The 43,412-nt window shown below is 62.0% G+C and carries 45 protein-coding genes and 1 pseudogene; 45 read left to right on the top strand and 1 reads right to left on the bottom strand.

Annotated features, from left to right (window positions below; translation table 11 throughout):
• The 7 genes from L810_RS25960 to L810_RS48505 form a co-directional block, all read left to right on the top strand.
• A partial coding sequence (locus L810_RS25960) for a ParB/RepB/Spo0J family partition protein (protein WP_042976226.1) occupies positions 1 to 2,132 on the top strand: 2,132 nt, incomplete at its 5' end.
• Positions 2,133 to 2,845: 713 nt separating this feature from the next.
• A complete protein-coding gene (locus L810_RS45670; protein ID WP_257008974.1) occupies positions 2,846 to 3,139 on the top strand; it encodes a hypothetical protein in 294 nt (97 codons plus the stop codon).
• A 38-nt stretch (positions 3,140 to 3,177) separates the two neighbouring features.
• Positions 3,178 to 3,414, top strand: coding sequence for a hypothetical protein (locus tag L810_RS25965; RefSeq protein ID WP_257008975.1), 237 nt, complete (start codon positions 3,178 to 3,180; stop codon positions 3,412 to 3,414).
• A 55-nt stretch (positions 3,415 to 3,469) separates the two neighbouring features.
• On the top strand, positions 3,470 to 3,751 hold the full coding sequence (locus L810_RS45675) for a hypothetical protein (RefSeq protein ID WP_081712911.1): 282 nt from the start codon (positions 3,470 to 3,472) through the stop codon (positions 3,749 to 3,751).
• Positions 3,752 to 3,797: 46 nt separating this feature from the next.
• On the top strand, positions 3,798 to 4,019 hold the full coding sequence (locus L810_RS25970) for a DUF3717 domain-containing protein (protein WP_042976200.1): 222 nt from the start codon (positions 3,798 to 3,800) through the stop codon (positions 4,017 to 4,019).
• 31 nt (positions 4,020 to 4,050) lie between these two features.
• Positions 4,051 to 4,263 (top strand): hypothetical protein, encoded by a 213-nt coding sequence (locus L810_RS25975; RefSeq protein ID WP_042976203.1) that lies wholly within the window; start codon positions 4,051 to 4,053, stop codon positions 4,261 to 4,263.
• Between the two features lie 51 nt (positions 4,264 to 4,314).
• Positions 4,315 to 4,479, top strand: coding sequence for a hypothetical protein (locus tag L810_RS48505; protein WP_021161284.1), 165 nt, complete (start codon positions 4,315 to 4,317; stop codon positions 4,477 to 4,479).
• A 185-nt stretch (positions 4,480 to 4,664) separates the two neighbouring features.
• Here the strand turns inward: L810_RS48505 and L810_RS25980 are convergent, their stop codons facing one another.
• Positions 4,665 to 4,970: a hypothetical protein gene (locus L810_RS25980; protein ID WP_042976228.1), complete on the bottom strand. Its 306-nt coding sequence runs from the start codon at positions 4,968 to 4,970 to the stop codon at positions 4,665 to 4,667.
• A gap of 1,597 nt (positions 4,971 to 6,567) precedes the next feature.
• On the opposite strand from L810_RS25980, the gene L810_RS25985 reads away from it, so the two are divergent.
• The 38 genes and pseudogenes from L810_RS25985 (at position 6,568) to L810_RS26160 (ending at position 43,396) form a co-directional block, all read left to right on the top strand.
• Positions 6,568 to 6,996: a hypothetical protein gene (locus tag L810_RS25985; protein WP_042976204.1), complete on the top strand. Its 429-nt coding sequence runs from the start codon at positions 6,568 to 6,570 to the stop codon at positions 6,994 to 6,996.
• Positions 6,993 to 8,915, top strand: coding sequence for a type IV secretion system DNA-binding domain-containing protein (locus tag L810_RS25990; protein WP_021161288.1), 1,923 nt, complete (start codon positions 6,993 to 6,995; stop codon positions 8,913 to 8,915). The genes L810_RS25985 and L810_RS25990 overlap by 4 nt, the downstream gene beginning before the upstream one ends.
• The gene (locus L810_RS25995) at positions 8,912 to 9,349 is read left to right on the top strand and encodes a protein-disulfide reductase DsbD N-terminal domain-containing protein (RefSeq protein WP_081712906.1); all 438 of its coding nucleotides are present in this window, start codon (positions 8,912 to 8,914) and stop codon (positions 9,347 to 9,349) included. Before L810_RS25990 ends, L810_RS25995 begins: the two co-directional genes overlap by 4 nt.
• Before the next feature lie 13 nt (positions 9,350 to 9,362).
• Positions 9,363 to 9,944 (top strand): hypothetical protein, encoded by a 582-nt coding sequence (locus L810_RS45685; RefSeq protein ID WP_081712907.1) that lies wholly within the window; start codon positions 9,363 to 9,365, stop codon positions 9,942 to 9,944.
• 74 nt (positions 9,945 to 10,018) lie between these two features.
• Positions 10,019 to 12,838: a MobF family relaxase gene (gene mobF, locus L810_RS26005; protein WP_021161289.1), complete on the top strand. Its 2,820-nt coding sequence runs from the start codon at positions 10,019 to 10,021 to the stop codon at positions 12,836 to 12,838.
• Positions 12,839 to 13,146: 308 nt separating this feature from the next.
• Positions 13,147 to 13,530, top strand: a complete 384-nt coding sequence (locus L810_RS26010) for a hypothetical protein (RefSeq protein WP_155836369.1) — start codon at positions 13,147 to 13,149, stop codon at positions 13,528 to 13,530.
• Positions 13,505 to 15,742: a diguanylate cyclase domain-containing protein gene (locus tag L810_RS26015; RefSeq protein WP_021161290.1), complete on the top strand. Its 2,238-nt coding sequence runs from the start codon at positions 13,505 to 13,507 to the stop codon at positions 15,740 to 15,742. Before L810_RS26010 ends, L810_RS26015 begins: the two co-directional genes overlap by 26 nt.
• Positions 15,743 to 15,753: 11 nt before the next feature.
• The gene (locus L810_RS26020; protein ID WP_042976216.1) at positions 15,754 to 16,782 is read left to right on the top strand and encodes a LuxR C-terminal-related transcriptional regulator; all 1,029 of its coding nucleotides are present in this window, start codon (positions 15,754 to 15,756) and stop codon (positions 16,780 to 16,782) included.
• A gap of 122 nt (positions 16,783 to 16,904) precedes the next feature.
• On the top strand, positions 16,905 to 17,945 hold the full coding sequence (dctP, locus tag L810_RS26025) for a TRAP transporter substrate-binding protein DctP (RefSeq protein ID WP_021161292.1): 1,041 nt from the start codon (positions 16,905 to 16,907) through the stop codon (positions 17,943 to 17,945).
• Positions 17,942 to 18,175, top strand: a complete 234-nt coding sequence (locus tag L810_RS26030; RefSeq protein WP_021161293.1) for a hypothetical protein — start codon at positions 17,942 to 17,944, stop codon at positions 18,173 to 18,175. Before dctP ends, L810_RS26030 begins: the two co-directional genes overlap by 4 nt.
• A complete protein-coding gene (gene pxpA / locus L810_RS26035) occupies positions 18,162 to 18,932 on the top strand; it encodes a 5-oxoprolinase subunit PxpA (RefSeq protein WP_021161294.1) in 771 nt (256 codons plus the stop codon). The genes L810_RS26030 and pxpA overlap by 14 nt, the downstream gene beginning before the upstream one ends.
• 121 nt (positions 18,933 to 19,053) lie before the next feature.
• Positions 19,054 to 19,326: a hypothetical protein gene (locus L810_RS26040; protein WP_042976217.1), complete on the top strand. Its 273-nt coding sequence runs from the start codon at positions 19,054 to 19,056 to the stop codon at positions 19,324 to 19,326.
• Positions 19,327 to 19,762: 436 nt separating this feature from the next.
• Positions 19,763 to 20,239, top strand: coding sequence for a lytic transglycosylase domain-containing protein (locus tag L810_RS26045; RefSeq protein ID WP_049036598.1), 477 nt, complete (start codon positions 19,763 to 19,765; stop codon positions 20,237 to 20,239).
• Positions 20,236 to 20,580 carry a hypothetical protein gene (locus L810_RS45690; RefSeq protein ID WP_081712908.1) on the top strand — a complete coding sequence of 115 codons (345 nt, stop codon included), beginning with the start codon at positions 20,236 to 20,238 and terminating at the stop codon, positions 20,578 to 20,580. The genes L810_RS26045 and L810_RS45690 overlap by 4 nt, the downstream gene beginning before the upstream one ends.
• Before the next feature lie 28 nt (positions 20,581 to 20,608).
• Entirely contained in the window at positions 20,609 to 21,001 is a 393-nt protein-coding gene (locus L810_RS26050) for a TrbC/VirB2 family protein (protein ID WP_021161296.1), read from the top strand.
• A 12-nt stretch (positions 21,002 to 21,013) separates the two neighbouring features.
• Positions 21,014 to 21,307 carry a type IV conjugative transfer system protein TraL gene (gene traL / locus L810_RS26055; protein WP_021161297.1) on the top strand — a complete coding sequence of 98 codons (294 nt, stop codon included), beginning with the start codon at positions 21,014 to 21,016 and terminating at the stop codon, positions 21,305 to 21,307.
• A gap of 6 nt (positions 21,308 to 21,313) precedes the next feature.
• Positions 21,314 to 21,904 carry a TraE/TraK family type IV conjugative transfer system protein gene (locus tag L810_RS26060; protein WP_021161298.1) on the top strand — a complete coding sequence of 197 codons (591 nt, stop codon included), beginning with the start codon at positions 21,314 to 21,316 and terminating at the stop codon, positions 21,902 to 21,904.
• Complete coding sequence (locus L810_RS26065) at positions 21,843 to 22,586, top strand: TraK domain-containing protein (protein ID WP_042976218.1); 744 nt, start codon at positions 21,843 to 21,845, stop codon at positions 22,584 to 22,586. The genes L810_RS26060 and L810_RS26065 overlap by 62 nt, the downstream gene beginning before the upstream one ends.
• A complete protein-coding gene (locus L810_RS26070; RefSeq protein WP_021161300.1) occupies positions 22,579 to 24,012 on the top strand; it encodes a TraB/VirB10 family protein in 1,434 nt (477 codons plus the stop codon). Before L810_RS26065 ends, L810_RS26070 begins: the two co-directional genes overlap by 8 nt.
• On the top strand, positions 24,005 to 24,799 hold the full coding sequence (locus L810_RS26075; RefSeq protein ID WP_042976220.1) for a DsbC family protein: 795 nt from the start codon (positions 24,005 to 24,007) through the stop codon (positions 24,797 to 24,799). The genes L810_RS26070 and L810_RS26075 overlap by 8 nt, the downstream gene beginning before the upstream one ends.
• Positions 24,800 to 24,920: 121 nt before the next feature.
• Positions 24,921 to 25,127: a hypothetical protein gene (locus L810_RS49235; RefSeq protein ID WP_021161302.1), complete on the top strand. Its 207-nt coding sequence runs from the start codon at positions 24,921 to 24,923 to the stop codon at positions 25,125 to 25,127.
• 2 nt (positions 25,128 to 25,129) lie between these two features.
• Entirely contained in the window at positions 25,130 to 27,736 is a 2,607-nt protein-coding gene (gene traC / locus L810_RS26085) for a type IV secretion system protein TraC (RefSeq protein ID WP_021161303.1), read from the top strand.
• Positions 27,733 to 28,248, top strand: a complete 516-nt coding sequence (locus L810_RS44100) for a hypothetical protein (protein ID WP_051392318.1) — start codon at positions 27,733 to 27,735, stop codon at positions 28,246 to 28,248. The genes traC and L810_RS44100 overlap by 4 nt, the downstream gene beginning before the upstream one ends.
• Positions 28,245 to 28,985, top strand: a complete 741-nt coding sequence (locus L810_RS26095) for a hypothetical protein (protein WP_021161305.1) — start codon at positions 28,245 to 28,247, stop codon at positions 28,983 to 28,985. The genes L810_RS44100 and L810_RS26095 overlap by 4 nt, the downstream gene beginning before the upstream one ends.
• Entirely contained in the window at positions 28,982 to 29,623 is a 642-nt protein-coding gene (locus L810_RS49240; RefSeq protein ID WP_257008981.1) for a hypothetical protein, read from the top strand. The genes L810_RS26095 and L810_RS49240 overlap by 4 nt, the downstream gene beginning before the upstream one ends.
• Positions 29,620 to 30,372 carry a hypothetical protein gene (locus L810_RS44105; protein ID WP_053092596.1) on the top strand — a complete coding sequence of 251 codons (753 nt, stop codon included), beginning with the start codon at positions 29,620 to 29,622 and terminating at the stop codon, positions 30,370 to 30,372. Before L810_RS49240 ends, L810_RS44105 begins: the two co-directional genes overlap by 4 nt.
• Entirely contained in the window at positions 30,369 to 30,728 is a 360-nt protein-coding gene (locus tag L810_RS26110; RefSeq protein ID WP_042976222.1) for a hypothetical protein, read from the top strand. Before L810_RS44105 ends, L810_RS26110 begins: the two co-directional genes overlap by 4 nt.
• Positions 30,729 to 30,759: 31 nt before the next feature.
• Entirely contained in the window at positions 30,760 to 31,332 is a 573-nt protein-coding gene (locus L810_RS26115) for a phospholipase D family protein (RefSeq protein WP_042976225.1), read from the top strand.
• Between the two features lie 13 nt (positions 31,333 to 31,345).
• Positions 31,346 to 32,143: a FadR/GntR family transcriptional regulator gene (locus tag L810_RS26120; protein ID WP_081712909.1), complete on the top strand. Its 798-nt coding sequence runs from the start codon at positions 31,346 to 31,348 to the stop codon at positions 32,141 to 32,143.
• Positions 32,136 to 32,354 carry a hypothetical protein gene (locus tag L810_RS26125; protein ID WP_021161309.1) on the top strand — a complete coding sequence of 73 codons (219 nt, stop codon included), beginning with the start codon at positions 32,136 to 32,138 and terminating at the stop codon, positions 32,352 to 32,354. The genes L810_RS26120 and L810_RS26125 overlap by 8 nt, the downstream gene beginning before the upstream one ends.
• 17 nt (positions 32,355 to 32,371) lie before the next feature.
• Positions 32,372 to 32,902 (top strand): signal peptidase I, encoded by a 531-nt coding sequence (gene lepB / locus L810_RS26130; RefSeq protein ID WP_081712910.1) that lies wholly within the window; start codon positions 32,372 to 32,374, stop codon positions 32,900 to 32,902.
• Complete coding sequence (gene traW, locus L810_RS26135) at positions 32,889 to 33,527, top strand: type-F conjugative transfer system protein TraW (protein ID WP_021161311.1); 639 nt, start codon at positions 32,889 to 32,891, stop codon at positions 33,525 to 33,527. Before lepB ends, traW begins: the two co-directional genes overlap by 14 nt.
• Positions 33,527 to 34,531, top strand: coding sequence for a conjugal transfer pilus assembly protein TraU (traU, locus tag L810_RS26140; RefSeq protein WP_155836375.1), 1,005 nt, complete (start codon positions 33,527 to 33,529; stop codon positions 34,529 to 34,531). The genes traW and traU overlap by 1 nt, the downstream gene beginning before the upstream one ends.
• 174 nt (positions 34,532 to 34,705) lie before the next feature.
• Positions 34,706 to 34,816 (top strand): annotated as a pseudogene (locus tag L810_RS49945) (hypothetical protein); the annotation flags it as partial.
• A 414-nt stretch (positions 34,817 to 35,230) separates the two neighbouring features.
• Positions 35,231 to 39,865: a YadA-like family protein gene (locus L810_RS48740; RefSeq protein ID WP_063625749.1), complete on the top strand. Its 4,635-nt coding sequence runs from the start codon at positions 35,231 to 35,233 to the stop codon at positions 39,863 to 39,865.
• 37 nt (positions 39,866 to 39,902) lie between these two features.
• Positions 39,903 to 40,676: a hypothetical protein gene (locus L810_RS26150; RefSeq protein ID WP_042976243.1), complete on the top strand. Its 774-nt coding sequence runs from the start codon at positions 39,903 to 39,905 to the stop codon at positions 40,674 to 40,676.
• A gap of 396 nt (positions 40,677 to 41,072) precedes the next feature.
• Entirely contained in the window at positions 41,073 to 41,918 is an 846-nt protein-coding gene (locus L810_RS26155) for a Crp/Fnr family transcriptional regulator (protein ID WP_155836373.1), read from the top strand.
• A 686-nt stretch (positions 41,919 to 42,604) separates the two neighbouring features.
• Positions 42,605 to 43,396: an SOS response-associated peptidase family protein gene (locus tag L810_RS26160; RefSeq protein ID WP_021161317.1), complete on the top strand. Its 792-nt coding sequence runs from the start codon at positions 42,605 to 42,607 to the stop codon at positions 43,394 to 43,396.
• Positions 43,397 to 43,412 lie beyond the last annotated feature (16 nt).

Here is a 43,412-nt window from a genome sequence, read left to right on the forward strand (position 1 = left end):
ACGCGGGCGTTCCCCCCGCACCCCCCGAGGCCCACCTGCAGGCAGGCGAAGAACGCCTCATTCCCTTGAAACGTCTCGTTGCGTCGCCCTTCAATGTCCGGCGCGCGAAGCGCACCGGGATCGCGGCGCTCGCCAACAACATCGACCATGTTGGTCTGCTGCAAAACATCATCGTGCATCCGATGAAGGTCGGCGCGAAGCGCGCGCAGACCTTCGGCGCGGCCGCTGGCGAATCGCGGCGGCTGGCCCTGCTGGAACTGGTCGAGCGTGGCCGGATCAGTCTCGATGAGGAAATTCGCTGCACGGTCGTGTCCGTCGAGACCGCCGTGCTGATCAGCACCAGCGAGAACGAAATGCGCGAGCCGATGCACCCGGCTGACCAGTGCGACGCGTATCGCGTGCTGGTCGATGCGGGCCGCGCCGTCGCGGAAATCGCTGAAATATACGGGACGACCCCGCAACTCGTGCAGCGTCGCCTGAAGCTCGCCCGCGTCTCGCCCAAGCTGGTCGATCTGTTCCGGGCCGACGACATCCGCGCCGACCAGATGCAGGCGCTCGCGCTGTCCGACAGCCACGCCGAGCAGGAAAGCGCATGGTTCGACGCGAAGCCTCATGACCGCGAGCCGCATGCGATCCGACGCAAGTTGGTTGCGGGCGAACACGACTTTCAAAGCAACCGAATTGCCCTGTTCGTTGGGATCGACGCTTACGAGGCGGCAGGTGGTGCCGTGCGCCGTGACCTGTTCTCCGATCAGGGCACGGCGTGGTATGCAGATCATGCCCTCATGGAGCGCGTGGCGGTTGAGCAACTGACGACCATTGCGGCGAAGGTTCAGGAGGAAGGTTGGGATTGGGTCGAGCCGATTACCGTGTTCGACTACAACGCAAAGGTAGGCTTGCAGCGCGTGCCTGCTACCGCCGTCCCGCCCACCGAAGCGCAACAGCAGGAAATGGAGGCGATCGACGCGCGGATGAAGGCCATAGAACAGGAGCAGGAGGCCGACGATATCGATGAAGAAACCTACGAGCGCCTGTGTGACGAAGAGACCGCCCTTTCTCTGCGCTACGCTGCGATCGAGGAATCGCTGTACGTCTACACGCCGCTCCAGATGGCCGGGGCCGGTGCTGTCGTCACCATCGACCAAGAAGGCGCGCTCGAAGTCGTGCGCGGGTGGACCCGGCGAGCCGAGACGCCGCCGGTCGGAGACGACGAAGCCGATGGCGACACTTCGCTCGCCAGCGCCGGCGAAACGCCGACGTCACCCGCAGCGAGTGGCAGCCTTGCACAGGCTGCACCGCCCGCGAAGGACCCGCATTCGGGAACGCTCACGTTGCGCCTGAATGCCCGGCGTACCGCCGCCGTCGGCATGGCGCTCGCGCGCCAGCCGCACGTCGCGCTCGCGGTCCTCGTTCACCGATTTCTAGTCACCGACTATGCGCCCGGCTCGATGGCCAGCGCAATCGATATCCAGTGGCACGACCATACCGGCAAGGTCGAGCGGCATGCGACCGAGCTTGCCGACGACCTGCCGTATCGCCTCTGCGCCGAGCAACGCGGCGCGTGGGGCGGCATCGTCCCGAACGATACCGGCGCGCTGCTCGCGTGGTGTATCGAGCAATCCGATGAACGGCTCATGGTGATTCTCGCGCAGTACGTCGGCGCAAGCGTCGATGGTGTCGCGACCGATGACGGCGCACATAGCATCAACGCGCTGATCCCCGCGCTGAACCTCAATCTCGCCGACGAATGGAAGCCGACACGCGCCAGCTACTTCGACCACGTGTCGAAGGCACGCATCGCGGAGGTCGTGACCGTCGCCGTGTCGCCCGCAGAAGGCATGCGGATCATGAAGCTGAAAAAGGGCGACGCGGCGATGGAAGCCGAACGGATCGTGAGCGGCACCGGCTGGCTTCCCGATCACTTCGCCCGCGCCGAAACGCGATCGCGGCCCCTCTGGCGCAATCACGCTGCAACGTCGTCGGACGTGGACGAGGAAGAGGACGGCGACGACGATCCGAAGTCATCGGGCTGGCACGATGCCGACGAGTCGGACGACCGGGCCGACGTGACAGACGATGGCCGCGACGATGCCGCTGTCGCGGAAGCCGAGGGTATGCCGCCGCGAGACTGACCTGATTTTCGCCAGCGGGCGCATCTTGCCCGCTGATGCTTTGCGCGCGACTGCCCGCGTGCGCTGGCGGACCAGGTCGCAGCTATCCGTAACCGCCCCCCGAAATCTCTCACCTTCCTTGCCTTCGTCGATCCCGTAAAGGCTCACCAGTGTCGCGCCGTGCTTGGCGTGCATGTCGCTTCGTCGCGTGCACTGGCGGCGCTTGTCCGGTTCGTTGGCTTGTGCGTCTCCCTCCGCTGCGCTCCGGGCCGGGCTTTCGCGCTTCGCGTCGAGCCTCGCTGCGCGAGTCTCGCCCCTGACGGGCTTCAATCCCTGACGTCTGCGCGCCGTGCCGGCGCTGCGCGCTTCGCTTGCTCGTGGAACACGCGCCCGCTGCGCGGGCGGACAGCAGGTCTTGCGCCCGGCGTTGCCGGGCGATAGGACGCGGAGCCGCGAGCGGCCCCGCGTCGTGTGGCCGGACGGGTCGGGGAATGCCGTGTTTGCGCTCCATCCTTTCGTATCGGGTTAAGCGCGTGGATCTGCCTTCCGGCCCGCCTCTTTTCGACGCATAGCGGAATGGGTCAGGGGTGCAAGGGACTTTCGCGGCATATCCTCGCGCGCTTCGCGCGCTCCGGTATTCCACGGTTCCCTTGCACCCCTGACCCACCCCGCTAAAAACGCGTCGAGGCGGCTCCGGAAGGCAGATCCACAACCCGACACGAAAGGACGAAACCATGAGCGCAAACACCCCCAACCCATCCAGCCACACCAACAACGCGGGCGTTCCCCCCGCACCCCCCGAGGCCCACCAAAAGGCAGGCTTCGCGCGGCGCTCGAACCGGCTTCGTCTGATCGCGGCGCACTGGCTCGGTTGTGCGGCCGACGCGCCCATTCGTGTCCTGCATCGCTGGACCCGTCCGGATGACGACGCACGCGCCGTGCGACTCGAAACGAACGTAGCCGGTCGCGTGCAACGCATCACCCTGTTTCGCCTCACGTCCGGCGCGTGGTCGCCGGTTTGGCAATAACCCGGAGAATCGACATGACTTATCAATCTGACGCACTGATGATCGAAGGCATCACCGAAGGTCACTACGCGATTACGAGCGACGACGGATTCGCCCCGCATATTTCGGTCCACGACGCAGACGGCGACAGGATGTTCACGCTGCCGTCCGGTTGGACACCGGAACAAATCAACGCGGCCATCGCAGTCTACGACCGAGGCTATCGGCACGGCGAAAAATTCGGCGCGTCGAAAGCGCAGCGCGCAATTCGCGACGCACTCGGCATCGTTCATTAACCTCGTGCGCGTCCGCCGTGACGCGCTTACCATCCTTCACATACGGAGTCGAATCATGCGCGGTCTTAATATTCGTGTTTCGTTCGCCCTTGCCCGGATAGCAGAAATCACTGACCCGGAAAGTTCGGACATGATCGAAGTTCAATGGGAGGCCGAGGCTCTCGGGCACCGCGATTACTGGGACGGTTGCGAAGACGTGCCGACGATGTTCGCAGACGAACCCTATCTCCGGAACGCATGGATGCGCGGGAACGCAGATGCGGAGACGGGCGAAGAAATGCAAAACTGTTCAGGCTGCACTGCTGCGCGGGGCGATCCCTGCCCGTATCACGGATGAAGCCACGTTAGCGCTGCACCGCAGCGCTTATCACGGAGAATACACGATGAACACTGCAACGATTCTGAGCATCGAGCAGCTTGAGCGAGCGATCAATATCTGGCGTTCGCGGAGGCCGAGCGTGGACGGCGACCCGATCCTGTGCCGTGAGGCGCGGATTCTGGCCGATCCGTACGCCCTGATGATTTTCCACCGCGCGACGGAGATTGACGCGGCGAAGCTCAGTGACGACCAGCGCGCCGCGTACAACGGTGCGTTCACGCAGTAGAGCATCGTTCACCCACTCGACAGGAAGAACGATGAACATAGACCAACAGCATGAGTGTCTCGCTATCCTCAGCGCAACCATTGGCGAGAACCCGGTTCACTGGTCGGAGATCAAAGCCGCCGTGAGCGAAAAAATGTCGATCCGGAACTGGCTCGACGTGCGTGGCGTGCTCCAGTGGGGAATCAACAACGGCCGCTTCAAACGGATTCCCGACGTCCACGTCGAAGCGTATCAGCGTGTTTGACTTTGACGCCCGCTCCGGCGGGCGAGCGCCCAGCATTGGGAGGATAGAGATATGGCCGTATACAGCTACAACGACGCGTGCGAAATGACCATCACGCGCGCAGAGGCCGAGGCCGAGGTGCGCAGGCACTTCGGAGATTTCGCGGAATTCTTGGCCGACGTCGGCGACCGTGAGGAATACGAGGGACGGGAAATTCTCGACTGGCTTGGTTACTAAGCCGCCTGTCCGGTCCGACGACGCTGCGTTTTCGCGCGGCGTCGCGGGCTGGCGGGCGCTCGCTGCTACGCCGCGACCACCCGCCAGCCCGCGACCAATGCGTTATCCAGTTTGCGCGCTGCGCAAACGAATCGGGGCAATCCCGCTCAGCGCAAACTACGCCCTTCGCCGGATTGCCCCTACGATCACACCGACGCGCCGTCAGTAACTGTGGCTGGCGTTCCGCCCTGGGCTGCCGGTGTCCGCTCCGCGCCGGTTTCTCTGAGCGCCGTTTTCACTGCCTCGAGCCGCACTTTCCACTGTTCCGCCGAAATCTCGTCGAGCCCTTCCGACCGCAGCAGCTCGAGTACTTCCTTCTGGTTTCGTTCGCGATCCTTCCGGACCTTTTCGCGCAGCTCATCCTGTAGCCGCTTCAACTTCGCTGCCGCTTTCGTGATCTCGTCTTCGATCGATCTCGGCTTCCGCGCTGCTTTTTCCGATTGCTCACTCATTTTCGGGTTCTCCCCATCGTGATATCGGCCCTCGCCGCGCATTGTACCCATTTGCCATTCCACTGCGGTAGCTTCAAATCTCATCCAGTTGCCCGCGAGCGGGCAAACAGAGGCGATCGCGCTGAACACCCTGGCAAGCTCGCAACCCGCGCGACCCACATATCCACCGCACCCCGCGCTCGACCCGGTGTTGCCACACACTGACGTGTGGACAACACCGCGCGGCGCCCGGCTCTGTGATCTAGACCGATCACGGCCGGGCGTCCGGCACCGTGGATATGTGGATCGCGCGAATTTCGTCCAGTTCGGTCGCGCTGCGGCGCGCCCGAATCATCCCGCTGACCCGCAATCCGGCCACGGGCCAGCGAAATGCCGCGCGCGCCGGATTCCCACTCGTCTCCGCCGAGTGAAAATCCGGCGCGCGCCAAAATCACGTTTGTTTGCGGAATGCATGCATTCCGCAAATCACGGACGCCCCGCCCGACACCGACGTCGAGCGGTACACCGACCATCCGCATGCGCCCAAATTTTTCCCTGCGCCGCATTGTCCACATATCCACCGCGCCCCGCGCCCAAACCGGTGTTGCCACACACTTACGTGTGGACAACACCGCGCGGCGAACGGCTCCGTGATCTCTATCGATCACGGCCGTTCGTTCGGCACCGTGGATATGTGGACAATGCTCATCGTGTCACTACTGCCTCACCTGCTGACCACGTCCCACCGAACCCACACTCTCGCGCCGAACCTGCAAATTCCCTCGTACCTCCACTTCCATCCCTACTCCCGAAGTTGCACTGAACCGCTCCGCTACGCTCCGAGGTGAGAACGTCGAAAATCAACCGCTCACGATCCAAACTACGCCGTCGCGTTTTCCCCGTTTACGCCGATTCCCTTGAGCGGGAACCGCCGTACCTCACCGGGTGAAGGCTCCGCGACCGGCCCAAACCTGAAGTGAAGTTGGCCACGATCGTCTTAGGAAGCGGGGGAATCCCCGCCCCCTAAGACGATCGTCACACACCATGCAACGTTGTTGCGGTGTGTCGCGCCTTATGGCGCGGCGCCTTCGGCGTCAGACACGCGGCGAAACAGGTGTGACAGATGGCCGTTTTACGGCGCGGAGCGCCGCATCCGTCATATGGTCCAACGTCAGACGAAACAGGGTGCGATCTATATGATTAGGATAGCATATCAAATTGAGATCGAGGCGAAATGCTTCCGGTACTTGGGACATAGCGTCAGACAGTGGATTGCGGAGCGTCTGACGCGTCATTCGAATGGGGGCGCTGCGGCTAATCCGAACAAGGGTTTTGCGGTCAGACATGCGAATGCTCGCAAAACGCAATGTGATGCCGATCGCCGCGAAACCCGCGTCAATGTTCGTGTTCCGTGTCAGACAGTCGATTGCTCAACGTCTGACAATCAATAAGTAGCTCTATGAAAATAAAGAGCTTATTGCGAATTGCAACTCAACGTGCTACTGTCGCAGCACAAAAATGCAGTCATGAGGGCCGTAATCGAGCGCGGTGTCGTACGTGAGGCGAGGTTTTCCCTCGAATCGACGGGCGCCAGCTCTATTCATTCCAGGCGCTTTTCATGACATCTCGGAAATCCCCCTCGGGCATCGAAACCGGCCGAGTCAGTTTTCGCGACAATCCCGACGTCGTCCGCTTTTACAAGAAATCCGCGCGGGCGCGCGGAATCTCATTTTCCGAATATGCCCGGCGGCTCGCCGAGCGCGGCGCTCTTGCCGAATCGGTCGATCAGCTCATTGAATCGGTCCAAACGTCTATCTCGAAGGCCGACACTCTTCTGCAAGAGGCTCGTCGCGCATCCGGCACGGGGACGGCCGCTGCGTCGAAACCGGCAGTGTCGGCGTTGCCAGTGGAACTAGTCGAGTCGATTTTTCTCTGTGAATTTCTCCTGACGGAGATTATGTCGCGCAATGACATGACAGCCGAGCGCCGGGCGAGGGATGCGGCCAAGCAGCGCGCTTCCGTGTTTCTCCAGGGAGGCCAGAAATGACACAGAAAAAGCCAAACGGGCTCTTCCAGGATTTCTCGACGGGCTCTGAAATCTGGACGCATCGAGTTCAGTTGGTCTTCGTTGCGATCCGCAATATCGTCATCCTTTCGCTTTTCCTCGGGCTCGTAGCCGGCTTCATCTATGCCGCATTTTTTGTTGACCGTGAAATCTGGCGGATGGCCGTAGCAAACGTCATCGCTCATCTACGGTCGGTGCTCATGATGACCGCCGTGCCGATGGAATACGAGGTGAACGGGCAGTTGGTGCATCTCCCTGTCGACCAGATAGCGTCCCTCACCGATCCGGTTTGGGATGTTGCCAGTTTCGCGTTTCGTCGATTTCTGATCATCGTCGGTACCGTCGCGGCTTGCACTTGCGCCGCAATCGCCGGCTACTGGTACGAGTTCGGCCGCAGCACAATGGCCGACAAAAATTTGCGGGGCGCGACACTCGTAAACGGAAGGCAGTTGACACGGCTCATACGTCAGAACGACGACGCCAGCCCGTATTCGATTGCTGGCGTGCCGATGCTGCGGAATGCCGAAACACTGCATACGTTGGTTGTCGGTGCACAAGGTACGGGTAAATCTCAACAATTCTTCGACCGGCTCAGACAGGTCAGGGCACGACGAATACGTGCGATTGTTTACGACCCGTCCGGTGAATATGCCGAGGAGTTTTACCGTCCGGGCAAAGACATCATGTTGAACCCGTTTGACGATCGCTCGCCAAACTGGAACATCAAGTACGAGATCGAGGAGGAATACCACTACGACAGCATGTCGAACGGCCTCATCCCGGATCCGCGCGAGGGCGACCCGTTCTGGTCCCTGGCCGGCCGTGAGGTGTTCCGCGATGTCGTTCGAACGTTACATAACGAAGGCAACCTGACGAACCGGAATCTCTACACGTCAATTGCAATGAGCAACCTCGACGGTATCTATCAGCTGCTCCGCAACACCGCTGGTGCGTCGTATGTTGATCCGAAGACCGAGCGTACCGGCATGTCGTTGAAGATGACGGTACAAAATCAGCTTTCGGCATTCCGATACCTGCGCGACGATGGCGAGCCTTTCTCGATCCGGAAGTGGGTTCAGAATGACGACAGCGATTCCTGGATCTTCATTTCGACACGTGAGGAAATGCTGGAGGCGATTAAGCCAATCCTCTCGCTTTGGGTCGACATCGCGATCAAGGCGGTACTGAACCTCGAGCCGATTCATCGCGAGCGACTACACCTCTCGGTCGACGAAGTGCCGACCTTGCAGAAGCTCGACATCATGAAGCTGGCGGTAAGCAACACGCGGAAATACGGTTTATGCATGATGCTTGGCGCGCAGGACATGCCCCAGTTTCTCGACATTTACGGCGACTACTTGGCACGGACGATCATCAACGGTTGTCAAACGAAGTTGCTCTTACGCGTCACCGATGCGGAAGCAGCAGAGATGTTTTCGAAGATCATCGGCCAGACAGAAGTCGAGGAAAAGGACGAATCCCTATCGTTTGGCGTGAACTCGCAGCGTGACGGATTCAGTATCGCGAAGCGTCGCTTGCTGCGCGACCTCGCGTTGCCTTCGCAAGTTTTGAGGCTGCCCAATATGACGGGGTATCTGGTCTCTCCCGGCGAATATCCAATCGCTCGCGTGAAGTATGGCTTTGTGAAGCCGAAAAAGAACCAGCCGGCATTTATCAAGCGTAAAGCATTCAGCGAGCTGTTTTCGCCCGTCGACGGCGTGCCGATGCTGAGTCAAAATCCCGATGCATCCTCTGCCACCCCGTCGCCGGACTGGATAGCGCACCCAGAGATCCTCGCATCTGCGACAGGTGGCGTCGACCCTGACACGGGTGAAATTGTTCCACCGAACCCCGGCTCTTGGCGTTGGGGCGGTGGTGCCGAGCAAGGAGACCGAGCATGAAGTTGATTCGCACACTTTTGTCAGCTGCCCTTCTCACGGTAGCTCCGGCTTTACCGGCATTTGCGCAGTCTGCCCCTACGCCATTACCACCCGGCGAAGCGTTCACCATGCGGATGGCTGATGCGTCCGACGGGTATGTGAGTGTGATATTCCACGTCACGCCGGGCTATCGACTCTATCGTGATCGCGTCACGGTCACGACGCCTACGCCTGGGCGGATGATCTACACCGTCCTGAAACCGCCAGGAACGATGGTGTACGACGCAGCCTTGGGAAAAGCCATCGAGACCTACGATCGTGATTTCCGGGTCGACGTCTCGATGTCACCCACCCGACCGATAGACCTGGTTGTCAGGATCCAAGGGTGCGCAATTGAGGCGGGTGTCTGCTATCCGCCCGTCGAGCGGAAGTTCCACCTGTCAACTCGTGGATAGAGCGGAGGCAACGATGAATTCCCTTTCGTTCAAGCTAGTCGAGATTCACGACACGGACGACGATGATGTGGTCGGCGGGCAGGACCTGCCGTATCTGGTGACAGCGAGTTACGAAGGTAGCTATCAAACCGCCGTCGACATGATTCATGCGGATAAATCCCTCGATGCGTTCAATGTTCAGCCAGCCCAATCGCGCTGCAAACTTCCGTTTCATATTGAGTTTTGTACGTTCGACAGCCGAGCCATTCACACATTCTTCGGCGTACCACGGCCTTTGTCGCCCGAACAGGAACTCGCAGACCGCTACTGGAGAAGTGCGTACGCACGCACGGTTGGCGAGCTGCGTGCTGCACTCGCTGACCTGCCCGACGAATTCCCGCTGATCCACTCTGGCTACGATAGCGACCTGAAGGGGAATAAAAATCGGCTGGGTGTCCATGTCAACACAGGCGAGTGGAAATGGACTACTCCGGACTGCCCGGATTACAGCCGACACCCCAGATGGGCGTTGCGGATTACTTCATTCGATCCCTGTATCTGGAAGCAGATTGAGGCAGGCGCGTGGCGGGACAAGCGGTACTCCGACATCAAATAGGCAATCGACGTAATCAGGTGCTTGGGCGATCTGATCGCTGCGAGCAACTTAAAGACCTGGGTATCCGACAGATCATGCTAAGTCTGCACAACATCGCCAGCGCTGCGCAGACGCGCAGCTACTTCTCGAAAGACAACTATTACACGCAGGACGAAAACACCGAGCACTCGGCATGGTTCGGGGCGGGCGCCGCACGCCTTGGCCTGGCCGGGCAGGTCCAGCCCGGCATATTCCTGAATTTGCTCGAGGGGCGACTCGAGGACCAGCAGCTCGGGAAATGGGTGACCGACGAAGCTACGGGAGAACGCAAGCAGGACCACCAACCCGGCATCGATTTGACCTTCTCCGCCCCAAAGAGCGTGTCGCTTTTGGCTGAAGTCGCCGGCGACGGCGGCGTCCGGGACGCACACGAAGCGGCTGTGCACGCAGCGCTTTCGTATCTCGAGGAGAACGTGATCCGCACGCGTGCCACTCAGAACGGCGTCACCACGATCGAACATACCGGCAACCTGGTCGCGGCGCTCTTCAAGCACAACACAAGCCGGGATCTTGACCCGCAGACCCACACCCACGCCGTCATCATGAACGCGACTGTACGCTCGGACGGGAAATGGCGGTCGATCGACAATCGAGAGATTTACCAGACTCAGAAACTTGCAGGCGCCATCTACAACGCGCAGCTCGCATCCGGTCTCCAGCAGCTCGGGTACCGCTTGTCGAACCCTGATCGTCATGGGAACTTCGAAATCCAGGGTATCTCACGAGAGCAAATCGAGCACTTCAGCCAACGGCGGACGGCGATCAAGGAAAAGCTCGGCAAGCGTCAGCTGGAGCTCGACTCGGCCTCCGCGGCTGACAAAGAGCGGGCTGCGCTTGCCACACGAGAGCGCAAGACCGACGTCGACCACGAGCAGCTTCTGAGCGACTGGCAGGACCGCGCGCAAGATCAAGGGATCGACCTCGCGGCATTGCGTACAGCGGCCGCCGAGCGCAAAGCGCAAGGTATTGAACCGCCAGTGAAGATGACAGGCCGTCAGGCGCTCTCGTTCGCCGCTGCACACCTGATCGAGCGCGAGGCGGTGGTGGACAAGTCCGAGCTCGTCGAGACGGCAGTCGTCCACGGTACTGGCCGAGTATCTCCGCAAGATGTGATGAAGGCATTCAAGCAGCTCGAGAAGAATGGCGACCTGGTGGCATTGCCAGAGGAACGCTATACGACGCGGAAGATGTTGGAGAGCGAGCGCTGGGCGCTCGACTTCGTCAAGCAGGAACAGGGGAAAGCGCCGGTGGTGCTGGACGCGGCCAAGGTGCAGGAGCACATCGCCGAAGCGGAACGTGTGCAGCAGTTTGCCTACACGTTTGGTCAGCGCGATGCGATCGTGCTCGCGCTCACGTCCGAAGACCGGTTCGTCGCGATCCAGGGGCTGGCCGGCACCGGCAAGACCACCATGCTCAAAACGCTGAACGAAATCGCGGCGAAAGAAGGGTACGTCGTGCGAGGTATGGCGCCGACCGGCGCAGCCGCAAAGGTGATGGTGAAAGAGACGGGCATTGCAGCAGAGACGGTCGCAATGTTCCAGATCAAGGAACGGCAGCTGCAGAAGGACATCGAGTTCGCGCAGCAATACGCGCCGGATTTCAAACGTCGGCCGGAAGTGTGGGTGGTCGACGAGTCGTCGTTTCTTGCGCAGCGGCAGATGGCGCAGCTGCACCGGCTCGCGGAGCTCGCGGGCGCAAAAGTTGTGTACTTGGGTGACACGCTCCAGCTGCAGGGCGTCGAGGCTGGCAAACCGTTCGAACTCGCGCAAAAAGATGGCATCTCCACTGCCTACATGACGGACATCAACCGACAGAAAACGGACGTCATGAAGGAGGCAGTGGACATCATCACGGGCAGGAATCAGCTCGAAGCCGGCACGCGGCTCACAGACGTCGAACTAAAGCGGAATGCCCAATCGTTTCAGTACCTGTCGAAGCAAGGTAAGGTTCTGACGACCGGCGAGGTTGTGACTTCAACGGTCGACCTGATCCTGGCCATGAGCCCCGAGCAGCGCGCGCGCAACATCACGATCACGGCGTTTAACCGAGATCGCATAGCAATTAACAAGGGGGTGCGTGAAGGTCTGCAGGAGCGTGGTGAATTGTCGAAGAACGAATCTGAGCACGAAATCCTCATCTCGAAGGGATTCACGCGCGCGCAGATCAAAGAGGCGCAGTACTACAGCGTAGGCAACGTCGTGCGCTTCAATCGTACTTATCAGCAAATCAACGCCGACAAGGGCGACTACACACGGGTGCAAAGCGTCGATCACGAAACTGGTGTCGTGACCCTCGGCAAACGCGACGGAACTACTTTCGCGTGGGAGCCGGCCAAGCACAACAAGGTTGAGGTCTACGCCCCGGAATCTCGACTACTGGCTGTCGGTGATCTTATCCGCCTCACTCGTAACGACGAGACGTTCAAGAACGGCGAAACCGCGCGCGTCGTCAAGCTCGCGGGCGAGCATGCCGTCCTCGAGGTCGACGATCGAGGGATGATTAGCCACCATGCCGTGAATCTCGCCACGAGCCAGCACTGGGACCATGCGTATGCGTCGACCGTCCACGGGGCGCAAGGGGCGTCAAAAAATACGGCGATCTTTGTGATGAACATGCCGCATAACGAAGACGCCAAGAAAAACGACCGAGAGCTTCTGGCAATGGCGGAGGTGTTCGGCGACCGAAGCTACTACGTCGGCGTAACTCGCGCATCTCATGACATTCAGATCGTCACGAATGATGTTGTGCTGGCGCAGCGGGCGATTACCGAGAAGCTTGATAAGTCGACCGTGATCGAAGCGATGAACCAGGAGGTTCGGGAACAAGCGATCCAGCACGAACAACGAGAGATTTGATGCGCCTTTGCTGAACATAGTTCGACATGCGAAGGAATATCGTAGCTCAAGTACTACCGCTAGATTGTTTGGCGAGAGGGCGCAATTGTGACGATTTATCCGTCGCGACACGAGTCAACTGATCGAGGCGGAATGCCCTCGTAAAAGTGACAGGAGTGCTCAAATGCGACAGTGCAGCGGTACATTTCGACTGAAACATCTTGTAATATTTTGTCGGCGAGTGGCCTACCTGCCACCGTCCTTCCGTCATGCGGCCAGCGGGAGAGCTGTCGATCATCCACCTAACCCAGCGATTCGACGACACAGATATGCGCTGCAGCAGCCCAATTTTTCTTTTTATCGTTCTGGCTACAGTGGCCAGAGCGGAGCCGATTTTTCTGATTCGGGACACCCCCGCTCGGACGGTGTTCCTGCAGACCGAGTCGGTCCGGGAAGACACGTCCGGCAACCTCGACTTTACGATGAAGTCGATCGCAAAGCGCGGATATAAGCCGGCCGGTGCGTCCGAAACGATTGCTATTGCCTTGACCGACTATCAGATGGATTGCTGGAGAAGCCGCGTCAGAGAAGCGGGCACCCGATACGTCACTGACGAAGACAAGGATGCCGGCCGGGCGCCGGACTTCACCCGTTCGTGGGTCGCTATTGCACCGGGGAGTGAACTCGATGTTGTTCGCAAAAAAATCTGTTGAGGGTGCCGAGCCTCAAGTTCATCCCAAGGGAATCGAACGAGCAACGATCGCGATTTTTGCTGTCTTCGTCGCACTTTGCCTGCTCGTCGTATTTGTCGTCGACCAGGCGCTGAATTCAGCGGAGCAGTTCACAAATCGGTCAGCGGATGCGCGAGCAACCGCGATTGCGCGATCGTATGCCAACTATCTCTCGGAACGGACAGCCGCAGCGGACGTTCTCGCGCGAACCGTTGCCTTTCAGTATCGGAACCACACGGGAAAGGTGGACCTTACCCGCCTTGTCGCGGCGGGCTTGCTTGCTCCAACCGACCAAACGCTCGTCACGCTCGTGAATGCCGACGGGATGGTTGTCCAGGCCTGGCCGACGTCGCCCGAATCAACGGTCCACCTTGGTGACCGCGAACACTTTGTCGCCCAACAAAATTCGGTGAAGGACGAGCTGTACATCGGAGCACCAGTGTTCGGTCGGGTGTCGAACGTCTGGACGCTGCAATTCACGCGCAAGTTGTTCGACGGTGCCGGCCGTTTCGCAGGCGTGGTTGTGGTGTCGGAGCCGCTCGACTTCTTCACGAAGAGCTTCGCGAACCATGCGAACCTTGGTACGGACGGCGCTGTGCTCGCGTTCCGGCAAGATGGCCGGTTGCTCGTACGCGCGTCGTCGGACGGTACGCCCTTACCTACAGGCGAAGCGCTCGATCGCTATGTCGGTTCCGACGGTTCGTCGAACTTCATTTTCGATCCGGTCGACCACCATCGTCGGCTCTATGCGCGCCAGCCCGTTCCTGGCTATCCGATAACCGCGATCGTCGCACTATCTGTTCGCGACATCTACGCCGATCTCGAGCGGCAGAAGAACGCATACTGGGGGTGGGCATTCCTCTTGGTGCTCGCCCTGACAGCTGCCGCGTTTCTAGCGAAGTCTTACGTCAGAACCCTGCTGCAACAGCGCGCGATCGAAGCGAAGATCGCCGAGACGGATCAGTTGACCGGTCTCGGAAACCGGCGCGCACTCGATACCTATACAACGGACCGGTTCAAGCGAGACGACCGGCCCCCGGTGGCGCTTGTGCTATTCGATATCGCTGATTTTGCGGTGATCAACGAACGATACGGTGACGACGTTGGCGACAGCTTCTTGAGAATGGTCGCGAATCGGCTTACACAGTTGACGAGCACGGCGGACCTCGTGGTACGAGTTAAATCGGATCAGTTCGGTGTTGTGCTGTCCGGAAATGAACCGGCCGCGCGTGCCCTCGAGTTTGTTCGGGCGCTATTCGATTCATACCGTTTCCCGGTTCATTTCCGAGGCTACAGCCAGGACGTAACGTTAAGCGTTGGCATAGGTACCTCGGAATATGAGGACGCGCCCGGAGCTCTTCGCGGCCAGGCGAGCTACGCGCTCGACCTTGCGAAGCGCGCGACCTCTCAAACGCAGCGGAATGAATATCGCGTCTACGATCACGCGATGTTCCAGCAGTTCGGAGACGAGCGCGGCATCGACGAAGCTGTCCACGAGGCAGTCTTGCATGGTGGAATTGAAGCAGCATGCACACCCACTCTGAATCCGCGAGCGAACACCGTAGTTGGAATCTGGGCCGAGCCGTTACTCCGCCGCTCTACGGGCGAAGCACTTGCCGCCGGCACTTTCATGGACGCCGCAGATCGGAGCCGCCTGTCGAATTCCGTATGGACCCTGGCGATTGAACACGCGACACACACGGTCGCGCGCTTCGGCGATGACTCGCTGCTTTGGGTTCGCGTGCCCGTGACGTTCATCCGAGACATCGACCCGGACCGCTACATCAGCCCAAACTCGTTGTCGCCGGCGCGATACAGACTGGCCGTCTCCGGCCTACTCGATCGCCAGCTCGATGAGATCAGTGTTGCGCGCATTACTGCCTTGCGTGGGCGAGGCGTCATGATCTACGCCGTTGTGAATCTGGACCGCGGCACACCATTCGCCCTGTTGTCAGCTTTGCCCATTGACGGGCTGGTGATAGAGGGAGATTGGGTTCAGGCCTCCCCTGCGTCGTCGACTGCTGCGCCGGTGCTGAATGGACTCATCGAAGCCGCCGCGGCGACAGGCTGGCAAACGGTGGTTACTGGCGTCACAACGCCGGAACAACTGGCGTGGCTCAGCGCCAGATCCGTTGCGACCGTCTCCGGGCCCTACGTCGACGCGACGTGGCCGGTCTCGCTGCACCAGAACTAAGGTGACGTGCGATGGGCGGGATCTGGAACGGTGACTCGCTGCCAAACGACACGCTGCGTAACGTCGCAGTTCCGGTGTCGGATGGGCGGCTTGTCTTGAGTGTTCGCGGAAGCGTGGACACCGGTTACCTGCTGGAGCGCCGACGCTGGTATGTCGACGGCCACCTCGGGATCCAGCGGTTGCCCCTCGAGAACCCATCCGCGCTTACGGCATTCGCGGAATGGGAAACTGCTTTTCTATTCCCGGAGCAACACTACGGTCCGCTTCGCGAAGCGGTGCCGCGGGCACAGCACCGCTTGAGGGGCGGCACTAGCCTGCTGCACGCGACGAACCGCGCTGACGCCGAACTCGTTCGCATGCTTTCCGATGCAGCAGAGCGAGCTGAATTGGCCGACTGTGTCTTTCACGCGTTTCTACTCGACGGAACCGAGCGAAATGTTGTCTTGCACGACACGCTGATCGCCGGGATCGGCCCGGACTCTGCGCTGTGGTCGCAACACTACTCGAACAAGGCGCTTTATCGTAGTGATCCGGTGTTCCTCCAGACGCGTCACCACAACTACCAACCCGTCACCGCATCCGATCTCCTTCACGCGCCAGGAAGCCCCCTCGGGGAAGTGCACAGCTATCCAGCGTTTCAGAGCAGCGCTTTCTTCCCGGCGCGCCACGAGGCTGCACTCGGTATCCTGCATGTCGGTCGTTCGTTGCCGGCGCCGGCTGGCGAGGCTGCATTGCTCGACGCCCGATCGCGAAGCGACTGGACCACACTCGCGCACGACATCCTGCGCTACTATCTGGCTAACCGGCGTGCCGAGGCGGTCAATCAACTGGCCCTCACGCAGCTCGAGCACCAGGTACTCGCCCTGCTTGTGGCCGGAATCAAGGCAAACGAGATCGAAACCCGCCTGAGCATTTCACATGCGGCGCTACGAGACGCGCGACAGTCAATCAATCAGAAAATGGGGACGCATGACATCCGGGTCAGCGTCAACGAGGCTAGGAATTACGGACTCGTCGTACCTTCATATTTCTCGCGGTAATATCAGACAAGATTTTCATTAGCCACTCATCTATGGCAAATGTGGCTTGCCGCACAGTAACCTCTCGGTAAATCGGCAGTCCGCGCGATCCATCGTCAGCGGACCTAACAGCGAATACCGCGATGAAGCTGCGAACAATAGCGACACTGATCACGTTACTGGGGGCCACACAAGCGGCATTGGGTTTCGCCCAACAGCTGCCCAGCCAGCCATCGACCGACTGGACGATCGCGACAGCATACCCTGCTGACACCGTTTCCGGGCACGCTGCTACGGACTTCGCACGCACGCTCGAAGCTGCTTTGCGCGGCACCGTTCACGTCTCCCCGCGCTTCGAAGTGAAGACGTTGCCAGCCGCTATGGCGGACGACCCCGCCAGATTGCCTTTTGGCCTGCTTTTCGCTGGTGATCTTGCGGCCAAAGAGCCGATCCTCGCGTTGTCCGTTCGACCGTACAGCGTCACCTCGATCGAGGAAGCACGTGAAATGGCGCAGCTGGCGAAGCCAGCGTATCGCACGGCGCTCGCGCATCAGGGCTTGGTGCTATTGGCTGTTGTACCGTGGCCGCCGACGGGCATCTGGTCCCGCAAACCGATCGGTTCGCCCAGCGATTTCTCGGGCATGCGCGTGCGTGCCTACGACGAGTCGTCGCGACGTGTCATGGCTACGCTCGGAGCCCAGGTCGTCTCGCTGCCGATACAAGAGGCCCTGGTTCAGCTGAAGGCAGGAAAGATCGACGCAATCATTTCGTCGGGCGACGGCGATGCCGGCCGCGCATATGCGGACGTGTTGCCGAACTTCACGGCGCTCCGATATGCCTATCCGGTTTCGTTTCTGGTGGTCAGCAAGCGCTTCCTCGACAACCTCGCCGCACCGCAGCGGGCAGCCGTGTTCCAGGCCGGCATAGAGGCTGAACGCCTGGCGTGGGAGCGGCTGCCCGAACGTGTTAACCGGAACTACCGGTCGATGTCGACATGGGGTGTCACCGTTCATGATCCAGCGCCGAAGCCGTTGATCGCTGCCGTCGAGCGCGCGGCCAAGGCCGACACGACCATCGCGATCGAGACGGACTACGAAACCACGCAGATGCTGACTCAGTTTCACAGCTGCTCGGTATCCCATCGAGCCTGCGATCCGCAAATTGACCGGGAGGCGGCACGATGAGTTCTTCCAAGCGCACGCTCGCGATCGTCGCGATCGTGCTCGGCTATCTCGCCGCACTCGCGCTCGGGCAGCGGCACGCCGAGTCCCAAAGCGGCGTCACCGTCTTGCCGCTCGAAGACGCGAATGCGAGCTGCCAGATCGAGAATCACTATGTTGGCGACGGCCAGATCCGCGGGCGGCAAACGTGTTCACCGTCAAATCAGCAGGGTGCAGGCCATGGCCGCGATTGACCTGAACGTCGACATTGGCGAGGGCGGCGCAAACGACGACGCCCTGCTTCCCTATGCGACTTCGATCAACATCGCATGTGGCTGGCACGCGGGAGATCCGGTGACGATGCACCGGCTCGCGGCGGCAGCTCTCGCGCGAGATATCGCCATCGGTGCTCATCCGAGCTACCCCGATCGCGAGCATTTCGGCCGGCATCCCCTCGAAATTGACCGTGAGGAACTGTGCGCTGGAATCCAATACCAAATCGGCGCCCTCGCCGGCATCGTAAAAGCGCTTGGCGGACACCTGGCGCACGTCAAGCCGCACGGCGCGTTGTACAACGACGCCGAGCAGGAGCCGTCCGTGGCCGACGCAATCATCGCGGCTGTTCAGGCTTTCGATCCGTCGCTGGCAGTCTTCGGCCTCTCAGGCGGCCGCCTGGTCGCCGCAGCCCGCGACGCCGGGCTCATTGCGATCGATGAAACGTTTTCGGACCGAGGCTATCGACCCGACGGAACCTTGGTGCCGCGTTCGGAGCCGGGCGCCCTCATCGATGATCCGAAACAGGTCGCCCGCCGTGCCGCAGAAATCGTTACTGCAAGGCGCGTCCAGGCTCACGACGGGGGATGGGTCTCAATCGCCGCCCAGACCATATCCCTGCACGGCGACGGGCCGCACTCGGTCGAGTTCGCACACGAAATTCACGCAGCTCTGCGCGCCGTATCTTGCACGCTCAGCCGCCCGTTAAGGGTTGACACCAAGTCTGCGATCCCGTAGCCTATAAATCAAATGTGATATCAAAACATCAATTTTGATTTTTGATTATCTGAACTTGAGAAAACTGCGCAAATCACCCAAAACGTCTGCTTCTTTGTCTTCGAGGAATGCCGGCACGAACATGGGGATCACTCAGGAAGAGCTATCGCGCAGGGTAATTTTGATAGACGAGACCTATGAGGTCGAAGTCTATGTAGGACCGTCCAAAACGTGGCAGGTGGATCTGGTCTTGAAGTCTGGAAAGCGTGTTGAAGTTGAGACGCAGCGCGGAACGCCCAAGATGTGGCGAACGTTGGATAAGGCACTGGACTTTGCGATTGCCTACTGCACCCAGCGATCCAAGCTGACGGTTCGATACCAGGACTTAAAGCTAGAGAGCCCGGAGCTGGACTGAAGTGAGCGGTTGATGCAGGTGCGGGAACACCGGCATCAACCTGACCATATAGCAGTGTCTTGAGAGAGAGCACCCATGGCTTTGGCCATTGTACGCCATCCGACGGGCGCCGCTGCGCTCGTACGCCAGCACGCACGCGTTAATTCGTTACCCGATGTAACGCGCCCCGCCATTCGCTCGGCAGCCCTCGACGCCGCAGCGGCCGTCATGCGCCTCTCTCGCACACTCACCAGCTGGACTCGTCGCGCCAGCTCGTCGGATCAAATCTCCCTCTACTGCGTCAGCAATACCCCTTGTCCTCGTGCCAGCGGACTTTCCGGCCCTCGGATGCTGGCCTTCCGCTTCGTGCAGCCCCCCTTGCACGAAGCGCTTTTTATTCCTGCTCGGTCCTGCAGCTCGGAGCTGCGCGATCGGCGCCCCTGGTAGGTAGCAAAAGATGCAGCTTCCGATTCCTACCATAAGACAAATAGGACTACTGATCAAACTGGCAGTCCTGTCGTGTCGAGTCGCACATGCGTCCTGCTGGGAAGACGCCGGTTCGCAGTATGGGATCGACCCGGCGCTCCTGAAGGCAATCGCGTGGAAAGAGTCGCGTGGCTGGACGGGTGCCCGCGGCCCGATGCTCAAAGATGGAAACCAAGCCATCGGCCTGATGCAAATCAACACCGTCCACTTACCAACGCTCGAGCGCGTGGGCATTCAGCGCCGAGATCTGTTTGATGCGTGCACGAGCCAGCGCGTCGGCGCCTGGGTGCTGGCCAACTGCATTTCTCAGTTCGGCTCGACCTGGAAGGCGGTCGGTTGCTACAACACCGGCCCGGGCTCCACCAACACGGCGGCCCAGCTCCGGTACGTCCGCGACGTGCAGCGCTATTACGCCGCCTACAAACGCGCCCAACCGGAGGCCCGATGACCCGTTCCATCACGTCGATCGTTGTTCGATTTACTACGGCGGCGCTTTGCAGCGCGCTCGCTTTCTCGTGCGGCGCACAAACCCTTGCTTCGCCGCAACCCGTTGGCCGACTCTCCGACGTCACGCAGTTTGGCATGCGTCCCGACGGCCAGTTCGTGCTCTGCGATGGCGACGAATGCCCTCCGCGGACGGTTAAGCACATTGCGCAAGCGCCTGTTGCGCGCGCATCCGAACCCGAGTGGACGGTCCCCGACCCGGCTACTCGGCCGGCCACGAAACGCAAGGCCGTTAAGCACAAGCGGCACGTCTCGCACAAGCCGCGCGTGCGTCTCTGCAAGTAGTTTTCAACCGCCACCGCAAGGAGCCAGCATGTCCGTCATCTTGAAGTCTTTCGCCAACTCGCTGATTGCGCCGGAACACGTCGCATATCAGCTCGACCCCGGACGTCGCGACGCGATGTTCGAGGAACTCCGCCAATGGGCGAAGGCCCTGTTCTTCACCATCCTGATCCTCGCAATCGTCTTCACGTGTCTGCACGTGGCCGCCTCCGATGGCACCGAGTTCCAGGACGCGTCGCAGAAATTCGAGAACTGGGTCAAGGGCAACGCCGGCAAGCTCGCCGCTCTCGTGTGCGTGATGATCGGCATGTTCATGGCTGCCGTACGCAAGGATTGGAACTGGCTCTTCGGCGGTGTCGCGTTGGGCCTGCTGGTCGGCATCATCGTCGGCATCATCAACGCAAGCTTCACGGCGACTATCTAAGGAGACCGAATCATGGCAGCCGAGGATCTATCCCACGCCATCCCCGTCACGCTGGACGATGCCCCGAAGTTGCTTTTTTGGGATTGGGACGTCGCGATGGTGGTCATGACCGGCATCACAGTCGGCCTTGGCACCGGGTTCCCGATCCTCGGCGTTGCCCTCGGCATCGGTCTTGCCGCCATCTACTCGAAGTTCTTCAAAGCCGGCACCCACCAAGGCGCCCCATTTCACCTGCTCGGTTGGATGACCGGGCAGCCCCCCATGTCGGACCTGCCCGACAGCTACATGCGTGAATTCCAGGGGTAACCGAACATGAAACCCGAAAACGCCGAGAACGAGCGCGTCGATCTACGCGGGCAAGTGAAGTTTCTCAAGCTCTGCCTCGTCTTCAGCGACAGCGCGGTCGTTCTGCTTCTCATCTTCGTGATGTTTCTCGTACTGCGCGACCCTACCCGGATCGTTCCCCCGGAGATCCGTCATGCCTACGTAATCGGGGCTGGCACCGCGAACGGCGACTACCTCAGTGACATGTCCGACTATGTCGTGAACCTTCAGGCGACCACGACGCCCGAGACTGTCGACCACAACAACGCGGTCATTCTCAAGATGACCGATCCCGGATCGTACCCGGCCATAAAGACGATGCTCGACGCGGCAGCGATTCGGATCAAACGCGAGCGCATCACCACGATATTCGTGATGCGAACCAAAAGCATCGATCGGCCGAACAACCGCGTCACAACCACCGGCACGTACAAGACCTACATCGGCGACAAGCTTGTCGGCGAAGAGGATCGGATCCTTCTCGTCGCCTTCAACATCACCCTGACAGGACAGACCTATGTTCAGCAACTTGCGCAAGTGGATAGTCGCGGCAACGTTATTCCCAACGGCAGCCGCTAACGTTCTGCCCGCGTTTGCCGCGCCACTCACAACGAGCGACCCGAGGGAATACACCGTCTCAGCGACCGAGCAGAACCGCCTCGAGATTGCGGGGCGAGCAATCAAGCAGGTCGTCCCGGCGCACAAGGGGGCGTTGACGTACGTCAAGGACAGGAAGAACGGGGTTTTCTACTTCGCGTTCGCCAACGGCGACGCGATGGGCACCGAGACCCTCTTCGTGATCGACGATCAGGGCGCGACATATCAGCTGCTGTTGCAGCCCCGTCGTGTGCCGTCCGCAAACATCATCGTGCCGTCCGGTGGTGATGGCACGGTCCGGAGTTCCGGACCACGCACGACCGCCGCCTCGTCCGCCTATCAGAGCGCCATCAAGGATCTCGTCTACGAGATGGCTGCCGCGCAGGGTGATCCCGCTGCCGATCCGATCGCGTCTGCCGTTCCCGTGAATCAGGACGTTCCGCTGTGGAAAGAGGCTCGCCTGACCTTTCAGACGAAGTACGTAGAGGACGCGTTCGTTGGCGAGCAATACACCCTCACGAACGTGTCCGGGAGCGACATGGTGATCGCCGAACAAGAGCTGTATCGCCCCGGCGTCGTTGTCATTGCGGTCGAGCAGCAAACGCTCGCGCCGGGCGACAGCACGCGCGTCTATATTGTTAGGGAGCGGGCCCGCGATGAGTGACCGAAACGATTCGTCCGCAGGGGCGGGCACGAACGATCGCATCAAATCGCGTCAGCGCGTGATGATGATCGTCGCGATGGTTGCGATCCTCGCTGCGACGGGCGTCGGCCTGTTTCTCAGCAGCGACACGCCGACGACTGCGAAGCCGAAGCCTGTCGTCGAAGCGATTCAACCTCCCGGCTCGATCAGCGACCGCGACGCCTGGCGTGGGCAGTCGGATGCAAAGCTGCTCGACATCCAACAACAGATCCAGCGCATCGCAGCCGACCAGGCCAATAGCAAGGCGGCTATCGACAAAGTAGCGTCGGACGTCGCTGGCCAGAAAGCGGCCGAGGCCACTGCTGCAGCAAGTGCAGCGGCCGCCGCGTCAGCTGCTGCAGCGGCGTCCGCTGCGACGCCGGCATCCTTCACTCCGGCAGCGTCGACGACGGCATTGAACAAGCCATTGCCGGTAGGCACGACTGGTCGCGGCCTGGGTGGCAAGCGCGTCCTGACGCCGCCAGGCGATAGCACAGCGCTGAATACTCCGATCGGCGAGACCATGCCGGCCTCGAACGAACTCGAGATTATCGACTTCGACGATAACGCAGACGCCGGTAGCGGCAGCGGTACAGCAGGCGGTGCCGCCGGCAAGCTCGAGGTTCAAGGTTTTCCTGTCGATGCCCGCGCACGTCGTTACAAAATGACCACGTCGACCAACGGAGGAGCAGTTGGCGGTGTCGGTGGAAAGGGAGACGTCAACCTGCTGCCGGCCGGCTCATTCATCCCGGTCGGGATGCTCAACGGCGTCGATGCCCCGACTGGCGGGCAGGCGCAAAGCGACCCGCTGTCAGTTGACCTCGAAGTGATCAAACCGGCAAACCTCCCGAACGGCAAGCGGCTCGATGTCAGGGGCTGCCGAATCGTCTCGAGCGCATGGGGTGATCTGTCCTCGGAACGCATGATGGGCCGCACGCAAACCTTGTCCTGCATTATCGGCGGCCACCCAGTCGAACTCGACATCAAGGGCAAGCTCATCGGCGAGGACGGCAAGGAAGGTGTCCGCGGTCGCCTTGTCACCAAGCAGGGCCAGCTGCTCGCGAACGCCATTTTGTCGGGCACGCTCGGCGGGATCGGTCAAGCGTTCCAGCAGTCCGCGACGGTCACGTCGTTTGGTGGTGGCGGTGTCGCTCAAACAATCGACGGCGGCCAGGTCGGCCGAGCAGCGATTGGCGGTGGCGTTGGCACGGCTGGCCAGATGCTGGCGCAGTACTACCTGAAGGCCGCCGACAAGCTCTTCCCTGTCATCGAAACGGACGCCACCCGAACGATCGAAGTCTCAATCACGAAGGGTGTGTACGTCGACGCCGCAACTGCCGCCCTGTTCGAAACGCGTTCGACGCTGGACCGCTCCCGCAATCGCAATCGGAGAACCCGAGATGAATAACCGCCTTTTGCGCGTTCGCGTCCGGCTGCTCGTCGCCGCGCTCGCCATCACCTTGCCCTACGCTTCCGCTGTCCGAGCGGACGACGGTACCGCAGCTGCGCAGCAGGTCGCCGATCATCTGACGGCGACCTACCCGAAGACCCCGTTCCGCGATATCAAACCCGCCCCGTTGCCTGGCCTGTATGAAGTGTCGATGGGAGACAACGTCGCGTATACCGACAGCACCGGGCGTTACTTCCTGTTCGGCCATCTGTACGACATGCAGGACCAGGTCGACATCACCGAACAGCGCAAGGCGCAGGGATACAAGACCCGCTTTCCGGCCGCGGTCCTGAACCACGCAATCAAGACCGTGCACGGCAACGGGCAGCGCGTGCTCGCCGTGTTCTCGGATCCCGACTGCCCGTATTGCCACCAACTCGAGCAGCAGCTGACGATGGTGGACAACGTGACGATCTACACGTTCCTCTACCCGCTCGAATCGCTTCACCCCGACGCGATGACCAAGTCCATCCGGATCCAGTGCTCGCCCGATCCGGCGAAGGCGTGGAAGGAATGGATGACGGAAAACCGCCTTCCGCCGCTCGTCTCCTGCCATCACCCGATCAACGACAACATCGTGCTCGGCTCCCGATTGGGTGTCACGGGCACGCCGACCATCATCGCCGAAGACGGCCGCATGCTGCCCGGCGCGGTGTCGGCGGCGCAACTTAACGCGTGGCTCGATGCCGGAACGCGTACCGCCGCCGCGAGCACGTCGCCCCAACCGCAGGGAGCGCTGAAATGAACCGGATCCCCCTTCGTTCCGCGGCACTCATCGGGTCAATCGCATTCGTACTCGCCGGGTGTTCATTCTCCGGCCTGGACGCCTCCAGCAAATTCTCCTGCAAGGCCCCGGACGGCGTCGCATGCGCATCGATGTCCGGTGTGTACGCGAACATCCACCCGTTGCCGCTGCATCGGTACCGCCGCTCGATTCCGGCTCGCCTGCGCCGAGCGCCGGCGCGTCGGGTCTGGCCGAAGAAGCGATGCGCCAAGCCGCGATGGCCGGCGACACGCTCAAGCAGTTTGCCGCCGGCGTGCGGATGCCGGACGCATCAGCCGTGGGGCGCTGATCATGGCACAGTTCTTCGACCGATCGTGGATTCGGCAGGCCCGCGACGCCGCACAGACCTTCTGGCGCGACGCCGTGCTTGGTGAAACGCCCGTGCAGGACGACATCGAGACCACGCTGAACTCCCGTGAAGGGATGTCACCGTCCGGCCTCCATCAAATCCTGAAGTACGACCAATACGACGATGCAAACGGGCTTTTCTACAACGACAACGCCGTAGCGTTCTGCTTCTCGGTGGTTTCTCAAACGGGAGCCGACGAGGACATGGTCAGCCAACTGACCACCCTATTCACTCCGATTCCTCCAGGTACCGGCGTGCAGTGGTGTCTGTTCGGTTCGACGCGGGTGGATGCTGTTCTCGAACATTACGAGGATCTCCGGCACGAAGCGGTCGAGGCGGGCAAGGTCGATCCGATGTTCCTAGAGATCGCCCGTCGGCGGACGAACTACATCCGTTCGATGCAAGGTCAATCGCTGTGGGAGTCGGCGCCGTTCCTTGTGAAGCAAACAAGGCTGGTGTTCTCCGTCACGCGCTCGGGATCGCATCGGGATCACACGCTCGTGAGCGAGATGGCCGACCTGAAGTCGACACTCATGTCGTCCCTGCGCGCCGGAAAGCTGCCGGCGCGGCAAATGGACGCCGACGACCTGATCGCCTTCCTGTTCCCGATCTTCAATCCTGAGTTCCTGTTCAACGGCGAACCGATGCCGGACCTGCGCTACGACCCGACCCGACCGATCAAGGAACAGATCACGGCATTCGGGCACCGCGCTCGCGTCCGTACCACCGAGATCCTGTTCGGGGTGCCGCCCGCCGACGACGAGCAGGATACACGCGTGGCCGTTCGAGCGTTTGGTGTACAGCGCTATCCGAGAAGCAAGCATCTGTGGGAGATGACAGGCATCGTTGGCTCGTTCACCGATTCGCAGCTCCAGTATCCATGTCCGTATCTGATCTGCGGCGGCATATTTACGCTCGATCGGAACGTGGTCGACAGCCGTGTCCAGGTCCGCACCGCTCGCGCGCAGCAGAACGCTGAATCGAAGATGGCCAAGTTTCAGCCCAGTCTGTCCGCGCAGAGCCGCGACTGGAAGATGGTGCAGGTCCAACTCGATGCGGGTGGGCAGATGTGTGAGCTCTATCACACGCTGATCCTGTTCGCCCCGCGGCAGCAGATCAACCGGTACAGTCAGACCGCGATCAACCTCTGGGACAACGTCGGCTTTCGGATCGTGCCGCTTCGCATGATGAACCTGCAGGCGCTGTACGCAAGCATCCCGATGACGTTGACGAAGGGCGCGCGCGGCGATCTGAAGCGCAATCGGCTGATGAGCCAGAAAACCACCGTCAATGCGGTCGACATGTCGCCCGTACTCGGCGAGTGGAATGGAAACGGCAACCCAATCATGTTGTTCTACGGTCGGCGAGGGACGATAACGCCGGTCGATTTCTACCGAAACCGCCAGGGCAACTACAACCTGTTCGCCTCGGGCGTGTCTGGCGCCGGTAAAACCGTCACGCTCAACGAAGTGGCTTTCGGCTATCGAAGCGTCGGCGCGCGCTGCGCGATCATCGACGTCGGCGGCGGCTACGAGAACTTCGTGAACATGCTGGACGGCGCGTTCATCCGTTTCACGTTGAACTCCAAAATCTGCGTCAACCCGTTCTCGTGGGTCGGCGTCGACGAGGAGAACACGTTCGAACAAGAACTCCGGATGCTCAAGCCGCTGATCGGCCGGATGGCGTCCCCGGAGGCGCCCCTCAATGCACTGCAATATGCGTTCATCGAGGAAGCCATTACCGTCGTGTGGGGTCGGCACAACCGTGCGTCCAACCCGACGCTGATCTCCCAGTATCTGCAGACCGAGATCAAGAACGAAAAGGGCGACATCGAGCGAATCGCATACGAGCTTGGCCGGCAGCTGCGTCCGTTCTGCGAAGGCGGTGTCTATGGCCGCTTCTTCAACGGCGAAGCGAACATCTCGTTCGACAACGATCTGACCTGTCTCGAGCTCGAGGAGCTGAAGGACGCACCCGAGCTTCGCCGCGTCGTTCTGTTCGCACTGACGAGCAAGATCGCACACGACATGTACATGTCGCCGCGCAACCTTCCCAAGCTTTGCGTGGTCGACGAAGCGTGGCAGCTCCTGGGTGACGATCGCGAGACCGCGCTCTTCATCGAAGAGGGCTATCGCCGTGCGAGAAAGTACAAGGGCATTTTCGGTTTGGGGACACAGTCCATCGAAGACGCCTACAAGAACGACGCATCGAAGGCCGCGTACAACAACGCTGACTGGAAGTTCATTCTTCGCCAGGACAAGCAGAAGCTCGACAGCCTCATCAAGGACGGTCTCGCCAGCTTCACGCCTGCCGTCGAGAAGATGATTCGGTCCCTGCAGAAAGAGGATGGCCAGTTCGCGGAAATGATCATCGACTCGCCCGACGGCCAGATGCTGGTGCGGCACATCCCGGACCCGTTCGCGTTACTCGTGGCCACGTCGACAGGCGAAGACGTCGAGGAGCGCAACCGCCTGCTGAAGCAAGGCTACACCCACTTCCAGGCACTCGAGATCATGCTCGAACGCCGTCTCCAGAGGGCTGCAGCATGACGACCGAACCGAATGCCGCGCGGCAAGAGCCGACGATGCCCGAAAGTCAATCAACGGCCGCTGTCGACCCGGTCCAGGCCGGAGCGCCGGTCACACCGAGCCCCGCGCGGCGGGACTGGATGCGTCATGTCACGCCGATCCTCGCGTCGTCGATCGTAACGCTCGCCGTGATCGGACCTTTGCTGTACACGACTTCTGCGCACCGTGCCGCACCCGTTGCCACGATCGACCTGCAGAAGCTCGTCGAGGCAGCACAGTCACGACAGCTTGCCTCGTTTCGAGCAAGCCACGGCGCGCAGGCCGTGCCGAGCGCGAGCGATGCTCAGGCTGCAGTGGACGACACCGCACGGTTTGCGCGGGAGCTATCCGTGGCGGTCGACACGCTAGGCCGGACCTGCCGTTGCGTGCTGGTCAACAAGGCCGCGATTCTGAACACCGAGGTAGTCGCCGACTACACCGATGCCCTGCGCACGCAGCTCAAGCTGGATCAGTCGACGGGAGCACGGAAATGAATGTCGTCGTCGACTATCCGGAGGAATTCCCGCTTATCGGCGTAGACCGCAAAGTCTTCGACCACCAGGTACGTCGTGTGTTCGCGCACCCCAGTGCGTACTCTGCGAATGAGCTCGACCGGCTCGCAGCACGCATCGGCCTCGAATCGCGCTTCCACTCGCCCGAGTATGACGAGCTCGAAGCGTTGCTTTCACTCGTCCGTACAGACCCTGATCAGGCCGTGCTTGATCAATTACTCGTGCGTGCGGGCGACTTCCTGCAAGTCCGCCTGCGTCTCCCCGAGTTTGCGAGCTCGCACGACGACGCCGGACCGCTACCGTCACAGATCCCGCTCAGCTGGAAGTTTGCCGGAGCGGCCGCACTGGTCGCGGCCATGGTGGCTGCGTTCATATGGGGGGCGCCAGCAGTTGCGTCGATCGTTGACACGATCATCGGCGCACCGAAGGTGTCGCGCCCCATCGGCCCCCTTGCCGCGACGGTTAGCCCGTCCTCATCGGGATCTGCATTTGATGTCGCACGGCAAACGGCCGCGCCGAACTCGACTGCATCCGCATTGCCGATCGACGGCACAACGGAGCTGACGCTCACCACCTGGACGCGCGATCCGCTCATCGCTATGGACGGGATCAAACGATTGATGCCCAAGATCGACGGGAGCGAATACCAGATCGACATCACGGTGTCGCAAACGTCGGCCCCGCAGACACCAGAAAACAAGGGAGACGTAAGCAAATGACAAAGAACGTTGATTTGGCCATCGCGGCATCGAACGTAAGCCGGGGTGCTCGAATGGCCGCGGCGTGCGCTTTCACCGCGCTCGCTTTAGTGGCATGCAGTCAGGACTACCGGTCGTCGGCGCCCGAGCCGGTTTTCAACCAGCTCTTAACGGATCGGCTCAGCAAAGCGACGCTGTCACCGCATGTCATCCGAATCGACTGCTACGTTGATACCGGGTGGCTGAACGACAGCCTGGCATGCGATGTCGCGATGCACGACGAACAGTCAGGCAAGAAAGCGTCGGCGTTCAAGGTTCGTAGCTATCTCAGCTCGGCCGGGCCGAGGTCGGGTCCCGAATGGCAGTTTGATGCCGATACTCTGCACGATTCGAAATTTCGGCTTGTCATTGAGCAACCGGATCCTGCGGTCCGCCGCGTTCAAGTTCACGCCGACCAGTCCCGGGTGTCGTTTGAGGACGCAGAGTATCTAGCGGACAAAGCCGTTACTGCGGTTGATGAATACCTCCGAGCACATCCGACGAGCGACCCTCAAAGTTTGCGCGACACGTGGACAAGCCACGGCGATCGTGACCGCAGTAATCAAGGTGCATCGACTGCTGCTGCAGCCGGAGCAGCGAATACCGGAGACCGTCCATGAGCGCGCTGAAGCCCGTCTTACGATTTCGGGGTGTGGCCGTCGGCTTGGCCATGGCCGCCATGCTCACCGCATGCGGTGACTACCGCAGTGACGCTAGCGCATTGCCGCGTAACGAGCCGCTGACCGCTGCGCTTCGCAGTCACGCTGGGAACAAGGCATACACGCTGCCGCAGGAGATCCAGTCGCTGAACTGCTATTTCGCCCGGAACGGCATGTTGTGCGACGTGGTCCTTGACGTGCGCGATCCCGATGTTGCGAAGCAGCTCAAAAATCCCGCTCAGCGTCTTATCGAGATTGATGATAAGACATGGTATCGCCGAGACGGCACACCGGAAACGATCTACTACGAGGCTGACTACGTCACGTTGCGCGACGCGAAATTCAATTTCGTCGTCGAGCGGAATGCTCGTTCTGATGGATGGGTCGTCCGCGCAAATGTGGACGCGTCGCTCGTGCCGTTCGAGGAGGCCACCTCGTTGATGCTGCTGGCCGTTGTAGACACCGCGTCCGGATATACGCGGACACTCAATGACCTCTACGCGAACTCGCCGCGCGCGAATCGGAAGTCTTGGAGCGACAGCGCTTCAGGAGCGGCAGGTGCGAAGGCGCGGTCCATGGCAGACGACGCTGTTCGGGCAGCCGCCGAGTTTGCCGCAGTGGCCTCGGCCGCCGCGGCAAGTTTGGCCAGCTCGTCGCCACCCGCGCCAAATTCCTTGCCGGCCTCGCTTCAACCGGGAGGCGCGAAGTGACCGAACAAAATCGGTTCGCCGGCAATTTCGCGCTTGGATTAATAGCCGAGGGCAGTTATTTGTTGACCGTGATCGGTAACGCACTGTCCTCTGCGCCGCCGGCCGATGTCGACACGTGTCCGTCGTCATTGACCCTCGTCCTTCTCCTGCTCACTTCGGTGCAGCTGTATGTCGCGGTATCAATCGGCGTCTCGGTTTTCAAAATCTCCCCGGCGAGCGGGGTGAGCTATTTCCTCGTGCTCGCGACTGTCGCATTGGCAGTCGGGATTGCAGTTGGCTTGTTCTTCTTCGACTTGACTCAATGGTGGGCGCGTGTGATCGCGCCATGGAACCTGTTTCGGCACCAGTGCTATTGAGCGACGGCGCTGACGCAAAAAGGATAGAGACATGAACACTACCGGCACTCCGCACCGCTTTCCCGCTTTGAATCGTCTTCTTGTGGCGGTAGCGATCGCCATTGCAGCGGGCGCAGCTTCGCCGGTCGGGGCTGCAGTGACCTGCGCTGTCGATGTCGGCTATTCGCCGGAGGGGACCGCCGACCAACTCGTGATGACCTCGATCGAGCGCGCGCGACAGTCGATTCGGCTCTCTGCTTACACGTTCACGTCTCCGTCCGTTGCGCGTGCGCTCGTCGCGGCTAAGCACCGGGGCATCGACGTCGCGGTGGTAGCGGATGCGAAGGAAAGTGCGAAGCGGACTCAGCAGGCGGCACTCAACGTCCTCGTCCAGGCTGGTATCCCGACACGAACGATTTCGGCGTACGCGATCCACCACGACAAATTCATCGTCATCGATGGGGCCGCCGTCGAGACCGGCTCATTCAACTTCAGCGCTGCAGCTGCGCGGCGCAACAGCGAGAACGCACTGCTTCTGACCGGCTGCCCTGACTTGGCACGGAGCTATCTCAACCACTGGCAGTCGCGCTGGAACCAAGGCGTCGACTACACGCTTGCCTATTAAGCGAGGTGCAGATTTGAACAGCGACGCCCTCCATTCCTTGTTGGCACCGTTGGCTGTCGATGAGACAGCTGATGAAGCTGCTCACTCGACACACGGCGAACGACACGTACCGACTGCATTTCCCGAGCTCACCCGTTCGCGCGTGGAATTGAGCCTAGATCTGCTCGCCGGCACGATTGTGACGCGCAGCTACCCGGATCAGCTGTTGCCGCCGCAGGATGTCCTGGCCGCAGAGTTCGGTGTTAGCCGGACGGTGCTACGTGAAGCAATCAGCCGACTGCTCGCGCGCAACATGGTAGAGGTCCGCCCGAAATCCGGCACACGGATCATTGATGCTCGTCAGTGGCGCGTGATTGATCGCGAAGTAGTCAAATGGCGCCGGCAAGCCAGAGCGGACTCGGCGTTCCAACGAGATCTGGCAGCCGTGCGCCAACTGATCGAACCGCTTGCTGCGGCCGAGGCGGCCGCCTTCTCAGATGACGCAACTCGCGAGCTGATCTTGGCCGCCTGCTATCGCCGCCTGGCGCCGATCAACCGCGCGGACTACGAGAAATCGAGGGAGACGCTGCATGTCGCCGTTCTGGCCGCGAGCCGCAATCAGCTCCTGCAGCAGATGACGTGCTTTGCGGAAACCCGGCGCGATCCGGACCCGACCGACGGGTCCGCGATGGTGGACATTGCCGACGGCGAGCGTCAGGCGCTTTCGATGCTTGCGGCAGCGTTCCGCGATCGGGATGCCCGAGCCGCATTCGACGCCATGGAGCGGGTCAATGCTTGGGATTTGTCAGGCGCCAGGAGCGGTCATGCGTGAATCGACCCGTACTTTGACTGATGGGGACAACGCTCAGCGTGTCCGCACGCGCTGGTCCCCGATCGCCCTTTTCTGGCTCGTCATCGGCTGCCTGGGCGTTGCGTTCTCGGCAGTGACACTCGTTGTTGCTGGAATGGACGGCGCGCTCGGTTGCATGGCATTCGGCATCGTCGCGATCATCATCGCCCGTCATGCCAGGCACTGGTCGTGATCGACGGGAGACAAACGATGACGCCTGCACACACCGATTCCAACCTCTGGCCAGCGCGCTCGCGCCGGTATTGCGCGATTCGCCTCGCGGTCGTCGCGGCAGCCGGCACCCTCGCCCTGGCTGGCTTCGCATGCTGGGCCATCAACCCATGGTTCGACTACTCGATCAACCTGACGCACAGCCTGCCCGGAACCCTCTACATCACGCACATCGGCGAGCCCGTTAAGCGTGGCGATCTCGTCGCGTTTCGTTGGCAAGGCGGTGCTACCTACCCGCGCGGCGTGATCTTCATCAAGCGCGTCGCTGGCGTCGCCGGCGACATCGTGACGATCCGCAACGGCGTTTACTTCGTGAACGAGACGCCGATCGGCCGGGCGAAGTCCGTCACCCTCGCGGGTGTCCCGCTGACGCCTGCATCGCCCGGTGTGATTCCTAACGGGCGCTACTTTGTCGCGACACCGAATCCGAACAGCTTGGACTCACGGTACGCGCTGACCGGGAACATTCCGCAGCCCGCGATCATCGGGAGGACGTATGAAATTTTCTAAGGCGGCAATCGCCGCATTCATGCTTGCCGGCTCGACTGGCGTTGGCCACGCCGGGATGCTGGGCGCAATCGGTCCGACCTACCCGATTGCGGAACCCGACGCGGTCGCCCAGATCATCGCGAAACTGCGCGCAAAGGAGCGCACAGGTGAACTGAAGCGCTTACAGGAAGCGGCAACTCGCCGATCCCTCGACAGCGCTCAGCACCCGGCGCCAGTCGATGGGATCCGCACCGCAACTGAACGCAGCCAACGACTAATCGACCCTACCGTCACATACAGCAAGCCGGTGATGACCGACGACGGCCGGGTTGTCGTCCCCGCAGGCACGAAGCTCAATCCGCTAGACCTGATGCCGTTCACTGAGACGCTCGTGTTCTTTGACGGTCGCGACCCCGAACAGGCCGCAGGAGTCGAGCGGATGATGGCGCACGCCGACGTACGCGTGAAACCTATCTTGATCGCTGGTTCCTGGTTAGACCTGACGAAGCAGTTCAAGAAGCAGGTTTATTTTGATCAGCGCGGTGTGCTGACAGAACGGTTCGGCATTACGGTTGTGCCGGCCGTGATTCGCCAGCGAGGCAAGCAACTCGAACTGTCCGTGATTCCCGCGAAGGAGCTGCAATGATGCGCCGCCTCGCAACTCTTATTGGTTTCGTTGCGGCGCTGCTCACGAGCGGGCCGGTGCTGGCCGGCGTGTCGTCGAACTGTAACGGCAAATTCGCCAATCCGATCACGGACATCTGCTGGAGCTGCATTTTCCCGATCTCGTTGGGCGGCACTCCGATTATCAGCGCCGGCCAAGAGGACGGCGACAACCCCGGCGGCCTGCTGTGTGCTTGCGGTCCCGTCGTCGGCATCAAGATCGGATTCTGGGAACCCGTGCGTCGCGTCGACGTGACACGCGTGCCGTACTGCTTTGTTTCACTCGGCGGGATAAAGATCGATCCGGGCATTCGAGCGCCCGAAGGCGAGATCCGGATGCAGCAGGATCTGACAAAGCAATCCAGCTACCAGGTGCACTGGTATATCGACCCGATTCTGTTTTGGCTCGAGGTGCTGCTCGACTTCGCGTGTCTCGAGACGGGCAGTTTCGACGTGGCGTACCTCACCGAAATAGACCCGACCTGGAACGACGACGAGCTCACGATGCTGCTGAATCCGGAGACATTCCTGTTCGGCAACCCGATCGCGCAAGCAGCCTGCGCCGGTGATTGTGTGCTTTCGACGGCAGGCTTCGGCAGCAACGCATTGTTCTGGTGCGCCGGGTGCAACGGCTCTATCTATCCGTTCAACGGCCACGTTCAAGCCCATATCTCCCATGTTCAGGCCAGCTCGCTGCTCGTACAGCGGATGACTGCAAAGCTCCATCGGGAGGGACTCATGTGGGGAACGATGGGCGGTAGCGGGCTGTGTGGCAGCTATCCAATGCCCGTGATGGACAAGACCCAATACAAGTACCAGATGCTTTACCCGATCCCCGAGACGGCAAAAACGAATGGTCGTTGTTGTCAACCGTACGGGCGCACCACTGCAATCTGGGGCGCCGGCAAAAGCTATCCGTACAAGGGTGAAGACTTCTCGTACATGGTGTTCCGCAAGAAAAACTGCTGCCTCGGCGTGCTGCCATGAACGATTACCACTACGTCGCGAAGCAAATTTTTGCATTGGTGCCGAAGTTACTTTTCAACATCGGGGAATAGCCATGTTCGATCACGTCTACAGTTTGCCGTTCAGCAAGCGAGCGTTGACGCTCAGCTGCGCGCGCGTCGAACGCTGATGGCCGCTACGGTGGCATCGGCGGTTATGGCTTTTTCAGCTCATGCGTCAGCGCAGTATGTCGCCGTCAATTCGACGGGCACCGCTGCGCAAGCCAGCGGAACCGATAGCATCGCAGTCGGGGTGGGCACGACGGCCGCCGGTAGCGACAGCACCGCGATCGGCACGAAAGCGAGCGTCGTTCCTGCAGCCGACACGGGATCGATGGCGCTCGGTTACGGGGCGACGGTCGCTCCCGTTGGTGCGGCCACGTCTTCCGGAAACCTCGCGATAGGCATGAATGCGACGGTTGGCGGAACTGTCGGCGGAGGCAGCATTTCGAATGCAATCGCAATCGGCACGGGGGCATTGTCGGAGCGCTCGGGCGGTATCTCGATCGGCGCGTCGACCCATAACGCGGGTGCTGCAATCGCGATCGGCAACGGGGCAAATACTGGTATCGACGGTCAGATTGCGATCGGCACGAACGCGCTCGCTGACCCAGCGTCAATCGGCTCGCCCGGAGGCGTCGCGATCGGGCAAGACTCGTATACGAGCGGGGTTGGCGCTGCGTTGGGCATGTCTGCGCACGCTTCCGGAAACTCGGTGGCCGCCGGCGCTAACTCTTTTGCCGGATGGCGAGCGACAGCGATCGGCGTGCAGGCAAGCGCCACCGGCAACACGTCCGTCGCGATCGGTTATCAAAGTACCGACGGCGGGCGCGATCAAGTGGTCAGCGTTGGCGCAAGCGGGCTCACGCGCGCCATTACGAATGTGACTGCTGGCACGACCACGACGGATGCAGCAAACGTCGGGCAGTTGCCCGGCACAATCAGCGGTAACGTCGTGACGATGGGTAACACGTTGACGCCGGGGGCCAGCGCTGGTCCGGCAACGGTCACGAACGTGGCGGCTGGCGCTCTGACGGGAGGGAGCACGGACGCAGTGAACGGCTCTCAGCTCGCCACGACCAATCTGGCCGTAACGGTCAATAAGCAGCTCCTCGACAATCTATCGGGGCGCGTTGTGAACGGCACGATCGGTCTGGTGCAGCAGACCCGCGGCGCACCGGGCAGCGGCCCGATCACGGTCGGCGCGCAGACCGGCGGCACATCGGTCGATTTCGCCGGCACGGACGGCGCACGCACGCTCTCGGGCGTTGCGGCCGGCGCGGCAACGACGGATGCGGTCAACGTCGGCCAGCTGAACACGGTGGCCGGCGTCGCGACCAATGCCGTCCAGTACGACAACGCCGGCCATACGTCGGTCACGCTCGGCGGCACGACAGCTGTAGCGCCGGTCGCGCTCACGAACGTTGCCGCCGGCACGGTGTCGGCATCGAGCACCGATGCCGTGAACGGCTCGCAGCTGTTCACGACCAATCAGGCCGTCACGAACACCTCGACGGCCGTCTCGAACCTGTCGGCCGGCATCAACGCCGGCACGGTCGGCCTGGTACAGCAGACCGGCGGCGCTCCGGGCAACGGCCCGATCACGGTCGGCGCACAGACCGGCGGCACGTCGGTCGACTTCACCGGCACGGCCGGCGCGCGCACGCTCTCGGGCGTCGCCGCTGGCACGCTGTCGGCATCCAGCTCGGATGCCGTCAACGGCTCGCAGCTGTACGCGACGAACCACGCGGTCGCGAGCGCCTCGTCGTCAGTCACGAACCTGTCGGCCGGCATCAACGCCGGCACGGTCGGCCTGGTGCAGCAGGCCGGCGGCGCTCCGGGCAACGGCCCGATCACGGTCGGTGCGCTGACTGCCGGGGCGTCCGTCGATTTCACCGGCACGGCCGGCGCGCGCGCGCTGTCCGGGGTCGCGGCCGGCACTGCCGCAACCGATGCGGTCAACGTAAGCCAGCTGACAGCGGTCGCCGGTACGGCCTCGAACTCGGTGCAGTACGACAATGCTGGCCACACGTCGGTCACGCTCGGCGGTCCATCAGCTGCAACGCCGGTCGCGCTCACGAACGTGGCCGCCGGTGCGCTGTCCGCCTCGAGCGATGAAGCCGTCAACGGCTCGCAGCTGTTCACGACCAATCAGGCGGTCGCGAACACATCGACCGTGGTCACGACCCTGTCGACCAGTATCAACGCAGGGACGGTCGGCCTGGTACAGCAGACCGGCGGTGCGCCCGGCAACGGACCGATCACGGTCGGTGCGCAAACCGGCGGCACATCGGTCGACTTCACCGGCACGGCCGGCGCGCGCACGCTGTCCGGTGTCGCGGCCGGTACGGCAACGACGGATGCAGCCAACATCGGCCAGCTGAGCACGGTTGCCGACGTCGCAGCGAACTCGGTGCAGTACGACAACGCCGGCCACACGTTAGTCACCCTCGGCGGTGCAACAGCTACAGCGCCGGTCGCGCTCACGAACGTGGCCGCCGGCGCGCTGTCGGCCTCGAGCACGGATGCCGTCAACGGCGGCCAGCTGTTCACGACGAACCAGGCGGCCGCAAACACGTCGACGGCGGTCACGAACCTGACGAACAGCATCAGCTCCGGTACGGTCGGACTGGTGCAGCAGACCGGCGGCGCTCCGAGCAGCGGTGCGATCACGGTCGGCGCGCAGACGGGCGGCACAGCGGTCGACTTCGCCGGCACGGCCGGCACGCGCACGCTGTCCGGCGTCGCGGCCGGCACCGCCGCAACCGATGCCGTCAACGTGAGCCAGCTGATTGCGGTCGCCGGCACCGCATCGAACTCGGTGCAGTACGACAACGCAGGCCACACGTCGGTGACGCTCGGGGGGACTGGAACTACAGCGCCGATCCCGCTTACGAACGTGGCCGCCGGCGCGCTGTCGGCCTCGAGCTTGGATGCGGTCAACGGCGGCCAGCTGTTCACGACCAACCAGGCCGTCGCGAACGCGTCATCGTCGATCACGACCCTGACCACCAGCATCAACGCAGGGACGGTCGGCCTCGTGCGGCAGACCGGCGGTGCGCCCGGCAACGGGCCGATCACGGTCGGCGCGCTTACTGGTGGCACCTCTGTCGACTTCGCGGGCACCAGTGGCGCACGCACGCTGTCCGGCGTCGCGGCCGGTAACGCCGCGACCGATGCCGTCAACGTGAGCCAACTGACGGCAGTCGCTGGCACCGCGTCGAACTCAGTCCAGTACGACAACGCGAGCCACATGTCGGTGACGCTCGGCGGTGCAGCCGCTGCAGCGCCGGTCGCGCTCACGAATGTGGCCGCCGGCGCGCTGTCGGCCTCGAGCACCGACGCAGTCAACGGTGGCCAGCTGTTCGCGACGAATCAGGCGGTCGCGAACACGTCGACGGTGGTCACGAACCTGTCGTCAAGCATCAACGCCGGCATGGTCGGCCTGGTGCAACAGAACGGTGGTGCGCCCGGCAATGGCCCGATCACGGTCGGCGGGCAAACCGGCGGCACGACTGTCGTCTTTGCTGGCACCGGCGGCGCACGCACGCTGTCCGGCGTCGCGGCTGGCTCCGCCGCAACCGATGCCGTCAACGTGAGCCAACTGACGGCAGTCGCTGGCACCGCGTCGAACTCGGTGCAGTACGACAACACCGGCCATACGTCGGTGACGCTCGGTGGTTCGGCTGCCGCAGCGCCCGTCGCACTGACGAATGTTGCGGCCGGTGCGCTGTCGGCCTCGAGCTCGGATGCGGTCAACGGTGCCCAGTTGTTCGCGACGAATCAGGCCGTCGCGAACACGTCGACGTCGGTCACGAATCTGGTGACCAGCATCAACGCAGGGACGGTCGGCCTGGTCCAGCAGACCGGCGGTGCGCCCGGCAACGGCCCGATCACGATCGGTGTGCTTACCGGCGGGACATCCGTGAATTTCGCCGGCACGAGCGGTGCGCGCACGCTGTCTGGCGTCGCAGCCGGCGCGGCGACGACCGACGCCGTCAATGTCGGGCAGCTCAACACGGTTGCGGGCGCGGCATCGAACTCCGTCCAGTACGACAACGCTGGCCACACGTCGGTCACGCTCGGCGGCACAGGGGCTGCAGCACCTGTCGCACTTACCAACGTGGCGGCCGGCGCCCTGTCGGCCGCGAGCACGGATGCGGTGAATGGTGCGCAACTGTACGCGACGAATCAGGCGCTGGCAGGCACGACCACGACCGTGAACACGCTGTCGACGGGTATCGCCACTGGCACCATCGGGCTCGTGCAGCAGCTGGGCGGCGCCCCTGGTACCGGGACGATCACGGTCGGTGCGGCAACCGGTGGCACGGCAGTCGATTTCTCCGGCACCAGCGGTGCGCGGCAACTGAAGGGGGTTGCCGCTGGGACCGACGCGACCGATGCAGTCAACGTCAGCCAGCTCAATGCCACCGTCAGTAACGCGACGGCAAATGCCGTCGTCTACGACAGCGCGGCGCGATCAATCGTGACGCTCGGCGGCCTCGGCGCATCGGTGCCGGTGACGTTGCGCAATGTGGCGGCTGGCGTGCTGTCCGGCAATAGCACGGACGCTGTCAACGGCTCCCAGCTCTACGCGACTAACCAGGTTGTCGCTGCCAACACGGGTGCGATCGACGCTCTCACGAACAGCCTGACCGACGTGCAGCGCTCCATGGCCAAGAACACGGCCCAACTGCAGCCGATCGTGAGCGCCGATGCGTTGAAGTACTTCGCAGCGTCGTCGACCGGTGCACCTGCGAGCGCGAGCAGCACAGAGACAGTTGCAGCTGGAGGCAATGCGCTTGCCGCCGGCGCCAACAGTGTCGCAATCGGCACCGGCGCACAGGCAATCGGTAGTGGCGCTCTCGCGCTCGGTGCGAATACCTCGGCAAAGGGAAGCAACTCGATCGCCCTCGGTCAGGGTTCCGCCGCGTCGGCCGACAACACCGTATCAATCGGCAACAGTGCGACAGGACTCACGCGCACTCTGACGAATGTCTCCGCCGGCGTGTCACCGACCGATGCCGTCAACGTCCGGCAGCTCAGCGACGCGGTCGGCGGGCTGCGCTCGCAGATCGAGCACGACCGGGCCGATGCGAACGGTGGCTCGGCCAGTGCCGTTGCGATCGCATCGCTCCCGCAGGCGCCCGCGCCTGGTCGCAGCGTCGTGTCGATCGGCGGGGGCACGTACGCAGGTCAATCTGCAGTGGCTGTCGGCATGTCCACCTACGGCGGTCGATGGATCCTGAAGGCATCCGGGTCGACCAACACACGCGGCACGGTCGCCGCCGGTGCCGGTGCCGCCTATGTCTGGTAATGCCGTCGCCAACCTTCTCATGTACCTGGAGACTCTGATGAAACGACCCACCAAACGCACTGCCCTGCTGACTGCCGGCGTTGCCGTCACAGCGTTCCTCATTACCGTCAGCGCCGGTCATCGCGCTTGGCCGATCGTCGCGGCATCGCTCTTGGCGATCCCACTGGCCGCCCTTTTCATCGACGTCATGCAGCGTTCGCGTCGACGGCAGATGCGCGGCCTACCCGTTGCGACGATCACCGAGGCCACCGTCTGGGAGTTACGGCTGAACGATGTGCCAGCGGCCGAGGTGCGCGAGCACGTCGTCCGTCGTATTGAACACGAACTCGACCACGAACGGCAATGGGACCTTCGAATTTCATCGATCGTCAGCTACGCCGCGGCTGTGCTGCGCCAGCTCGGGTACACCGCGCTGTGCATACCGGGCGCGATCTTCGTATTCGCGGGCCTGTCATGGGCTGCAGATCCGGCCGGGTTCGCGCATCTCGCACATCAGATCCTGAACGCCAGCGAGTCGGATCTGCGTACGGCGGTCGACGGTATTGTCTGGACTGCTATCGGTTTCAGCGGCATGGTGATGGTGATGTGGCAAGCCTTTGGGCAGCAGACCCGGATGCGGGATCACTACGAAGAAGCGTGGCGCGAGCAGATCCGCCTTGCGGCACGCATTGCCCCACGAGGCGACCTCACGCTGCACCTGTCGAGCAAGGAAGCGCCGGCGGGATTTCGCGTGACGCGAGGTCCGCGACACACCGTGAATTACTGGCAGGACAGCCGGCGCAGCTCGCCCGATCGACGCGACGTTGCCTGAAGGAAATCGTCCGCACAAAAGAAAAACCCCCGTTGACGGACGGGGGCTCTTCAAGATGATGCGCGACGGAGAAAAGAGCAAAAGTCGGCGACACCCACAACGAAGCCGATTCTATCGAAGCTCTTTTCGCTGTCAAGCGACATCTGTGTGACCACAACCATCATAAATTGAGCGCCAGATGAATCGAATCACCGAGGGCGGGAAATACTCCCGAAATGCGGAGCTCGCCGTGCCAGCGACGCTCCGAGATGGCCGTCGCCACCGGCGCGAACCAGCGCACTCACGAACAATCGATCAGCCGACGTCGATCGGCAAGGAGCGCGGCCGCCGATAGGTTCGCGCGTGAACTTCCCTTCCATCGATCCGTTCCAGGCCGGCCGCCGCAACGCGGCCAGCATGGAAGCGCCTGATCCGTTCGCGGCTGCGGCCGCGGCGATCGACACGCATGGCGTCGGCACAACCAGGGTGCCGCTGCCAGAGCGCCTATGGCCGGACGATATTCCGTCGCCGGCGCCGGCGAACGCACCGCGGATTCTACGGGAGCTCAAAGCCCGGCTGTCGCGCTACCTCGACAAGCCGGCGCAGTGGCTCGCGCAGTTGAACGCCGCGAACGGCAGCCGGCGCCAGCAACGCAGCGAGCGCCGCCTCGCGTGTGTCCAGCTCGCCCGCGCGATGATCAAGTACTGCGACCTGCGTACGATGCGTATCGGCGTGCCTGGCGCAGCCGGCTGGGTCGACTTCACACTTCCCTATCTGGCTTCTCAGGCCGGGCTGTCGGAGCGCCGAGCCGAGCGCGCGCTCCGCGACCTGCAGAAGGCACGGCTGGTGAAGGTGCGGCGCCAATGCGAACTCGAGCAAACCGAGCGCGGCGTGCGTTACAAGGGCGTTGCGTCGATCAAGTATCTGACGTCGACGCTGTTCGAGGCCTTCGGGCTCGGGAAATGGTTGCGGCACGAGCGCACGCGCGCGCATCTGCGTGCGCAGCGTCGCGCGAACCAGCAGCACAAACGAACACAGCGGGGTTCCGCGCTGGGTGCGCAGCTCGTCGAGCAGCTGGCCAGCATTGAAGCCCGCGCTCGGCGCCAAGCTGCGGCAGTCGATGCCGCACAGCATGATGCGGCCGATCTCGAGCGCGCGATCAAGCTTCGCGTCGGCGAACTGCTGCATGCCCATCCCGACTGGGACCGGGATACTCTCTACGCCGCCGCCCGGCGGCAGCTCGCCCCACCTGGCTCCGCCTAGCAGGCGCGTTCTAGCCGGCTCCACGACCTGACCTTCCACCATCGCGCAAGCGAGGTACCAGCACGCCTGGATGGCCGATTTTGCGGCTTTCCAGGAGCGCCAGCGAGACCGCGTCGGCAAAAAAGCACCGGCGGCCGCGCGATTTCGTGATTGGCGCGCGCAGCGCTGTGGATAAGAGCATTTAAATGTCGGGTCCGATCGTATTTAAGTGTCGGTTCTTATTCAGGACACAGATCCTACCTACCCCCTCTAAATCCACCCGCGGCTACGCCGCGGCTTCACGCAGGCTTCGCCTGCTTGCGAAGGAAACACCTTCGCGCCACGTGCGCTATCCACCGGCAGGCCGTAAGCGCTACGGCGGCCACCGGCCGCCGCACCGCTAACGGCGCGTAAATCACCAGCGCCCGGCAAGCCGGCCGCTGGCTCAACGCGCGCGAGGGCGCGCCCGGCTGCCCGCAGTTGTCACCGAGCCTCGACCGCCCATGAGCTTGCAGAAAGGGGGGTAACCAAACGCGCAACTAACGGTCAATCGACTTACATCCCACAACAACGCACCGTGCCCCTTCAAACCGCCGGTCTACAACGTGCGGGGCCTCCCGCAACATAAATCTTCTCCGGTAAATTTCGTTCGCCCGGTGTAGTCGCGCGATACCCTACTGGTAGGGCTACGCCTATGGGAGACGACGATGTGCTACTCGGCAAAGATCCAAGCCAACTATCGCGAGTACGTGCGGCGCTATGGCGCCGACATGGACATTGAGACGTTCAGACGCATGTTCTTCGCGCGCGCATCGGGGACCGACATCAAGATCCCGAAAGCGGTCGACGCCGCGTTTGCTGGTGTCGACGAAGAGATCACTGCTGCGATCGCCACGTATCGAGGTCAGCGAACACGGAAGCTGGAGACCGATCTGTTCGAGCAGCGCACTCGGCTGGCGGCCGCTGAGAAGAAGCTGACCGAGAAGGTCACGAAGAAGGCCAGCGAGGACGTCCGGATCGCCACGGACAAGATCGATGCGGCAGCCCGGGGGCTCGACGACCTTCGCCGGCAGGACCTCCAAGAGCGTGATTCGCGGATCTTCCCCGGGTGGTATGCGCCCGTGCTGATCGAGCTCGACGGCAAGCGCCTGGTCGTGCCGATGCGGTATCGATGCCGTATTCCGGGCTGGACCGAGGCGGATGAAAAACAGAAGCCTGCAACTTATAACGCGCGGGCGGACTCGCTCAGTACCGCCTGGCGGAAGGTTTTCGGCTTCACGCACGGCCTATTGTTGGTCGACGCGTTCTTCGAAAACGTGAAGCGCGACGGCCAGAATGTCGTGCTTCGCTTCGACCCGACGCCCCCGCAACACATGCGGGTCGCTTGCCTGTGGACGCGCACCGAGATCCTTGGCGGCGACGACCTATGGTCGTTCGCGGCGATCACCGACGACCCACCGCCGGAAGTGGCGGCAGCTGGCCACGATAGGTGTGTCTGAATACTACTAACTATTA

The organism is Burkholderia sp. AU4i (assembly GCF_000466765.1).
Classification (GTDB): Bacteria; Pseudomonadota; Gammaproteobacteria; order Burkholderiales; family Burkholderiaceae; genus Burkholderia; species Burkholderia cepacia.

Coding starts and splice junctions, on each gene's coding strand:
- L810_RS45670 (WP_257008974.1), top strand. CDS start 2,846: ATGAGCGCAAACACCCCCAACCCATCCAGCCACACCAACAACGCGGGC.
- L810_RS25965 (WP_257008975.1), top strand. CDS start 3,178: ATGATCGAAGGCATCACCGAAGGTCACTACGCGATTACGAGCGACGAC.
- L810_RS45675 (WP_081712911.1), top strand. CDS start 3,470: ATGCGCGGTCTTAATATTCGTGTTTCGTTCGCCCTTGCCCGGATAGCA.
- L810_RS25970 (WP_042976200.1), top strand. CDS start 3,798: ATGAACACTGCAACGATTCTGAGCATCGAGCAGCTTGAGCGAGCGATC.
- L810_RS25975 (WP_042976203.1), top strand. CDS start 4,051: ATGAACATAGACCAACAGCATGAGTGTCTCGCTATCCTCAGCGCAACC.
- L810_RS48505 (WP_021161284.1), top strand. CDS start 4,315: ATGGCCGTATACAGCTACAACGACGCGTGCGAAATGACCATCACGCGC.
- L810_RS25980 (WP_042976228.1), bottom strand. CDS start 4,970: ATGAGTGAGCAATCGGAAAAAGCAGCGCGGAAGCCGAGATCGATCGAA.
- L810_RS25985 (WP_042976204.1), top strand. CDS start 6,568: ATGACATCTCGGAAATCCCCCTCGGGCATCGAAACCGGCCGAGTCAGT.
- L810_RS25990 (WP_021161288.1), top strand. CDS start 6,993: ATGACACAGAAAAAGCCAAACGGGCTCTTCCAGGATTTCTCGACGGGC.
- L810_RS25995 (WP_081712906.1), top strand. CDS start 8,912: ATGAAGTTGATTCGCACACTTTTGTCAGCTGCCCTTCTCACGGTAGCT.
- L810_RS45685 (WP_081712907.1), top strand. CDS start 9,363: ATGAATTCCCTTTCGTTCAAGCTAGTCGAGATTCACGACACGGACGAC.
- mobF (WP_021161289.1), top strand. CDS start 10,019: ATGCTAAGTCTGCACAACATCGCCAGCGCTGCGCAGACGCGCAGCTAC.
- L810_RS26010 (WP_155836369.1), top strand. CDS start 13,147: ATGCGCTGCAGCAGCCCAATTTTTCTTTTTATCGTTCTGGCTACAGTG.
- L810_RS26015 (WP_021161290.1), top strand. CDS start 13,505: ATGTTGTTCGCAAAAAAATCTGTTGAGGGTGCCGAGCCTCAAGTTCAT.
- L810_RS26020 (WP_042976216.1), top strand. CDS start 15,754: ATGGGCGGGATCTGGAACGGTGACTCGCTGCCAAACGACACGCTGCGT.
- dctP (WP_021161292.1), top strand. CDS start 16,905: ATGAAGCTGCGAACAATAGCGACACTGATCACGTTACTGGGGGCCACA.
- L810_RS26030 (WP_021161293.1), top strand. CDS start 17,942: ATGAGTTCTTCCAAGCGCACGCTCGCGATCGTCGCGATCGTGCTCGGC.
- pxpA (WP_021161294.1), top strand. CDS start 18,162: ATGGCCGCGATTGACCTGAACGTCGACATTGGCGAGGGCGGCGCAAAC.
- L810_RS26040 (WP_042976217.1), top strand. CDS start 19,054: ATGGGGATCACTCAGGAAGAGCTATCGCGCAGGGTAATTTTGATAGAC.
- L810_RS26045 (WP_049036598.1), top strand. CDS start 19,763: ATGCAGCTTCCGATTCCTACCATAAGACAAATAGGACTACTGATCAAA.
- L810_RS45690 (WP_081712908.1), top strand. CDS start 20,236: ATGACCCGTTCCATCACGTCGATCGTTGTTCGATTTACTACGGCGGCG.
- L810_RS26050 (WP_021161296.1), top strand. CDS start 20,609: ATGTCCGTCATCTTGAAGTCTTTCGCCAACTCGCTGATTGCGCCGGAA.
- traL (WP_021161297.1), top strand. CDS start 21,014: ATGGCAGCCGAGGATCTATCCCACGCCATCCCCGTCACGCTGGACGAT.
- L810_RS26060 (WP_021161298.1), top strand. CDS start 21,314: ATGAAACCCGAAAACGCCGAGAACGAGCGCGTCGATCTACGCGGGCAA.
- L810_RS26065 (WP_042976218.1), top strand. CDS start 21,843: ATGTTCAGCAACTTGCGCAAGTGGATAGTCGCGGCAACGTTATTCCCA.
- L810_RS26070 (WP_021161300.1), top strand. CDS start 22,579: ATGAGTGACCGAAACGATTCGTCCGCAGGGGCGGGCACGAACGATCGC.
- L810_RS26075 (WP_042976220.1), top strand. CDS start 24,005: ATGAATAACCGCCTTTTGCGCGTTCGCGTCCGGCTGCTCGTCGCCGCG.
- L810_RS49235 (WP_021161302.1), top strand. CDS start 24,921: ATGCGCATCGATGTCCGGTGTGTACGCGAACATCCACCCGTTGCCGCT.
- traC (WP_021161303.1), top strand. CDS start 25,130: ATGGCACAGTTCTTCGACCGATCGTGGATTCGGCAGGCCCGCGACGCC.
- L810_RS44100 (WP_051392318.1), top strand. CDS start 27,733: ATGACGACCGAACCGAATGCCGCGCGGCAAGAGCCGACGATGCCCGAA.
- L810_RS26095 (WP_021161305.1), top strand. CDS start 28,245: ATGAATGTCGTCGTCGACTATCCGGAGGAATTCCCGCTTATCGGCGTA.
- L810_RS49240 (WP_257008981.1), top strand. CDS start 28,982: ATGACAAAGAACGTTGATTTGGCCATCGCGGCATCGAACGTAAGCCGG.
- L810_RS44105 (WP_053092596.1), top strand. CDS start 29,620: ATGAGCGCGCTGAAGCCCGTCTTACGATTTCGGGGTGTGGCCGTCGGC.
- L810_RS26115 (WP_042976225.1), top strand. CDS start 30,760: ATGAACACTACCGGCACTCCGCACCGCTTTCCCGCTTTGAATCGTCTT.
- L810_RS26125 (WP_021161309.1), top strand. CDS start 32,136: ATGCGTGAATCGACCCGTACTTTGACTGATGGGGACAACGCTCAGCGT.
- lepB (WP_081712910.1), top strand. CDS start 32,372: ATGACGCCTGCACACACCGATTCCAACCTCTGGCCAGCGCGCTCGCGC.
- traW (WP_021161311.1), top strand. CDS start 32,889: ATGAAATTTTCTAAGGCGGCAATCGCCGCATTCATGCTTGCCGGCTCG.
- traU (WP_155836375.1), top strand. CDS start 33,527: ATGCGCCGCCTCGCAACTCTTATTGGTTTCGTTGCGGCGCTGCTCACG.
- L810_RS26150 (WP_042976243.1), top strand. CDS start 39,903: ATGAAACGACCCACCAAACGCACTGCCCTGCTGACTGCCGGCGTTGCC.
- L810_RS26155 (WP_155836373.1), top strand. CDS start 41,073: ATGGAAGCGCCTGATCCGTTCGCGGCTGCGGCCGCGGCGATCGACACG.
- L810_RS26160 (WP_021161317.1), top strand. CDS start 42,605: ATGTGCTACTCGGCAAAGATCCAAGCCAACTATCGCGAGTACGTGCGG.